The sequence below is a fragment of the Bradyrhizobium sp. in8p8 genome, assembly GCF_000426845.1.
GTDB classification, from domain to species: domain Bacteria; phylum Pseudomonadota; class Alphaproteobacteria; order Rhizobiales; family Xanthobacteraceae; genus Bradyrhizobium; species Bradyrhizobium japonicum_C.
The window spans coordinates 335,539-386,522 of sequence record NZ_AUGD01000005.1 but is presented as its reverse complement, the minus strand read 5'-3'; the positions used below and the strand labels follow the sequence as shown (position 1 = coordinate 386,522).

Annotated in this window: 48 protein-coding genes, 1 tRNA gene and 1 pseudogene (1 of these 50 running past the window's edge); 15 read left to right on the top strand and 35 right to left on the bottom strand. The window is 63.5% G+C overall.

All coding sequences use genetic code 11. The annotated features are described in order from the left end of the window. On the top strand, window positions 1-312 hold a 312-nt coding region (locus K408_RS0116625; RefSeq protein WP_155251391.1), incomplete at its 5' end, for an integrase core domain-containing protein. 39 nt (window positions 313-351) lie between these two features. Here K408_RS0116625 and K408_RS38115 read toward each other — a convergent pair. Beyond that, window positions 352-678, bottom strand: a pseudogene (locus tag K408_RS38115) (TenA family protein); the annotation flags it as partial. Between the two features lie 957 nt (window positions 679-1,635). Between K408_RS38115 and K408_RS40285 the strand changes: the two are divergent. Further along, entirely contained in the window at window positions 1,636-3,162 is a 1,527-nt protein-coding gene (locus K408_RS40285; protein ID WP_024339672.1) for a site-specific integrase, read from the top strand. A 306-nt stretch (window positions 3,163-3,468) separates the two neighbouring features. Here K408_RS40285 and K408_RS0116610 read toward each other — a convergent pair. From K408_RS0116610 to K408_RS0116585, 5 genes are all read right to left on the bottom strand, one after another. Further along, window positions 3,469-3,544 (bottom strand) — tRNA-Lys (locus K408_RS0116610). Between the two features lie 166 nt (window positions 3,545-3,710). After that, the gene (locus K408_RS0116605) at window positions 3,711-4,304 is read right to left on the bottom strand and encodes a Spy/CpxP family protein refolding chaperone (RefSeq protein WP_024339671.1); all 594 of its coding nucleotides are present in this window, start codon (window positions 4,302-4,304) and stop codon (window positions 3,711-3,713) included. A 193-nt stretch (window positions 4,305-4,497) separates the two neighbouring features. Beyond that, entirely contained in the window at window positions 4,498-5,502 is a 1,005-nt protein-coding gene (locus tag K408_RS0116600) for a TRAP transporter substrate-binding protein (RefSeq protein WP_024339670.1), read from the bottom strand. A 217-nt stretch (window positions 5,503-5,719) separates the two neighbouring features. Next, the gene (locus K408_RS0116595; RefSeq protein ID WP_024339669.1) at window positions 5,720-7,282 is read right to left on the bottom strand and encodes a 2-isopropylmalate synthase; all 1,563 of its coding nucleotides are present in this window, start codon (window positions 7,280-7,282) and stop codon (window positions 5,720-5,722) included. 478 nt (window positions 7,283-7,760) lie between these two features. Beyond that, on the bottom strand, window positions 7,761-8,030 hold the full coding sequence (locus K408_RS0116585) for a hypothetical protein (RefSeq protein ID WP_024339668.1): 270 nt from the start codon (window positions 8,028-8,030) through the stop codon (window positions 7,761-7,763). Window positions 8,031-8,213: 183 nt separating this feature from the next. Between K408_RS0116585 and K408_RS0116580 the strand changes: the two genes are divergently transcribed. Both K408_RS0116580 and K408_RS0116575 read left to right on the top strand, forming a co-directional pair. Next, complete coding sequence (locus tag K408_RS0116580) at window positions 8,214-9,449, top strand: SMP-30/gluconolactonase/LRE family protein (protein WP_024339667.1); 1,236 nt, start codon at window positions 8,214-8,216, stop codon at window positions 9,447-9,449. 210 nt (window positions 9,450-9,659) lie between these two features. Further along, window positions 9,660-10,970, top strand: a complete 1,311-nt coding sequence (locus K408_RS0116575; RefSeq protein ID WP_024339666.1) for an ABC transporter substrate-binding protein — start codon at window positions 9,660-9,662, stop codon at window positions 10,968-10,970. Window positions 10,971-11,160: 190 nt separating this feature from the next. Here K408_RS0116575 and K408_RS0116570 read toward each other — a convergent pair whose 3' ends face one another. Both K408_RS0116570 and K408_RS0116565 read right to left on the bottom strand, forming a co-directional pair. Beyond that, window positions 11,161-12,330 carry a Gfo/Idh/MocA family protein gene (locus K408_RS0116570; protein ID WP_024339665.1) on the bottom strand — a complete coding sequence of 390 codons (1,170 nt, stop codon included), beginning with the start codon at window positions 12,328-12,330 and terminating at the stop codon, window positions 11,161-11,163. Window positions 12,331-12,695: 365 nt separating this feature from the next. After that, complete coding sequence (locus tag K408_RS0116565) at window positions 12,696-13,145, bottom strand: hypothetical protein (protein WP_024339664.1); 450 nt, start codon at window positions 13,143-13,145, stop codon at window positions 12,696-12,698. A gap of 341 nt (window positions 13,146-13,486) precedes the next feature. Here K408_RS0116565 and glgC point away from each other — a divergent pair, with 341 nt between their 5' ends. The 3 genes from glgC to K408_RS0116550 are packed head-to-tail and all read left to right on the top strand — an operon-like array spanning window position 13,487 to window position 16,493. Next, entirely contained in the window at window positions 13,487-14,749 is a 1,263-nt protein-coding gene (gene glgC, locus K408_RS0116560; protein ID WP_024339663.1) for a glucose-1-phosphate adenylyltransferase, read from the top strand. Next, entirely contained in the window at window positions 14,746-16,200 is a 1,455-nt protein-coding gene (gene glgA, locus K408_RS0116555; protein ID WP_024339662.1) for a glycogen synthase GlgA, read from the top strand. Before glgC ends, glgA begins: the two co-directional genes overlap by 4 nt. 32 nt (window positions 16,201-16,232) lie before the next feature. After that, entirely contained in the window at window positions 16,233-16,493 is a 261-nt protein-coding gene (locus K408_RS0116550) for a SemiSWEET transporter (RefSeq protein WP_024339661.1), read from the top strand. A 32-nt stretch (window positions 16,494-16,525) separates the two neighbouring features. On the opposite strand, the gene K408_RS0116545 is transcribed toward K408_RS0116550, so the two are convergent. Then, window positions 16,526-17,323, bottom strand: coding sequence for a DODA-type extradiol aromatic ring-opening family dioxygenase (locus K408_RS0116545; RefSeq protein WP_024339660.1), 798 nt, complete (start codon window positions 17,321-17,323; stop codon window positions 16,526-16,528). Window positions 17,324-17,475: 152 nt separating this feature from the next. Between K408_RS0116545 and K408_RS0116540 the strand changes: the two genes are divergently transcribed. Further along, window positions 17,476-17,655: a hypothetical protein gene (locus K408_RS0116540; RefSeq protein WP_024339659.1), complete on the top strand. Its 180-nt coding sequence runs from the start codon at window positions 17,476-17,478 to the stop codon at window positions 17,653-17,655. 7 nt (window positions 17,656-17,662) lie between these two features. Here K408_RS0116540 and K408_RS0116535 read toward each other — a convergent pair whose 3' ends face one another. Beyond that, the gene (locus K408_RS0116535) at window positions 17,663-19,129 is read right to left on the bottom strand and encodes a carboxylesterase/lipase family protein (protein ID WP_024339658.1); all 1,467 of its coding nucleotides are present in this window, start codon (window positions 19,127-19,129) and stop codon (window positions 17,663-17,665) included. A 71-nt stretch (window positions 19,130-19,200) separates the two neighbouring features. Beyond that, window positions 19,201-19,449: a hypothetical protein gene (locus tag K408_RS0116530; RefSeq protein WP_024339657.1), complete on the bottom strand. Its 249-nt coding sequence runs from the start codon at window positions 19,447-19,449 to the stop codon at window positions 19,201-19,203. Between the two features lie 192 nt (window positions 19,450-19,641). Between K408_RS0116530 and K408_RS0116525 the strand changes: the two genes are divergently transcribed. The 3 genes from K408_RS0116525 (at window position 19,642) to K408_RS0116515 (ending at window position 23,122) form a co-directional block, all read left to right on the top strand. Beyond that, window positions 19,642-22,326, top strand: a complete 2,685-nt coding sequence (locus K408_RS0116525; protein WP_024339656.1) for a flavin-containing monooxygenase — start codon at window positions 19,642-19,644, stop codon at window positions 22,324-22,326. Between the two features lie 131 nt (window positions 22,327-22,457). Beyond that, window positions 22,458-22,730: a hypothetical protein gene (locus tag K408_RS0116520; protein ID WP_024339655.1), complete on the top strand. Its 273-nt coding sequence runs from the start codon at window positions 22,458-22,460 to the stop codon at window positions 22,728-22,730. Between the two features lie 86 nt (window positions 22,731-22,816). After that, window positions 22,817-23,122: a hypothetical protein gene (locus K408_RS0116515; protein ID WP_024339654.1), complete on the top strand. Its 306-nt coding sequence runs from the start codon at window positions 22,817-22,819 to the stop codon at window positions 23,120-23,122. A 63-nt stretch (window positions 23,123-23,185) separates the two neighbouring features. Here K408_RS0116515 and K408_RS38100 read toward each other — a convergent pair whose 3' ends face one another. The 16 genes from K408_RS38100 to K408_RS0116435 form a co-directional block, all read right to left on the bottom strand. Beyond that, window positions 23,186-23,422, bottom strand: a complete 237-nt coding sequence (locus K408_RS38100; RefSeq protein ID WP_024339653.1) for a hypothetical protein — start codon at window positions 23,420-23,422, stop codon at window positions 23,186-23,188. Between the two features lie 35 nt (window positions 23,423-23,457). After that, window positions 23,458-23,613 (bottom strand): hypothetical protein, encoded by a 156-nt coding sequence (locus tag K408_RS42755; RefSeq protein ID WP_196232372.1) that lies wholly within the window; start codon window positions 23,611-23,613, stop codon window positions 23,458-23,460. 78 nt (window positions 23,614-23,691) lie between these two features. After that, window positions 23,692-24,234 (bottom strand): septal ring lytic transglycosylase RlpA family protein, encoded by a 543-nt coding sequence (locus K408_RS0116500; protein ID WP_024339652.1) that lies wholly within the window; start codon window positions 24,232-24,234, stop codon window positions 23,692-23,694. 174 nt (window positions 24,235-24,408) lie between these two features. After that, window positions 24,409-26,061 (bottom strand): NAD-dependent malic enzyme, encoded by a 1,653-nt coding sequence (locus K408_RS0116495; RefSeq protein WP_433994139.1) that lies wholly within the window; start codon window positions 26,059-26,061, stop codon window positions 24,409-24,411. Between the two features lie 164 nt (window positions 26,062-26,225). Beyond that, complete coding sequence (locus K408_RS0116490; RefSeq protein WP_024339650.1) at window positions 26,226-28,553, bottom strand: mechanosensitive ion channel domain-containing protein; 2,328 nt, start codon at window positions 28,551-28,553, stop codon at window positions 26,226-26,228. Window positions 28,554-29,074: 521 nt separating this feature from the next. Beyond that, the gene (locus tag K408_RS43905) at window positions 29,075-29,200 is read right to left on the bottom strand and encodes a hypothetical protein (RefSeq protein ID WP_283805275.1); all 126 of its coding nucleotides are present in this window, start codon (window positions 29,198-29,200) and stop codon (window positions 29,075-29,077) included. A gap of 298 nt (window positions 29,201-29,498) precedes the next feature. Next, complete coding sequence (locus K408_RS0116480) at window positions 29,499-30,449, bottom strand: polyphosphate kinase 2 family protein (protein ID WP_024339649.1); 951 nt, start codon at window positions 30,447-30,449, stop codon at window positions 29,499-29,501. Then, window positions 30,409-31,428 (bottom strand): branched-chain amino acid ABC transporter permease, encoded by a 1,020-nt coding sequence (locus K408_RS0116475; protein ID WP_024339648.1) that lies wholly within the window; start codon window positions 31,426-31,428, stop codon window positions 30,409-30,411. The genes K408_RS0116480 and K408_RS0116475 overlap by 41 nt, the downstream gene beginning before the upstream one ends. Beyond that, window positions 31,425-32,306 carry a branched-chain amino acid ABC transporter permease gene (locus tag K408_RS0116470; protein WP_024339647.1) on the bottom strand — a complete coding sequence of 294 codons (882 nt, stop codon included), beginning with the start codon at window positions 32,304-32,306 and terminating at the stop codon, window positions 31,425-31,427. The genes K408_RS0116475 and K408_RS0116470 overlap by 4 nt, the downstream gene beginning before the upstream one ends. A 5-nt stretch (window positions 32,307-32,311) precedes the next feature. Next, window positions 32,312-33,016 carry an ABC transporter ATP-binding protein gene (locus K408_RS0116465; protein ID WP_024339646.1) on the bottom strand — a complete coding sequence of 235 codons (705 nt, stop codon included), beginning with the start codon at window positions 33,014-33,016 and terminating at the stop codon, window positions 32,312-32,314. A 3-nt stretch (window positions 33,017-33,019) separates the two neighbouring features. Then, window positions 33,020-33,787, bottom strand: a complete 768-nt coding sequence (locus tag K408_RS0116460; RefSeq protein ID WP_024339645.1) for an ABC transporter ATP-binding protein — start codon at window positions 33,785-33,787, stop codon at window positions 33,020-33,022. 15 nt (window positions 33,788-33,802) lie between these two features. Further along, on the bottom strand, window positions 33,803-35,113 hold the full coding sequence (locus K408_RS0116455) for an ABC transporter substrate-binding protein (protein WP_024339644.1): 1,311 nt from the start codon (window positions 35,111-35,113) through the stop codon (window positions 33,803-33,805). A gap of 95 nt (window positions 35,114-35,208) precedes the next feature. Beyond that, the gene (locus tag K408_RS0116450; RefSeq protein ID WP_024339643.1) at window positions 35,209-35,913 is read right to left on the bottom strand and encodes a hypothetical protein; all 705 of its coding nucleotides are present in this window, start codon (window positions 35,911-35,913) and stop codon (window positions 35,209-35,211) included. A gap of 29 nt (window positions 35,914-35,942) precedes the next feature. After that, complete coding sequence (locus tag K408_RS0116445; RefSeq protein ID WP_024339642.1) at window positions 35,943-36,968, bottom strand: ABC transporter substrate-binding protein; 1,026 nt, start codon at window positions 36,966-36,968, stop codon at window positions 35,943-35,945. A gap of 129 nt (window positions 36,969-37,097) precedes the next feature. After that, window positions 37,098-37,886, bottom strand: a complete 789-nt coding sequence (locus K408_RS0116440) for an ABC transporter permease (protein WP_024339641.1) — start codon at window positions 37,884-37,886, stop codon at window positions 37,098-37,100. Then, window positions 37,886-38,701: an ABC transporter ATP-binding protein gene (locus K408_RS0116435; protein WP_024339640.1), complete on the bottom strand. Its 816-nt coding sequence runs from the start codon at window positions 38,699-38,701 to the stop codon at window positions 37,886-37,888. The genes K408_RS0116440 and K408_RS0116435 overlap by 1 nt, the downstream gene beginning before the upstream one ends. 141 nt (window positions 38,702-38,842) lie before the next feature. On the opposite strand from K408_RS0116435, the gene K408_RS0116430 reads away from it, so the two are divergent. From K408_RS0116430 to K408_RS0116420, 3 genes are all read left to right on the top strand, one after another. Further along, window positions 38,843-39,625 (top strand): ATP-binding cassette domain-containing protein, encoded by a 783-nt coding sequence (locus K408_RS0116430; protein WP_024339639.1) that lies wholly within the window; start codon window positions 38,843-38,845, stop codon window positions 39,623-39,625. Next, a complete protein-coding gene (locus K408_RS0116425; protein WP_024339638.1) occupies window positions 39,622-41,181 on the top strand; it encodes an ABC transporter permease/substrate-binding protein in 1,560 nt (519 codons plus the stop codon). Before K408_RS0116430 ends, K408_RS0116425 begins: the two co-directional genes overlap by 4 nt. Before the next feature lie 282 nt (window positions 41,182-41,463). Then, window positions 41,464-42,516: a Bug family tripartite tricarboxylate transporter substrate binding protein gene (locus K408_RS0116420; protein ID WP_080654881.1), complete on the top strand. Its 1,053-nt coding sequence runs from the start codon at window positions 41,464-41,466 to the stop codon at window positions 42,514-42,516. A gap of 229 nt (window positions 42,517-42,745) precedes the next feature. On the opposite strand, the gene K408_RS0116410 is transcribed toward K408_RS0116420, so the two are convergent. Together K408_RS0116410 and K408_RS0116405 are read right to left on the bottom strand one after the other, a co-directional pair. Further along, complete coding sequence (locus tag K408_RS0116410) at window positions 42,746-44,458, bottom strand: LTA synthase family protein (protein WP_024339636.1); 1,713 nt, start codon at window positions 44,456-44,458, stop codon at window positions 42,746-42,748. Window positions 44,459-44,670: 212 nt separating this feature from the next. Further along, the gene (locus tag K408_RS0116405; RefSeq protein WP_024339635.1) at window positions 44,671-45,318 is read right to left on the bottom strand and encodes a TetR/AcrR family transcriptional regulator; all 648 of its coding nucleotides are present in this window, start codon (window positions 45,316-45,318) and stop codon (window positions 44,671-44,673) included. Window positions 45,319-45,425: 107 nt separating this feature from the next. On the opposite strand from K408_RS0116405, the gene K408_RS0116400 reads away from it, so the two are divergent. After that, window positions 45,426-46,046, top strand: coding sequence for a hypothetical protein (locus tag K408_RS0116400; RefSeq protein ID WP_024339634.1), 621 nt, complete (start codon window positions 45,426-45,428; stop codon window positions 46,044-46,046). Between the two features lie 10 nt (window positions 46,047-46,056). On the opposite strand, the gene K408_RS0116395 is transcribed toward K408_RS0116400, so the two are convergent. The 6 genes from K408_RS0116395 to ilvN all read right to left on the bottom strand — a co-directional run. Beyond that, window positions 46,057-46,905 carry an SDR family oxidoreductase gene (locus K408_RS0116395; protein ID WP_024339633.1) on the bottom strand — a complete coding sequence of 283 codons (849 nt, stop codon included), beginning with the start codon at window positions 46,903-46,905 and terminating at the stop codon, window positions 46,057-46,059. A 571-nt stretch (window positions 46,906-47,476) separates the two neighbouring features. Then, on the bottom strand, window positions 47,477-48,496 hold the full coding sequence (gene ilvC / locus K408_RS0116385; protein WP_024339632.1) for a ketol-acid reductoisomerase: 1,020 nt from the start codon (window positions 48,494-48,496) through the stop codon (window positions 47,477-47,479). A 132-nt stretch (window positions 48,497-48,628) separates the two neighbouring features. Next, window positions 48,629-49,231, bottom strand: a complete 603-nt coding sequence (locus K408_RS0116380) for a LysE family translocator (protein WP_024339631.1) — start codon at window positions 49,229-49,231, stop codon at window positions 48,629-48,631. Window positions 49,232-49,238: 7 nt separating this feature from the next. Further along, complete coding sequence (locus K408_RS0116375; protein WP_024339630.1) at window positions 49,239-50,114, bottom strand: EamA family transporter; 876 nt, start codon at window positions 50,112-50,114, stop codon at window positions 49,239-49,241. A gap of 45 nt (window positions 50,115-50,159) precedes the next feature. Beyond that, window positions 50,160-50,855 (bottom strand): class I SAM-dependent methyltransferase, encoded by a 696-nt coding sequence (locus K408_RS0116370; RefSeq protein WP_024339629.1) that lies wholly within the window; start codon window positions 50,853-50,855, stop codon window positions 50,160-50,162. A 3-nt stretch (window positions 50,856-50,858) separates the two neighbouring features. After that, a protein-coding gene (ilvN, locus tag K408_RS0116365; RefSeq protein ID WP_024339628.1) for an acetolactate synthase small subunit crosses the window boundary here: on the bottom strand, window positions 50,859-50,984 show its end. Its footprint extends 417 nt past the window's final position; 126 of the gene's 543 nt are visible here — the last part of the coding sequence; its start codon lies beyond the right edge, outside the window; it ends in the stop codon at window positions 50,859-50,861.

Below are 50,984 nucleotides of genomic sequence, written 5' to 3'. Positions count from 1 at the left end.
GACAGGGGCAGCCAATACGTATCGATAAAATACACCGAACGCCTGGCTGAAGCCGGCGTCGAGCCTTCTGTCGGCAGTGTCGGAGATTCCTACGACAACGCTCTCGCCGAAACCATCAACGGTCTCTACAAGGCCGAGGTGATCCATCGGCGCGGACCATGGCGCAGCTTCGAGGCCGTCGAGTTCGCCACCCTCGAATGGGTCGATTGGTTCAACAACCGACGGCTCCTGGAGCCCATCGGAAACATCCCGCCGGCCGAAGCCGAGCAACGCTACTACGCCATGCTGGAACAATCGGCCATGGCGGCATAACTTAAACCAAATGGCCTCCGGCAAACCGGGGGCGGTTCACATCTCGACCGCCGGCGGGGTTTGTTCAAGGTCGCTCGGAGATAGACCCCAACCGGCACAGAGCTTCACATGAAGATTCATCTCAACATCAAGGATGGCCGAGAGACCGGCCGCTGCTTCACGCATGTCGGTAAGCTTGGGCGACTTGTAGACCGAGAGCGCGTAGGCGCGCGTAAACTCGATGAGGAACAGGTAGTCCTGAGCGAGGTAGTGACGAAACGCCGCTTCGGCGAGCGAGCCGTCTGCCAATCCGTTCGTGAAGGGATGCTCGGTGTAGGCCCGCCACTCAACGGATGCTTCTGTCTTTAGACGCTCGAAGAAACTCACGATCTATTTCGCCTGGCTTGCTTTCCCATGAACCTCTTTTGCTCGCTACCGATAGCGCGCGAACCGGGACCCTGACCTTGACAGGCCGGGGCGATCAGCCGGCAACGATGGCGTACGGAATTCGCTTGTCGTCGGTCGCCGGGACTGACTTGCGTTCTCACGTTATCACCAACAGAACGCAATGCCCTAAGTCCAAGTTTCGATTGCAGACGAGCAGCACCAGTTTCGCACCAGAAACAACCCGCACGAAGCGCGGCGAATGTGGTCGAATTCTACGAAAAGCGCAGGAAAATCAACGACGGCGGCCATTATCCCGCCGCTCATAACGGTCTGGCTGCATGTTCGAGTTCGCTGACCGGTGAAATCTGCGCCCTCTCGAAGAGCGGGTGGGCTCACCGCATCAGTTTGGGCTGTATCGAGAATCCCCAAGGACGGCGAATGTCCGACGTGTTAGCACCGGGGCATCCTATTCATACTCCAAAAAAGCCGAATTCCCTACGCGCGATGGGGAATGCTTTTCGCCGTAGCCTTATCTGTTCATTTTGGGTCGTCAAAACATCAGTCGAAACGCCAAGAGCGGCGAGGGGTTATGGGTTTGCGCACCACAAGCATGCAGCCACCCTATTCTTCGACCGAGGTCGCAACGGCGATAGGCATCTCACTGGATACGTTCTATCGCACGCGCCGCCTTAGGCATGAGCGCGACGGCTTGCCTTCGCCGATCAGCGAGCGAGGACCGCTGAAATGGGAACGCTCCGGTTTCGATGCTTGGCTTACCCGACATCATCCTATGCGTCCAAAGACGATTGCTAACGATCCATTCGCGCCACCGCCAGCCGTAAGCGACCAGGAACACCGCGAGCGGCTGCGGAGGGCCTACGGCCAGCACGACTCTTGACAGACGAGATCGCGCTAGATTCCAATGGGCGCCATCTGTTACTGGCACTGAGGCTCCTTATGGCCGATCCCAAGTTTCCCCATGTGAAGTGGCGTGATGGCCGTCCTCGCTCCTCGCACGGTGCTTATGCCAGGGCGCTTGGCTTTGTCGATGCCGACTTGCGCCATCCGCCGCACGATGAAAAAGGCCGTCCGGTCGGTGCGTGGTTCAACCTCCAAGAAGCCTCAGACTTTTCAGACAAACGAAAGTCGGAAATCGAGGCGGCGCGCCGCGCCGGAAAACTACCGAAGAAAATTACGGTCCGGAAGCGCTCAACCGTCGAAGATCTTCTGGACGATTGGAGCAAGTCGGTCGAGTTCAAGGCATTGTCGTCCGCTTCGCAATCTTCCTATCGCAAATGTATCTCCGCAATCTTGTACCGACCGCAATCACGTGAATCCGCGGCGAAGATGCGTGCCGAAATCCGTGCCGCCAGGCTGCTCGGCGTAGCCGAGCCCGTCCGACAACTCGAGGCGATCGCGACTGCAACTCCGACATCAATCGGCAAACCGGAGTTCCGAGCCTTCTATAACTATGCAAAATCGGCTCGCGGCCATCATATGGCCCTCTCGATGATAGCGACGCTCTCAGCGGCGTTCACTTGGGGGCAGGAAAGCACCCTGTGGCGTCTCGGGCCCAACCCGCGAGAAGGCATGGAGTTCGATCATCCAGAGGGACGCATCGTGCAGGTTGCGATGCCCGAATTTTCCGCATGGGTCGCCGCAGCCGATGCGATCGAACGGCCTTCGGTCGGCGATAGCTTTCATCTGGCGTTGTTTACCGGGCAGCGCCAGACTGACCGTCTAATTATGCGCAATGAGAGCGACATCGAGGGCCGGCACGCGTTCCGGCAGAGCAAGACTGGCGAACTTGTCGACATCAAAGAGGCGCCACAACTCAGCGCACGGCTGAATGCCTCTCGTGCACGAGTAAAGGAGCTCAAGCTTCGGCTTCAACTGGATAAGGTGCCACCCGAACTCGTGGTCAATGAGGACAATGGCGAGCCTTATGACGAGAGTACCTATCGCCATTGGGTGTCGACCGCCCGGGCCGTCGCGATCTTCGGCCTTCTCGCGAGCGACAACGCGCGCCAGGCAATTGTACGCGCAGAGCGACTGAACGGCGAACTGATTAAGGATGTCGACAGGCTGTTCGCCCCTTTTCCTCTCGATGAGGAGAATAAGGCGCAGCGCGCTCGAGCGGTCGATCAGCGCAAGCGCGCATTAGCGGAATGGCTGGATGCGCAGTCCGCACGCGACAGCAATGGTGATGAGACAGCATGGCGCCTGAAGCCTTGTCCCGCGCTGATGTTTGTAAACGGCGCCGGCGAACTCGACCAAAAGCACGACCAAGACCTACGTGATACCTGTGTCATGCTTCTCGATCGAGCTGGCTGCGACTTGCTGACGATCTGCGACATCACTGGGCATTCATACCGAAGCGCGCAGACCATCGTGAAGCACTACCGCGCCCGCAATGCGGCTCGCGCCGATTCCGGCATCGACAGACTTGAATTGCAGGTGCGGAAGGAAGGTATGAAGGGTTGAACGCAGACCGGTAGGTCTCATTGTTGGTGTTTCAGCGGAGCATGGGCTCCGGCCTAAGGTCGCGCAGCGCGCCGCCAATCTCGCGTTCTGTGTTCCGACTCGCTCCTAGCCGAGCGCTTCGGCACTCGGTCATCTGTGAACGCGCAGAGTTAGCCATCGACGATCACCCGCGCCCGATTACAACGCTCCGGAATTATCCGACTCGTCGCACGGCGTGCGACGTACGACCACTAAAAGCGTCGCACGAGACCCGCTTTGTTCTGCCGAAGGATTTAAAAAAGCCCTTGCGGGCCAATCTCTTAAGGGTGGTGGGCGCACCAGGGCTCGAACCTGGGACCCGCTGATTAAGAGTCAGCTGCTCTACCAACTGAGCTATGCGCCCGAAAGGCGATCGAAGCCTTGCGAGGCCGGTCGTTTAGCAAAGCGATCCGGGGATGGCAAGCGACGGGACGCAAGTTTTCCAAGGCTTCGTCCCCAGGGGCGGAAAAGCGGAAAGCCGCTGGATTCCAGCGGCTTCGCCAAGGTTAATCGTGCGGAAACCCGGCCGCTCAGAGCCGGCCCTCGCGGTCCCGGCCCTCGTCACGGTCGAAGCGGTGATGGTGGAAATGGTCCATGCCGTGGCCCATCATGCGGTCCATGCCGCGCTCCATGAAATGGCGGTGGCGCGGACCGTCCTCGCCGCCCCCAAACGGGCCGCGGTGGCGGGTCAGCACCGCGAGGCGCCGCTTCTGGCCATCGTCCAGGGTCTTGTAGAGCGGATCGGCGGCATCGGCGATCTTCTTCAGGGCGGCGGAGCTGGCGCCCATGTCCTCGGCGCGCTGACGCAGGCGGGCGATCGGATCTTCAGGCTTGTCCGCATCATTGGGGCCGGCATTCATCCGCGCATTGGCGCGGTCGATGCGCAGCTTGGCGAACTCCCGCACGGCAGTCTCGACCGGCGGCCACAGCTTTTCCTGATCGGCGTTGAGCTTCAGCCCGGCATGGACGGCGGCGATACGCGCGTCGACCAAGGCGGCGCGGTCCTCGGGGTTCATGCGCATGTGGCGGACGTGCTCCGTCCACGGGCGATGATATTGGGCATAGACCGCGCCCGAGCCGGCGATGCTGAGCACGGCGATGGCTGCGATGGTGAATTTCTTCATGCGAACCTCCTCTGGAAGGATGCCCGGAGGATGAGCGCGGCGCGGCCCACGCGCAACTTACAACTTGGACAGGGAGCGCGACGTTACGAAGATGTAACGGCCGATTTTACCTCTAGCCGCAATTGGACATCATTCGCAACAAAGAGGCTTCCGTGCCGACGGCACGGAAGCCTTCGTTCAACGTTCGTTATGATCAGTTCGTGGTGCTCTTGGCTTCCTTCAGGAACTCGTCGATCAGCGGCTGGCCCACGCGGCTCGCCGCGTCCTTGTAGACCGGCTCCATCGCCTTGCGCATCGCCTCGTCCTGCTCCGGGGTGAGCTTGATGATCTCGCTCTTGCCGCTCTTCTTGATCTCGGCCAGCGCGTCATCGTTCTCCTTCTGAGACTGCGCGTTGCTGAAAGCGGTCGCTTCCTTCATCGCCTTGGAGAGCTGGTCGCGGATGTCGGCCGGCAGATCGTCCCAGAACTTCTTGTTCACGATCACGACGTAGCCGATGTAGCCGTGATTGGTCTCGGTGATGTACTTCTGCACCTCGTGCATCTTCTGGGTGTAGATGTTCGACCAGGTATTCTCCTGGCCGTCGACCACGCCGGTCTGGAGTGCCTGATAGACTTCCGAGAACGCCATCACCTGCGGCAAAGAGCTGAGCGCCTTGAACTGGGCCTGGATCACGCGCGACGACTGGATGCGGAATTTCAAGCCTTGATAGTCGGCAGGCGTGACGAGCTTCTTGTTCGCGCTCATCTGCTTGAAGCCGTTGTCCCAATAGGCAAGGCCGGTGATGCCCTTGGCGTCCAGCAGCTTGAGCAACCGCGTGCCGAGCGGCCCTTCCGTCACCTTCCGCAGCGTCTTCAGGTCGGGCAGGATGTAGGGCAGATCGAACACCTCGAACTCGCGGATGCCGAGGGGCCCGAACTTGGAGTTGGACGGCGCCAGCATCTGCACGCTGCCGAGCTGCAGCGCCTCGAGCTCTTCCTTGTCCTTGTAGAGAGTCGAATTCGGATAGACTTCGACCTTGACCTTGCCGCCGGTGTATTTCTCGGCCAGCTCCTTGAACTTCTCCGCGCCCTTGCCTTTCGGCGTGTCGGTGGCGACGACGTGGCTGAACTTGATGATGATCGGTGATTGGGCCGACGCCGGCCCTGTCAAGCCAAGTGCCAGAGCCGCGATGGACGCGGCGATCGCGAAGGTGCGCATTGTTTCTCCCTGTGGTTATTGAGGTCGCCCGGCGGGGGCGACCGATCCTTCATGGCCGTCACATCAATACAGGCCGGCGCATCGTACGGCTATTGGCCGTTCGCAGGGCTGCCATCTCTCCGGCCGTCATTCCGGGGCGATGCGAAGCATCGAACCCGGAATCTCGAGATTCCGGGCTCGCCTCGCCGAGGCGCCCCGGAATGGCAAGCTTCGCTTGTCAGCTCGCAGCCGCCGTCGTCACCGTGTCGCGCTGGCGCTTCATGACGATCTTGTTGAGCGCGCCCAGATAGGCCTTGGCCGACGCGACCAAGGTATCGGGGTCCGCCGCGCGTGCCGTCATCGATCGACCGTCCTGCGCCAGCCGCACCGAGACTTCGGCCTGCGCGTCGGTGCCTTCGGTCACGGCGTGAACCTGATACAGCTCCAGCTTGGCCTCGTGGGGCACGAGGCGCTTGATGCAGTTGAACACCGCGTCCACCGGGCCGTTGCCCTCGGCCTCCTCGATCTTGATCTGGCCGTCGACGTCGAGCTTCATGGTCGCGCGCTGCGGGCCATGCGTGCCCGCGATCACGGTCAGCGAGGTCAGCTTGATGCGGTCGTGGGAGGCCGCCATTTCCTCGTCGACCAGCGCCTCGATGTCTTCGTCGTAGATGTCCTTCTTGCGGTCGGCCAGCGCCTTCATCCGCGTGAACGCGTCTTCCAACTGGTTCGGGCCGAGCTTGTAGCCCATCTCCTCCAGCTTGTGCACGAAGGCATGGCGGCCGGAATGCTTGCCGAGCACCAGCGAGGATTGCTTCAGCCCGACCATTTCGGGCCGCATGATCTCGTAGGTGGAGGCGTCCTTCAGCACGCCATCCTGATGGATGCCGCTCTCATGCGCGAAGGCGTTCCGGCCGACGATGGCCTTGTTGTACTGGACGGGAAACGAGGTTGCCGCCGACACCACCTTCGAGGCACGGGTGAGCTGCGTAGTGTCGATCTTGTTCCAGTACGGGAATTTGTCGTTGCGCACGTTGATCGCCATCACGATCTCTTCGAGCGCGGCATTGCCGGCGCGCTCACCGATGCCGTTGATGGTGCACTCGACCTGGCGCGCACCGCCGACGATGCCGGCCAGCGAGTTCGCAACCGCCATGCCGAGGTCGTTATGGCAGTGCACGGAGAATACCGCCTTGTCCGAATTAGGCACGCGTTCGATCAGCGTCCGCATGAAGTGAGTGTATTCCTCCGGCACCGTGTAGCCGACGGTGTCGGGGATGTTCACGGTGGTTGCGCCGGCCTTGATCACGGCCTCGACGATGCGGCACAGAAAATCCATCTCGCTGCGGGTGCCGTCCTCGGCCGACCATTCGACGTCGTCGATCTGGTTGCGGGCGCGTGCGACCATGGCCACTGAAGTCTCGATCACCTGCTCCGGGGTCTTGTTCAGCTTCACCCGCATGTGCAGCGGCGAGGTCGCGATCACGGTGTGGACGCGGCCGCGCTTGGCGAACTTCACCGCCTCGGCGCAGCGGTCGATGTCGGCCGGATGTGCGCGCGACAGGCCGGCAATGACGGCGTTCTTGGAGCGACGCGCGATCTCGCTGACCGCCTGGAAGTCGCCTTCGGAGGTGATCGGAAAGCCGGCCTCGATCACGTCGACACCCATGTCGTCCAGCAGTTCGGCGACCTCGAGCTTCTCCTCGAAGGTCATGGTGGCGCCGGGACACTGCTCGCCGTCGCGCAGCGTGGTGTCGAAAATGATGACGCGGTCCTTCTCGGACTTGTTCTGGGTGGCCATTTTCTAGAATTCCTTTTGAGCTTTTGCGCCGTTCAGACTGTCTTGGTCCCTGGCGCTTGGGTGTCCGGTGATCTCGACCAACCCCTGAGCGCCCAGGCGCATGGCGCCCAGCCGGCCCTCAGGGGCAAGTAAGAAGGAGGCCGCCAATAAGGAGGGTGGGCAGCGAGGCGGCCGGAATCGTGGCGGCGGCCAGAGCCACCTCCCTCGAAATCCCCTCGATTTGGCCGCGAATCAGCATTGCCGGACCCTTTGAGCCACAAATCCTCGGTCAAAACCGTTGACGGTTGGTTGCCGGGAGGCTCAGCGCGGTCCGTTTCTAGACGAGAAATGGCCCCAACCGCAACGCCAAAAGATGGTCAGGATAGCTGACCTGGCTGATTTCGGTTCGTGTCGAATGGAGCGGAATGCGTCCCGCATTCGCTCGATCCGGGCGACGGGACGTCCTGCCAGGCGATCGAGTGCGAGCGCGCCACGGCGGCTATCCCGTGCCGGTGCGGCGGGCGCGGGCCCTGCTCTCCCAACGGTTCAGCATCTGGCCGAGTTCGCCGGTGGCCCCGGGCACAGCGGTGCCGGCCTTCGCGATCTCGTTGGTGTTTGCCGGCGCATTCGCGGAGAGCCAATCCGGCTCCGCATATTCGCGCCAGCGGCGTGCCTCCGCCCTCCTTCTCCGAGAGACGTAGTCACGCGTGAAATATCCGGCCGCAAATGCGATCGCGAGAACGATGACCAGGACGACGACTTGCAAAATGAGCTCCGGCTTTATTCCCGTTCAGCGCCTTCAAGTCTAAACGCATTTGAAGGTGACGAAATTGCGACCCGCGATCGCGCAGTGGTTTCGATTCCACCTCTCGCAACCGGCGGCGGACGGGACTAACCTCCATCCCGCTCGGCCGGATCAACCGGCCAGCGAGACATGACCGGGAGGACGCGAATGACACGCCAAGAGGCTCGTGACCAGGAGCAGCGTGACCAGGATGCTGCGCTTTCGCGACGAACACTTGTCCGGGGGCTTGCAATCAGTGCGGCCACGATCGCGGGAGCCGGCGCCGCACTGGCCCAGACCGGACCCGCCGCACCGCCGAGCACCATCACCAACCCGCCGCGCGATTTCGGCCCTCGCGGCGCACCGACCACTTATTTCTGGGACCCCGACATCATCGCGGTGGATCCGTCTTTCAACGATCTCGCGCAGCCCAACACCGCGATCAAGCGTCTCTACACCGGACTGCTATGGGCCGAGGGCCCTGCGTGGAGCGCGCAAGGCCGCTATTTGTTGTGGAGCGACATTCCCAACAACCGGCAAATGCGCTGGAGCGAGGACGATGGCCGCGTCAGCGTATTCCGCTCGCCCTCCAACAACTCCAACGGCAACTCGTTCGACTTCCAGGGTCGTCAGCTCTCCTGCGAGCACCTGACGCGGCGCGTGACACGGTACGAGCATGACGGCACCGCCACCGTGCTGGCGGATTCCTATCAGGGCAAGCGGCTGAATTCGCCGAACGACATCGCCGCGCATCCCGACGGCAGCTACTGGTTCACCGACCCGCCCTATGGCGGCCAACTCTATGAAGGCGAGCCCGACGTCGCGGGTGGTCCGAGCAATACGGCCGGCAAGCTCAACCCGCGGATCGGCCAGCCCGCCGGCTTCGTGCCGGGCAGGCGCGAGCTGCCGACCAATTGCTATCGCATCGATCCGTCGGGCCGCGTCGACCTCGTGGTCACTGAGGACCAGGTGCCAGACCCGAACGGCCTGTGCTTCTCGCCGGACTACAAGAAGCTCTACATCGCCTCCACCGGCAAAGGGCCTGGCGACACCGGCCCCGGCGGCAAGGGCGAGATCTTCGTGTTCGATGTCGGCAGCGACAACAAGCTGTCCAACCTGAAACGCTTCTCCGACTGCGTGATCGATGGCGTGAAATGCGGGCCCGACGGCCTGCGCTGCGACGTCAACGGCAATCTCTGGGCCTCCAGCAATGCCGGCCGCGCGGTCGGCTACAGCGGCGTGACGGTGTGGTCGCCGGAGGGCAAGCTGCTCGGCCGCATCCGCCTGCCGGAAGTGTGTGGCAACGTCTGCTTCGGCGGCCCCAAGCGCAACCGCCTGTTCATGGCCGCGAGCCAGTCGCTCTATGCGGTGTATACGGCGACGCAAGGCGCGGGGCCGGGCTGAGCCACATAATCCGTGAACAAGAGCGCGCCGGCGTCTTTCGCCGGCGCATCACCGATCTCTAGGGCAGGAATATTGTCGTCTGAAGCATCTCGCATTTGCGTTCCCTGCCAGCGACGACGAGCCTCGGCTTTCGTCATGTTGACTTTCCACCGTCCCCCTCCCCATACTTCGTAAAAACAAGATCACACGACGGTTTTGAGGGAGGATAGGATGCCGACTTCACGCAGGCAGCTGCTGAAGACCTCGGCGGCTGCCGCCGCCGCACTCAGCCTCGACTGGACACGCGCCCAGGCGCAAGCCGAGACATTGCGCATCGGGCTGATCTACGACCTCACGGGCCCTTTCGCCGCCGGCGGCTCGGTCGCCTCCTCGATCGGCGCGCAGATCGCGATCGATCTCGTCAACGAGAAAGGCGGCGTCAGCGGCAAATACAAGGTTGCTCCGGTCGCCGCGGATTCCCAGAGCAAGCCGGACGTTGCGATCAACGAGGCCGAACGCCTGATCAACCAGGAGAAGATCGACATCCTCAACGGCGTCTATGCGAGCTCGCATGCGGTGCCGCTCGCAGCCAAGGTCGAGCAACAGAAGAAGATCCTCTGGATCACGACGGCGGTCTCGACCGCAGTGTTCAAGGACAAGAACCTGCAATACGTGTTTCGCGCCCAGATCCATTCGGATCAATACGGGCAGGCCTTTGCGAGCTTCATCAACGAGCACGCGAAAGCCAAGCTCGGCATGGATCCGAAAGAGGTCAAGGTCGCGCTGATCCACGAGGACGGCCCCTATGGTGTCGGCGTTGCCTCTGCCGACGAGGCCTATGCCAAGCAGGCCGGCATCCCCGTGGTGCTGCGCGAAGGCTATTCAGCCTCGGCGCCAGACCTGTCGGTGCTGGTGACAAAAATCAAGCGCGCCAAGGCCGACGTGATTTCGCATGCCGGCTATAACCCCGACATCACCCTGTTCCTGCGTCAGGCGCGCGAAAGCGGATTGCGATTCAAGATGCTGTTCGGCGCCGGCGCCGGCTACAGCCAGCTCGACAAGCTGCGCGCGACCTTCGGCGCCGACATCGACAATTTCTGCAACATCGACCCGGTGCCGGCGCAGCTGCTCGATCCTGCCAAGCTCGCGCCCGGCATGGGCGATCTCATCAAGACCATGGTCTCGCGCTATCAGGCCAAGACCGGCGCCACCGACGTGCCGCCGCACTGCTCGATGGGCTTCAATCAGACCTGGGTGCTGCTCAACAACGTGCTGCCGGTCGCCAAGGAGAAGTACGGCAGCTTCGAGCCAGAGGCGATCCGCAAGGCTGCGCTCGACGTCGACATCCCCGCCGGCGGCACCATCCAGGGCTATGGCGTCAAGTTCTTCCCGCCGGGCACCCCCCTGTCCGGCCAGAACGAACGCTCGACGCCGGTCGTGATGCAGAACGCGGGCGAGCACATCTCTGTGGTGTGGCCGACGAATATCCGCACACAGGACCCGGTGTTCCCACTGCCGAAGGGATCGACCTACGCGGCGTGAGGCAGGCCGGGCTGTCCCCTCTCCCCTTGTGGGAGAGGGTGTCTCGCCGCGAAGCGGCGAGACGGGTCAGGGGTATTTCTCCGCGCGCGTATCTCTCACTTCGAACCCGCCGAGACAAACCCCTCATCCGGCGCTTCGCGCCACCTTCTTCACAAGAGGAGAAGGGTTCGCAGTGTGCACATGGTGATATCTACAACACCACCCTTCGTCCCTCCTCCGCCGCCCAATAGCCGGCGTAGTTCACCTTGATCGTCTCATAGGCCAGCGCGAGATCCGACAGCGGCTGGCGCCCGGTGGCGACGCATTCCATGAAATCCTGGATCTCCCGCAGATATCCACGCGTCCATTCCTCCTCGAGGCAAACATATTGCCAGCCGGTCTTGCGGTCGACTTTTTCTGTGATGTAGACGCTCGCGAGCTTCTCCTCGCTGGTCTGATAGCTCATCAGATGTGTGTTCGGGGTGATGTTGGCGAACAGCGAGCCGCCGCTCGTATAGGTCTCGATCAGATTGCGCACGCCGCCCATGATCATGTCGCCGGAGAACACGGTCGCCTTGGTGCCGTCGGAGAACGTTGCGGTGAGCGTGCCCCAATCCTCGACATCGACAGGGTTCGCCTTGATGTAAGTACGCTCCTCGGGCTTCAGGCCCGCGGTGACGTTCCCGACATCGCAGGTGATGCTGGCAACACGGATGGTCTCGCCGCGCGCTTGGGCTTCCACCTGCTTCAGATAGAGCACGGCCGAGAGCGGGTGGCAGCCCATGCGGATGAGCGAGCCACCACCGGTCATCGCCCATTGCGCGGCATGGGCAGCGTGCGAGCCGGAATGGCTTTCCTCGCCCTTCATGAACAGGATCTTGTCCTTGGTGGCGCGGATGATCTCTGCCGTCTTGGTCACTGCCGGCGCATAGATCCAGTCCTCGGCGTACATGAAGAGTCGTCCGGTGCGCTCAATTGCGGCGCGCGTGGCGTCCATCTCCTCCAGCACGCGCTCGTACATCAGCGCCTTCGGCACGTGCTTGCCGATCGGCTGCTTGTCACCCTCGCGGCCGAAATAGCCGGCGAAGGGCTTTTCGCAGATCACATGCTTGCCGGCCTGCATCGCCCCGACGATCATCCCGGTATGGAGATTTGGCGGCGTGCAGATATCGATGACGTCGAGATCGGCGTCCGCGATCACATCTGCGAAGTTGCGATAGACGCGCGCGATGTTGTGCCGATCAGCGAATTGGAGGACGCGGTCGCCCCGCGCCGCCACCGCCGCGACTTCGACGCGCACGCCATAGACGCGTCGGAATGCATGCATGTGCAGCTCCGACACGAAGCCACAGCCGACGAGTCCCACCCTGATCCTGGCCATGGCGCCCCCTTTCTTCGAGGAGGCAGTATAGCGTGACGAAAGGCCTATTCCACCGAGACCCCGCACCACGAGCGCATAGACGATGCGGCCACCGAGAGCGGGGCCGATCGTTCACGCAGCAACGGATCGTCCGTCCCCGCTGTGGGGCACCCGGAGCGCGAACGGGCTCGCGCGATGGCGCCGCTGGTTCGTCCGTTCTCGCCGCGCACGGCTAGCTACGCACCAGTGCGAGTCAGATCGGCCATGACGACGAGCAACGATATGCGCGGGCGGCACGAGCGTGCCCGCTGCACCTCGCGGCCATCGTGCTCATGCATTTCGCATGCATGAGCCTGATGGTGTGGCTGTCCTTAGCCGCGTGCCGCTCACCAATGGCGATAGTGGTGACGGTGGTAGACACGATACGGGCGGTGATAGGCCCGGTAGGGGCGATAATAGCCGTAGCTATAATACGGACGATAAGGCCGATAGTATCGCGGATAAGCATAGCCCGGCCCGTAGCCATAGCCGTAGTAGGCTGGCGCGTAACCATAGCCGTAGCCGGGATATCCATATCCGCCGTAATACGGGCCGCCATAATAGCCGTAGGGCGCACCGCTGGCGATGGCGCCCCCGATGATCGCGCCGGCTGCGAGACCACCTAGGGCAAAGCCCCAGCCGCCGCCGCGCCAATGCACCGGTGTGACATTATCGCCGGCTGCAGCCTTCATCGTCGCGACATTGGTCGGCATCGGGCCCGCCGTGGCCTGCCCAATCTGGGCCGCCATGACCACGCCGGCCAATGAACAGGCAATTGCCGTCTTCCAGATCCTCATCGTCTTGCTCCCTGTCTCTGTCTGCTTTCGATGGAAAAGGATCGCAGTGTCATGATCGGCCATCCTTGCGCCAAGTCAAAGCTCGGATTTGCGTGCACCGCACAAGACACATGCCTTCCTTCTGATCAACCGGCTGCGGACGGGATCAATGACCTCGTCCCTCCCGCATGTGACACCGGCACGACGACGATTGGGGCCGGATCGCCCGGGCACGTATTAAGCTTCCCGTGCATTCGCAACCATCAACCATCTTCACGATTTACTATTCGTGCCACTATTATCGGTTCCAATGTGCGCGGCCGGGAGGCTTCTCGCGAGCGCCAGAGTTGTGGGAGAATGACATGAATGCCGCGAGACCCGAGCCGCTTGCCCGTCAGGCGCTGGCGTTCGTCCTGGCCGGCGGACGGGGCAGCCGGCTCCTGGAGCTGACCGACCGGCGCGCCAAGCCTGCCGTGTATTTCGGGGGCAAGTCCCGCATCATCGATTTCGCGCTGTCAAACGCGGTGAATTCAGGCATCCGCCGCATCGCAGTCGCAACCCAGTATAAGGCGCACAGCCTGATCAGGCATCTTCAAATGGGTTGGAACTTCTTCCGTCCCGAGCGCAACGAGAGCTTCGACATTCTGCCGGCAAGTCAGCGCGTCTCCGAGAACATGTGGTATGTCGGCACGGCCGACGCGGTGTACCAGAACATCGACATCATTGAATCTCACGCCTGCCGCTTCATCGTGGTGCTGGCCGGCGACCACATCTACAAGATGGACTACGAGGTGATGCTGCGCCAGCACGTCGAGAGCGGCGCCGATGTCACCGTCGGCTGCCTCGAGATGCCGCGGACGGAATCCTCGGGTTTCGGCATCATGCATGTGGACGAGAACGGCTGGATTCACGAGTTCCTGGAGAAGCCGAAAGATCCGCCGCCGATGCCCGGCAAGCCCGACGTCTCGCTCGCCAGCATGGGCATCTACGTGTTCGATGCGAAGTTCCTGTTCGACCAGCTCAAGCGCGACGCCGAGGACCCGAACTCGAACCACGATTTCGGTAAGGACATCATTCCCTACCTCGTCAAGAACGGCCGCGCCATGGCGCACCAGTACTCGACCTCCTGCGTCCGCACCGGCAGCGACCTCCGCGCCTATTGGCGCGACGTCGGTACGGTCGATGCCTATTGGGCCGCGAATATCGACCTCACCGACGTCGTGCCCGAGCTCGATCTGTTCGATCGCGCCTGGCCGATCTGGTCCTATGCCGAGATCACGCCGCCTGCGAAGTTCGTTCACGACGAGGAGAGCCGGCGCGGCCAGGCGGTGAGCTCGCTGGTCTCCGGCGGCTGCATCATCTCCGGTGCCTCGCTACGCCGCTCGCTCCTGTTCACCGGCGTGCGCGTCAACTCCTACGCCAACGTCGAGAACGCCGTCATCATGCCCTACGTGAATGTCGGCCGCGGCGCGCGCTTGAAGAACGTCGTGATCGACCGCGGCGTCGAGATTCCGGAAGGCCTGGTCGTCGGCGAGGATCCCGAGCTGGACGCAAAGCGCTTCCGCACCACCGAGCAGGGCATCTCGCTGATCACCCAACCGATGCTCGACAGGCTCAATAAATGACGCCTGTTCGCGTCCTCGCGGTCGCTTCCGAAGTCTATCCCATCGTCAAGACCGGCGGCCTCGCGGATGTCGCTGGCGCGCTGCCGGTTGCGCTCAAGGCGCATGGCGTAGAGATGCGCACCTTGATGCCGGGCTATCCCGACGTGATGCGCCTGCTCGCCGGCGCGGAGGAACTGCGGCGGTGGCCGGACTATTTCGGCGGTCCCGGACGGCTGCTCGGAGGCTTGCACGACGGGCTCGATCTCTTCGTTCTGGACGTGCCGCATCTCTATGCGCGGCCGGGTAATCCCTACGTCACCAGCGAGAACATCGACTGGCCGGACAACGGCGTGCGCTTCGCGGCGCTGTCGCGCATCGCCGCGGACATCGGCCACGGCCTCGTGCCGGCCTTCGTGCCCGATGTGGTCCATGCCCATGACTGGCAGGCCGGCCTCGCGCCGGCCTATCTGCACTATGACAACCGCCCGCGGCCCGGCACCGTGATGACCATTCACAACATGGCGTACCAGGGCAAGTTCGCGCCCGAGCTGATCGGAGCGGTTGGTCTGCCCTGGTCCTCCTTCAACGTCAATGAGCTCGAATATTTCGGCGGGATCAGCTTCCTGAAGGCCGGACTGCAATTCGCCGACCGCATCACGACGGTGTCACCGACCTACGCACGGGAAATCCAGACCGACGAAGGCGGCATGGGGTTCGGCGGCCTCTTGCGCGCACGCGCCGGCGTGCTCAGCGGCATCCTCAACGGCATCGATGTTTCGGTGTGGAATCCGCAAACCGATCCGCACATCGCCTACCGCTTCGGCACGGAGGACCTGACGTTCCGGGCTGCGAACAAGGCGGTGCTGCAGCAGCAGTTCAATCTCGATTCCTCGGACGAAGCGCCGCTGCTCGGCGTCATCAGTCGATTGTCCTGGCAGAAGGGGCTCGATCTGCTGCTCGAGGCCATCCCGACCATTTTGCGCGAAGGCATGCAGCTCGCGCTGCTCGGCAGCGGCGACCGCGACCTGCAGGATCGCTATCAGGCTGCGGCCCGCGCCAATCCCGGCCGGATCGGCGTCGTGATCGGTTACGACGAGATTCTGGCGCATCTCATCCAGGCCGGGGCGGACGCGCTCGTCGTTCCATCGCGGTTCGAGCCGTGCGGCCTGACCCAGCTTTGCGCGCTGCGCTATGGCGCCGTGCCGATCGTGTCCCGCGTCGGCGGTCTCGAAGACACCATCGTCGATATCGGCGAGGCCGATGCGTCCGGCCACGACGCCACGGGGTTCAAGTTCGGCCCGGTGACGGCGGATGCCCTCGCCGGCACGCTGCGCAAGGCCAACATCGCCTTCCACGACAAGCTGACCTGGCGCCGGCTGCAACGAAGCGGCCTTGCGACCGACGTTTCCTGGCGCAATCGCGCCGGCGACTATGCCGCGCTCTATCGCAGCCTCATGGCGGCGCGCGCGTGAGGCATGGCCGAATCCATGCTATGGAGCCGGACATGGACCCCTTCGCGATCAAGCTGCTCGGCTTTGCCGCTGCGACCTGCACCACCGTTGCCTACGCGCCGCAGTTCATCAAGGTCTGGAAGACCCGCTCGGCGCGCGACATCTCGCTCGGCATGTTCCTTGTCATGGTGCTGGGCCTGGCGCTCTGGCTCGTCTACGGCCTGCTCTCCGGCGACGCGCCTCTGGTCGCCGCCAACGCCGTCACCATGCTGCTCGCCGGCGGAATTCTCTTCATGAAGCTGAAATACGGGTAAGGCCCCCTTCTCCGACAAGGCGAGAAGGAAGATCACCCGCCGAACACGTACGACGCCATCGCCACATGCGCGACCTCGTCGACGAAGACGCGGCGGCCGGCGTCGTTGCCGGCGGCACCGGCTGCGACCATCAGCGGGAGCAGATGGTCCTCGCGCGGATGGGCGAGGCGCGCACCCGGTGCGCTCTCCCAGTCGGCCAACATCGCGTTGCGGCGCGCCGCATCCGGGTTGCCGATGGCTTCGTTCAGATAAGCTTCGAAGTCGTAGGAGACCTGCGTGGATTCCGGCCGGTTGAAGCCGCGCATGTTGTGATAGGTGAACCCGCTGCCGACGATCAGAATGCCTTCATCGCGAAGCGATGCAATCGCCTGCCCTGCCCCGATGTGCTCGGCCGGATCATAGCTCGACTTCAGCGACAGCAGCACGATCGGCATGTCGGCGTTCGGATACATCAATCCGAGCGGGACGAACGTGCCGTGGTCAAAGCCTTGGCCGGGATCCTCGCGGCAATCGAAGCCGGCCCGCGTCAGCAGCGCCTTGACCTCGGCCGCCAGCTCGGGTTTGCCAGGCGCCGGATATTTGAGGTGGTAGGTATGCTCGGGGAAGCCGTAATAGTCGTACACCATCGGCGGATGCGCCGAGGTCGATACGGTGAACGCATCGGCCTCCCAATGTCCGGTGATGACGAGCACGGCCTTTGGCCGCGCGGGCAGAAGCTGCGGCAGCCGGGCGAACGCCTCGGCCGTCTTCGCATATTGCACCCGCCGGTCCTCCATGAACGGCCAGGGGCCGCCACCGTGCGACAGGAAGAGAGTCGGAGATCGCGTCATGGGGCTTGTCTCGTCGGCAACGGGCGCGTGCCTACTCACGCGACCGGCGGCGAGCATAGGCAAGCCGGCATGGTTAGCAAGCCGTTAACGATTTGGCGCCCAAAATCCGGGCGTGGCCGAAGCAGTCGGCCTGAAGACGAGTGAGACGTGAGATGAGGAAGTTCGCGCTGGGGGACGTCGTCAACAGTGACAAGGGGCGCCGCGGTGTGGTTCGCGCCGCCTTCAAGTCCAGGGACGGCCAGCAATTCTACGCCGTCGAGAAGGATGGCGCGATAGACTATCTGGAGGAAGACCGGCTGAGCCCGGCGCCGCGCGTCGAGCTCGCGGCTTAACGCCAGCTCATTTCCTGCTCTCATTCGCGAGCCGATCGAGACGCTCCGCCAAGGGATCGTCTCCGCTCGCGATGCGATCGTTCGTGATCAGCAGCAGGCGATCGCCGCCCGCCGTGTCCCATCGTGGCAGATCGGGCCCATTGGGATCGCCGCTCCGCGCGAAATTGATCCAGTAGCCACGCATGCGGCTCGCGACTTCGCGATCACGTCGCGACAGGATGCCCGCACCTGGCACGCCCTCCGCGCCGAAGATGAACTGCAATTCCCGACCGCGGCCGGCATCCGGATAACCGCGCCTCGCCTCCGGCACATAGGCGAAGCGGTAGCGAAAGGTCGGCGCGCCGCCAGCGGCATGCAGGCGGGCCAGCAATCGCACCGGCTCTGAGAAGGCCATGTCGGTGTAGAGCCTCGCCGAGAGATCCGATGCTGTGGCGAGATCGGGATAGAGCTTGCGCAGTTCGCCGCTGGCAATGCCAGACGATGCAAGCGCTTCCTTGATACCTGACTCACTCCCAGAATCCGCCTCGACCTCGTTGGAGCCGATGATCAGGGGAATGCGGCTCTGATGTCCGGCCGCAAAGCCGGGGGCAAGGTCCTCGGTCACCAGACGCCCATCGATCGTCGGCTCGAAGCTCCGCGGCGATTTCTCGAGCAGACGTCTTTCGGCGGCAAGCAGGCGCTGCGGCTCGGCGGCGCGCAAATCCGTGTCCGGTCCAAGCGCGGCTGCGAACTGCCGGCCCACCGCCTCCGCCTCCTGCGCCGTGCGCAGCCGCGCGCGGCCGGGCACGGATTGCAGAATGGCTTTCTGGAAGAGGTCACGCGATTGCGCAGACAGCATCAGCAGCGCGATCGACGTCGCGCCTGCATCGCTGCCGAACAAAGTGACGTTATCGGGATCGCCGCCGAAGGCCGCGATATTGTCGCGCACCCAATGCAGCGCCGCGATCTGGTCCATCAGCCCGTAATTTCCGCCGCTGTCGGACAATCCGGGATGAGCGAGCCAGCCGAGCGCGCCGAGACGGTAATTCACGGTGACCACGATGAGGCCCGCCTGCGCCAGCTTGGCGCCGTCGAACAGCGGCTCGTTCGCGGTGCCCGAGACGAAGTCGCCGCCATGGATGAACACCATCACCGGAAATGGGCCGTCGAGCCCGAAGGGACGAAACACGTTCAGCGTCAGACAATCCTCGCGCGACTCCGGCAGCGCAGCTTGAAGACACGACGCACCGTGATCATAGGCGGTGTGCATTTCCGAGCTTTCGCTCGTCGGCTGCGGCGGGCCCCAGCGCAGGGCGCCGACCGGCGGCGCTGCGTAGGCCAGCCCCTTGAACGAGGCCACCTCGCCTTCCACGGCCCCGAGCATCTGCCCTTCGCGTGTCAGCGCGAACGGAAACTGCCCAACCGGCTGAGCCATGGCCGATCGTGCGCAACACAGGACTGCGGAAGCCGCAACGAGTGCAAGCAGACACCGCATCTTCGATGAGATCTCGATCAAGGTCTCGGCAGGTTAGGTCCAGAGCCGTCGGCGAGGCAAGCCTCGCGCGCCTAGCTGCCCTTGCCAATGAGTTCCGCGAGGGCGCGCCGCGCGATGATGCCGAGCTCGCCGAGCGTGGTGTGTCCCGCCTGCGCCGCCTCGATCAGGCGCTCGGCGATGAACCGGCGGCTGTCGTGATCGCCGCCATGCGGCAGCTGCCGGCACGTCTCCTCAAGGACGACGTCCATGTTCGCCTTGGTTCGCTCACTCAACTCTGTCATGACGCCCGGCCGGTACGCGTGGCTTGTAGGCGCAAGCATACACGGACGAATGCGGTCTGATTACCCCGGGCTATCACGGGCCATTTTGCATCGCGGTGCATATGGTGCCGCAAACAGCAACGCGGTCACGATCGCGCCGCAAACGACCACCGAGGATTGCACTTGCTCTGATGACAAGCTGAACCTGCGGCGATAGCCTGCCGGCAAAACAAAACATAAGGGAGGAATGCCATGCCTGACGCAATGGTTGCCACACGTGCCTCCGATGAGCGCGGAACCGCTCAGCAAGTCGATGTCGCCGTGGTCGGCGCCGGCTTTTCCGGCCTCTATCTCCTGCATCGCCTGCGCGAGGCCGGCTTCTCGGCGGTCGGCCTGGACGAGGCCGACGATGTCGGCGGCACCTGGTATTGGAACCGCTATCCGGGCGCGCGCTGCGATATCCAGACGATCGACTACAGCTACACGTTCGATCCGGAACTCGACAGGGCCTGGACCTGGTCGGAGAAATACGCGACCCAGCCGGAGATCCTGCGCTATCTCGGCTTCGTCGCCGACCGGTATGACCTCAGGCGCGACATTCGCTTCAAGACCAAGGTCACCGAGGCCAGATGGGACGATGCATCCGAGCGCTGGCTCATCACCACCGACAACGGCGCGCCGGTCTCCTGCCGCCACTACATCATGGCCACAGGCTGCCTTTCGGCGCCGAAGCCGCCGGAGATCGACGGCGTCAAGGATTTCAAGGGCGAGGTCTATTTCACGGGACGCTGGCCTCATGACGGCGTCAACCTGGCGGGAAAACGCGTCGCCGTGATCGGCACGGGCTCCTCGGCCATCCAGTCGATCCCGCTGATCGCCGAGCAGGCCGCGCATCTGACCGTGTTCCAGCGCACGCCGAATTTCGCATTACCGGCGCATAACGGTCCGGCGCCTGCGGACCGCATGAGCCTGCTGCAAGGCGACCGTGCGGCCTATCGCGAGCAGGCACGCCAATCGATGGCTGGCGTACCCTACCCGCAGCAGACCGTCGTGAGCTGGCAATTGAGCGATGCCGAGCGTCGCGAGCGGTTCGAACGCGCCTGGGCAGCGGGCGACCTCGTCCACATCCTGACGCAGCTGTGGGCCGACCAGGCGGTTGACCTCGACGGCAACAAGATCGTTCAGGACCTCATTCGCGAGAAAATCCGCGCCGCGGTCAGGGATCCCGAGACTGCCGCTGCGCTCATGCCGGATGATCATCCGTTCGGCGCAAAGCGTCCCTGCCTCGAGACGAACTACTACGCGACCTACAACCGGCCGAACGTCACGCTGGTCAATCTGCGCCAGGAGCCGATCAAGGCGATCACTGCAGGCGGCATCACCACGGCCAGGCGCAGCGTCGACCTCGACGTCATCGTCTTCGCGACCGGCTTCGACGCCATGACCGGCGCGATCCGCGCCGTGCATCCGATCACCGGGCGTGGCGGCAAGTCGCTCTCCGACGTCTGGGCGCAGGGGCCGCAGACCTATCTCGGCCTCACGGTCGAGGGTTTTCCGAACTTCTTCATGATCACTGGCCCGGGCAGTCCATCGGTGCTGTCGAACATGGCGGTGTCGATCGAGCAGCATGTCGACTGGGTGGTCGATCGCCTGGCGTCGCTGCGCGATGCCGGCTTCACCACGATCGAGCCGACCGAGACAGCGCAGGCCGGCTGGGGCCGGCACATGGCCGACTGCTCGATGCTGACGCTGCACCGGCTCGCCAACACCTGGTACACGGGCGCCAACGTGCCCGGCAAGGTGCAGGGCCTGATGCCTTATACCGGCGGCGTCGGTCCCTATCGCAGCATCTGCGACGAGGTGGTCAGCCGCGGCATGCTCGGCTTCAAGCTCACCGGACCGGGCGGGGCCGTGCAATGCAACGACGGCGAGGTCGTGCGTCTCCAGCCGGATGTGAGGCTGGTGCTGAACCTGCTCGCCTCGCTGAACCTGCCGCCGATCGAGTCGATGGGCGCGGAAGGCGCCCGTGCCTTCGTGAACGAGTTCAACAAGAGCCGCCCCGCCGGGCGACCGATCGGCGACATCGTCGACGGCACGCTGCCTGTTGCCGACGGCGCGCTGCCCTATCGCGTCTACAAGCCGGCAACGCCCGGGCCGCATCCGGTCGTGGTCTATTTCCATGGTGGCGGCTGGGTGCTTGGGGACGAGCAGTCGGACGAGCCGTTCTGCCGCGACATGGTGCGGCGGACCGGCATGATGTTCGTCAGCGTCGGCTATCGCCACGCGCCGGAGCATCGCTTCCCAACCGCCGCCGAGGACGGTTATGCGGCGACGCGCTGGATCGCCGAGCACGCCGCCGAGCTCGGCGGCAGTGCGGGCCCGGTGCTGGTCGCCGGCTGGAGTGCCGGCGGCAATATCGCCGCCGTCACCTGCCAGCTCGCGCGCGACCGCGGCGGGCCCGCGATCGCCGGCCAGCTTCTGGTCTGCCCGGTCACCGACTGCAGCTTCGACCGGCCGTCCTACAACGACAATGCGACCGGCTACTTCCTGACGCGCTCCCTGATGTACTGGTTCTGGGACCTGTACTGCTCGCCGGCCGACCGCATCGACCCGCGCGTCTCGCCGCTACGAGGCAAGGTCGCCGGCCTGCCCCCGGCCTTCGTGGTTACCTGCGAGTTCGATCCGCTGCGGGACGAGGGCGTCGCCTATGCGGAGGCGATGGAAGCTGCCAGCGTCCCGGTCGAACAGCTCAAGGCTCGGGGTCATTTCCACTCATCGTTCGCGATGGTGGACGTGGTGATAACAGGTGCGCCGGGCCGGGCACAGATGGCCAGGGCCCTGCGGCGCTTCGCCGGTCTGCCGCCGGAGCTCAGCCAGGACGAGAACAGCAAGAGCCACACCAGCCCGGGACTGAGGATCGCGGCGGCCGCCAGCTGACGGCAGACGATTGGCCGGGAACCTTTTCCCGGCCGCCGCGTTTGATCGTGGCATCGAGATAGAGCGACAGGTGCGTAGGCCCCGGCACGCCAATCGGTGTGCTGGGGTCGTCGTTTGCGTGAGGCGAGGCGATGGGCGGCGTGGTCGGGGATTCCAAGGTCGATTTCGGCGCGCCAGCAACGCTGCATAAATGGCCCTCGCTGGCCAACCAGCGGCGGCCGGACCGGGAGCCTTACGAGGTCATCGAAGGCACCCTCGACGATTGCATCTCGGCTTTCATGGCGAAGCCGGCGGCAACCCGACACCTCTATGAAATCCGCACCGTCGCGCAGCCACCGCTCGTCACCGAAATCCTCATGCCAGAGCACATCATCGAGCTGTCGCGCCTGAGAGAATTTCTCTGACGGCCTTTCACAAGCACGCGGACAGGAACTTTCATCCGGATTTTCCCGTTGTCAGGGATCGGAAGCCAAGTCGCGAGTGCCTCAGGATGCTTGAAGCTGGCGTGCCCATTCCGGTCGTGCCCTATGGCGCAGACCAGACCTTGTTCGTGGTAATCGATCGCCTCGACCGGTCGACCGAGGTCCGTGTCGAGCGCAGCGATCTCGAGGCCACAATCGGCGAGCTCGTGGCCGGCTGCTTCAACGATCCCATCAAGGTAATTTCGTTCAACACGCTCGAGCATTGGATGAAGGACATCTCGAGCGATGTGGCCGGCGAGATCAAGGCACGCTGCGACATCGATGGCGTGACGCTGCCCGACTATCTCAGCGACTTCGTCGAGAACCACAGCTGATTTCGTTGCGCCGATCGCACCAGCAAAAAACGCCGCTTCCGCGGCGCTTTTCGTGTAGGCACGTCAGTTGTTCCAGAACAGCGCCAGCAGCAGCACGATCGGCAGCGGCACGCCAAGCATCCAAAGCAAAGCACCTCGTCCAAGACCCATGATGTCCTCCTCTTCAAACACTGTCATGACGCCGGAGCAAAAGAGAAGTTCCGCGCTTTGGAACGAGGGCGGATGCGATAGCCGCATGGAACGCAGGAAATAGAACCAGATCGAAAAACGCAAAGCGCTTCTGAGCCGGATGATGCTCAAGGTGCGGTGGCAATTCGACGAGATCAGTTCGCGCTTCAGGCGCTGCGATGCTTGCCGGCGATGGCCTCGATCTCGCGGCGGCGCTCGCCCGCGAAAGTCAGGAGCTTCTCGATCGTCGACGTATCCGTGATCCGTTTGGCGAGCCGCTCGGCACGCGCGGCCTGATCTTCGAGATACTTGATCGTGTTCAAACGCCGGCTCCCCAGATCCCCAATTGACGTGGGCAGCCATGGTGCTCAATAGCCGCTAACACCCGGTTAACCGCGCCCTCATCGGCCTCGACTGGTCGCGCCCAATTGCACGACCTCGAGCCTGACATTGGTGATGCCCTTGTCGACCATGCCGAGCGCCTCGGCCGCGGAAGGCGAAACGTCGACCACGCGCCCGCGCACATACGGCCCACGATCGTTGACTCGCACGGTCACGAAGCGCCCGGAAGAGGTATCGGTGACGCGCAGCTTGGTGCCGAACGGCAAGGTGGGATGCGCGGCGGTCAGCTCGTTCCTGTCGAACTTTTCGCCGCTCGCGGTCTGGGTATCCGAATAGAAGCTGGCCACGCCATGCGAGGCCGCCTGCTTTGCATCATCGGCTGGAGCGCGCGCCCGGCTGATCGGCCGGGGATGCAGCGCCGCCACCCTGTGCGGGCGCTCCACCGCGGCGTGTCGGCCCGTAGCGGCGAGATCGGCCTTCTGACGGCCGACCGGCGCTTGCGCACAGGCTGCGAGCGAGGCGGCGCCGGCGATGGCGAGCAGCAGCCGGCACGAGGTTGCGACGGAGATCCGGGCACTTTCGGTACGTGCAATGCAAGACATGGTACGCCCTCCGAACGGCCCGGGATTTTCGGTGGGCAATGAGGGCAGAACCTTGTCGGAACAAAAGCGGCTCTAGGGCCGCCGCCGTTTCGCGCCCGCTGTGACGATTCCACCACACTGGCCTGTGCCGAAAAGGGACAGGCCACCCGGAGGTGACCGCCCGTTGCGGCATCCTCAGTAATGCGGCTCGTACATCTGGGATTGGACCAGGGCCTTGACGTCATTGGGGGCCGGTCCGTCCGCAAGCCCGCGCTGATAGGCGACGTCTGCGACGGCTGCGGCGATGCGGATCGAGACCTCGCGGATGCGCGGCAGTGCCGGATAGAGGCTGCCTTGCGCGAGGTCGTCCTTGCCGACGCAGTCAGCAAGCGCATGGGCCGCCGCCATGAACATTTCGTCGGTGACGAGGCGCGAGCCACTGGCGATGACGCCGAGTCCAACGCCGGGGAAGATGTAGGAGTTGTTGCCCTGGCGCGGCACGAAGCTGCGGCCATTGAGCTTCACCGGGTCGTACGGGCTGCCGCAGGCGAACAATGCGCGGCCCTCGGTGTAGCGATAGGCATCCTCCGCCGAGCATTCGGCCTTCGACGTCGGGTTGGAGAGAGCGAACACGATCGGCTGCTCGTTGAGCTCGGCCATGGTCTTGAGCACCTCGGGCGTGAAGGCGCCGCCGACGGCAGCGACGCCGATGATCGCCGTGGGCTTCAGCGTCTTGATCGCGGTGAGAAAGTCGGCGATCGGCGCCTGCCCGGCATGGGCATAGCGCAGCTTGTGGCCGGACAGGCCATCACGGCCGCCGACCACGAGGCCGCGGGAATCCACCAGCCAGTTGCGCCGGAGCGCGTCCGCCTCGGAAGCCCCCTCCGCCATCATGGCCGAGACCACGAGGTCGGCGATGCCGGTCGCCGCCTCGCCCGCACCGAGGAAGAGGATGCGCTGGTCTTTGAGCTTGCCCCCGGAGATGCGCAAGGCCGAGAACAGACCGGCGAGCGCCACCGCAGCGGTGCCCTGGATATCGTCGTTGAAGACGCAGGCTTCGTCGCGATATTTGTGCAGCAGCTTGAACGCCGAATGGTTGGCGAAATCCTCGAACTGGATCAGCACGCCCGGAAAGGTCTTGCGAGCGGCCTGCATGAATTCGTCGACGAAGCTGTCATAGGCCTCGCCCGTCAACCGCCGCTCACGCAGGCCGAGATAATAGGGATCGCTCAGGAGCTCTTCGTTGTTGGTGCCGACGTCGAGCACGATCGGCAGGCATGCTTCCGGATGCACGCCGGCGCAGGCCGAATAGAGCGAAAGCTTGCCGACCGGAATCCCCATGCCGTTGGCACCCAGGTCGCCGAGGCCCAGAATGCGCTCGCCGTCGGTAACGACGATGAGCTTGGCCTGATAGGGCCAGTTCTTCAGAATGTCCGCGATCTGGCCGCGATCGCGCGAGGAGATGAACATCCCTCGCGGGCGCTGGAAGATCAGGCCGTATTTCTGGCAGGCAAGCCCGACCGTCGGCGTGTAGATGATCGGCTGGATCTCGTCGATATGGTCGACCACGACGCGGAAGAACAACGCCTCGTTGCGGTCATGCAGCGCGTTCAATGCGACGTATTTTTCGAGGTCGGTCGGCAGCGTGCGCAGATTGGTGAGCACGCGCTGAGCCTGCGTCTCCATCGTCAGCACGCACGGCGGCAGGAGGCCGCGCAGGCCGAGCCTCTCGCGTTCCGCTTCTGTGAAGGCAGTCCCCTTGTTGAGCAAGGGATCGCGCAGCAGAGTCATGCCTTGCGGCGGATTGGACGACGTCGAGCGGGCAACGACCCGGGCAGGTCTATTCACGAATTCCCCCAAGGAGCTTCTCATTGAACCGCAGACATTGTCGGCCAGCGGTCCATCCAGATCAAGGACGGAGAGACTTGGGGGTCGCCTGTGATCTCGCACCGCAGCGAGGCTGTCGAAATCGACTGGCCATTGCGCGCGAGAGGGTTAACGCAGGGACGCCGCTATCCGGCCGCCCGCCGCGGCGTGAGATGGGCCGCGCTGTCCATCGGGGGCACGACGTGCATCAGGATGGTCTGGGTGGCGGATGCGACCTCGATACCGTTCTGCTGGAAGCGCAGCTTCATGCGCCGGTTGAATTCGCGCTGGACCGGCCAGCGACCGGCATCGGTGCAGCGGATCTGGCCGACGATCGACACCATCGCGCCGTCGACCTTGTCGACGCCCCACAGCTCGAGATCGCCACGAATCAAGGCCCGAAAATCCGGTTCACGCCGCATCTCGTCGACGATGTCCTTGAGGATCTGACCCGCGCGGTCGGTATCCTCCTTGTAGGCGACGTTGACGCTGACCGAGGCATTGCCGGCACCCCGGCTGGCATTGGTGATGGTCGTGACCGCGCTGAACGGTACGATGTGGATGGCGCCGTCACCGGCGCGCAGGCGAATGGTGCGGATCGAGACGTTCTCGACCACGCCTGACAAGCCCGACACGCTGACATTGTCACCGACCTGCACGGTGTTCTCCAGCAGCAGGAAAAGGCCGGTGATGAGATCCTGCACCAGCTTTTGCGAACCGAAGCCGATCGCTATGCCGACGATGCCGGCGCCCGCCAGGAGCGGCGCGACATTGACGCCGATCTCGCTCAGCGCTGTGAGGCCGACAACCGTGGCAATCAGGCAGAGCAGCGCGGTACGCAGCATCGGCTGGAAGGTGCGTAGGCGCGCGGCACGGGCATAATGACCGTCCCGGGACAGCGTATTGATCTGACGATCCAGGAGCGCATTGCTGGCTTCCCAGATCGCGGCCGCAACGAACACGGCGAGGCCGATCGTCACCACGGCCGAGATCAGCCGGCTGCCGATCTGGCCGCCGTAGAACCAGACGATGGCGTCCACGCCCCAGACTTCGAGCACGGCGACGAAGCCGATGAAGGCGATCACGCCAGACATGATCTTGCGCAGCAGCGGCAGATAGCGGTTGGCCCGGATCTCGAGGCCCGGAAAGCGCTGGAGGATATCCGGCGTGATGCGGAAGCCACGGTCGATCAGGCTCAGCGTCACCATGGTGACGACACGCGTGACCAGCGCCACCGCAATGGTGCCGACGAAGTATTGCAGCAGAAGCGAATAGCCGTTGCGGATGTTCAGTGCCCATACTGCCCACAGCGCGATGTCGAGCGCGATGGCAAGGTAATGCCAGCCGCCGGCGACGCGATTGCGCAAGCGGGCTGCAATCCCCTGCCGCTCGGCGGGGGCGCGAATGGCTTCGGCGACCTGGCGACGGCATTGCAGGATGATGATGACGACGAACAGATGCACGACCAGCATCGCCATGCGCAGCAGCGCGGCGTAGCCGGCGCGGTGCAAGCCGAGCAGCAGCGCCACATTGGCGAAGGCGATGCCGGAAACGCCGACACCGACGATGCGGCGGGCCCATATCTCGATGTAGGCGGCGGTCTCCGCACGCACCGGAAGCAGGCCGAACGGCCCTGCCAGCGCCCGGACCATGCAGATCAACCCACGCGAGAACGCATAGGCGTTAATGACTGCGAGGATGACGAGGCGGACAGTTGTGGGCTCGCCAATCTCGGTCCCGAGCAGCGCCGTAGCGACGCCTGCAAAGGTGAACACGGGGATCAGTTCGAGCGCGAGACGTCCCAGCACCAGGGGCAGCCGCACCACGACCTGCCACATGCGCGCGAGATTGTGACGGCGCTTCTGCAGTTCGGGCGCGGGGGTGACAGCGGTCACTGAGGACGGAGGATCGGCGATGGGCAGCACCTGCACCGGCAAGCGCGGGCTCTGTGGTACGCGTGCTTCCAGGAACGCGACCGGACGCCGGATCAGGCGGACGATCGCCCATTCCGCGCAGAAGGCGGAGCCGAACACCAGTGCCAGCTTCCATGCGATCTCGAGCAGGAGGTTGTGGGCCGCGGGATCGTTCGCGGTTCGCATGATCCAGTAATAGAATGCCGGGAAATGCGTGAGCGTCCGCGCCACGCTGGCGATCTCGCTCGAGATCGCACCGATCTCCTCCGACACCGTGAGCAGGAGCTGTGCGCCGAGCCCGTCGGCCGCGAGGGGGATCGGCGATTTCGGCTCGGGCGCGGAGAGCTGCGGACCGGACGCATTGGCGATCGCGCGGAGCGTGTCGATCATCTGCCCGCGCTTCTTGTCGTCCTGCAGGGTTTCGAGCGCGCGCTTCGCCTCGTCGGCCGACAGTGTGACGGTGCTGTTCGCCGCCGCAGGCGGCTCGGCACGCGCATCGGAGAGAGATGGAATCGTGAGGAAGAGAGCGGCGAAGAGCGCCGCGGCCAGCTTGTGCGCCACGAGGATTCCTTGGAAAAACGAATGCGCCGGCGGCGGCGGACCGTTACCGCCGAAGCGCATGCGTCATGTCGGATTGCGGCTATTCGCCCCGGCCCTGTGTCGGAAGTTGGCCTTCGAGAGGACATTCTCTAGGCATTTGCCGCAGTGCAGGTCGGCAGTGGCGGCGTCAGCTAAGCGCCACCGGACTCTGCGCGTGAGAATCCTCGATGCAGGAAACGGATGAAGGAAAAGACAGGACGTCAAACGATTCGCCCGCCACAGCCATCGGGCACCATCGATGCGCGATAAAATACAGCGCCGGGAAGGTAGGGGCTATGCCTCACTGATGCAGCCCGCTAAACCTGATCCCGGCGTGCCGTTCGCGGTTGCTGCCGCTATGCGATAGTCCGAACGAGCTCCATCGCAATTAACGCGGCTGGATTTGCGGAGGTGGCGTCATAGACCTCCCCTTGCTCATGAGGTGGACGTTGCGCGTCGCTTGTTTGCGACCATCGGCATGGTCCTCCCGCGACACAAAACTGTCAAGCGGGATCAAAGGCCTTGAGATCACATTTGAAGACGCGTTCCGTTTCGTTCCGCGACGGAACGGCCTCGTCAATCATCCCTGAAGGCAGCGTTTCCACCGAAGAGACCGTCTCTGCCGTCATCGTTCTTTCCCGGGAAGCAAGAAATGATAGGACCGTTTTGCGTCGCCATCTTCGGTGCTCTCGTCACCGGATCAGCGTTCGCTCAGAGTCCGCCGCACGTCCACCAGGAGGGTCGACGGCACCGACAATGTCGATGTCTTCGCTACGGCGGCCGAAGTCGATGTTCGTGGTGATGCCGCGGTACGAGCGGGGACAACGATAACACCCTACCCCTGTTTTGCCCGACGACGCAAATTCTCTTCGCAAAATCAGCAATTCCTCGACGCGACCGTCAAGCCATTGATTTTGCTATCGCGGTCTACTGTGCATGGGGTTGTTTTCGAGGTTTTTCCATGTTGCCCTTCCTTTCTTCCTTCTCGAGTGCCTTGCGCACCTGCTCGAACTCCTCCAGCGAGGCCTTGTCGGCGCGAGGAAAACGCAAGTCGAGTTTTTCGAGCGCCGCGTTGATCACGGAGCCGATCACGACACGCGCAAACCATTTGTGGTCGGCCGGCACGACATACCATGGCGCATGCTGTGTCGCCGTGTGGCGGACGATATCCTGATAGACGGCCTGGTAGCGCGGCCACAGCGCGCGCTCCCTGATGTCGTCCATGGAGAACTTCCACTGCTTGGCCGGGTTCTCCAGCCGTTCGAGGAAGCGCTCGCGCTGCTCTTCCTTGGAGACGTTGAGGAAGAACTTCAGCACCACGGTGCCGTTGCGGCAGAGATAGCGCTCGAAGGCGGAGATGTCCTCAAATCGTTCCTTCCAGATGTTCTTGGTGACGAGCTTCGGCGGCAGCTTCTCCTTGGCGAGAATCTCCGGGTGCACGCGCGTCACCAGGCATTCCTCGTAATGCGAGCGGTTGAAGATGCCGATACGCCCACGCTCGGGCAGCGCGATCATATGGCGCCAGAGGAAGTCATGATCGAGCTCCTTGCTGCTCGGCGCCTTGAAGGCATGGACCTCGCAGCCTTGCGGATTGATCCCCTCGAAGATTGCCTTGATCGCAGAGTCCTTGCCGCCGGCGTCCATGGCCTGGAAAACGATCAGGAGCGACCAGCGGTCCTGCGCGTAGAGCTTTTCCTGAAATTCGATGAGCCGCTGCTTGTTGGCGTCGAGGATCGCCAGCGCCTCCTCCTTGTCGAGATCGCCCTTCTCGTCGGTCTTGTGGTCCTTGAGGTGAAACTTGCCCGAGCCGTCGTAGCGGAACGGGGTGATGTAGCGGTCAAGTTCCTGGGCGAGCGATCTGGACGGCTTCTTGCTCATGAGCGCGGGGCACCTTGCGTTGCGGCTTCAATCGGTCGAGCAAGCTACCAAGGATGCCCTTGGGAAGGAATATGATGAAAAGGACGAGCAGAACGCCGTAGACGAGGTTGTCCCAGCCGACCGCCTTGGTGCCGAAGCCGATACGCAAGCTCTCCGCCAGCAGAATTGTGATGATGGCGCCGACGGTCGGGCCGAGCGAGACGAACAGGCCGCCGACGATGGCCGCAAACACCATCTGCAGCGACACCGCGATGCCGCTGACCGTGTCCGGCGTGATGAACATCTGGTACTGGCAGTAGATCGCGCCGGCGAGCGCCGTCATCAACGCGCTGAGCAGCGTGATCTTCAGCTTCTCGGCGGTGACGTCGACGCCGGCCGCGGCGGCGGCGTCCTCGTCCTCCGAGATCGCCTCCAGCGCGTAGCGGGCCATGCTGCGGTCGACCCAGTGCCAGACCACGATGCCGAACAGCCAGACCCCGAGCGCGATCAGGTACCAGATGGTCTTGTCGTCGAACTGCAGCGCCAGCAGCTTGTTGCCTGAGGTCCGGTTCGGCGTGTAGCCCAGCGAGCCGCCGGTGTAGTCACGGGTCGCGGTGATGACCTGGAGCACGATACCGGAGAGCGCCAGCGTCACCAGCACGAAATAGTGCCCGGTGATGCGGAAGCGGAAGCAGGGATATCCGACGATCAGCGCCAGCGCGCCGGCCGCGACCATGCTGATGGGAATGCCGATCCAGGGGGACAGGCCCAGATGATTCCACAGCAAGGCGGTGACATAGGCGCCGATCCCCATGAAGCCGCCATGCCCGAGCGAGACGAGGCCGAACCGCCCCATCATCGACCAGGAGGTGTAGGCGAACGACCAGATCAGGATCAGCACCAGGATGTGCAGATGATAGGGATCGCGATAGACGAAGGGCAGAGCGACCAGCGCGGCCAGTCCTATGCCCCATGCTGCAAGCCGCCCCTGCCCGATCATCGGCGCCTCGCCAAGAGGCCCGCGGGCCGGATGAACATCATGACGATGAAGAAGGCAAAGGCGAGCACATAGCCCCATTCAAGGTCGGAGAACAGGCCGCCGAGCGAGATGATCTCGGCGAACACGAAAGCGGCGATGAAGCCGCCGATGAAATTGCCAAGGCCCCCGAGCACGCAGATCAGGAAGGTGATCGGTCCGAACGAGAGGCCGACGAAGGGATGCACGTCGTATTGCAGCACCAGCAGGCACGCGGCGAGTCCGGCGAGTGCGCCACCGAGGGCGGAGGTGATGAGATAGATCCGCCTGGTGTCGACGCCCATCAGCGCCATGATCTGGCGGTCCTGCGAGATGGCGCGGATGGCGGTGCCGGTGAAGGTGCGCGTCATGAACAGATAGACCGCAACCATGCCGACCAGCGCGGCGGCAAAGGACAGCAGCCGTGCATAGCTGAAATTCATGTCGCCGAAGGCGAGCACCGGCAGACGGATGCCGAGATTGCGGAAGTCGATCCCGAAGGCCACGGTGGCAAAGCTCTGGAGCACGAACAGCACGCCGCCGGTGGCAAGCAGCTGATTGATGGGCGGCGCGGTCAGCAGCGGCGCGATCACGAGATAGTGCAGCGCTGCGCCAAGCACCGCGACAAGTAGGATGGTCAGCGGGGCGGCGACGAAATAGCTGACGCCGTAATACTGCACCATGAAATACATGCCGTACATGCCGATCATCACCAGCTCGGCGTAGCAGATCCAGGTGACGTCGATGACGCCAAAGATCAGGTTGAGGCCGAGCGCAAGCAGCGCCAGAACGCCGCCGAGGAGAATGCCGTTGATCACGGCCTCCAGCAGGTAGATGTCGAAGACCTCCAGAAATGCCTGCATGCCCTTCACACCCCGAGATACGCTTCCTTGACCGTGTCGCTCGCCAGCATCTCGGCCGCACTGCCGGACGCGCGGATCGTACCCGCCTCGATCAGATAGGCGCGGTCAACGACCTTCAGCACCTGTTGCACGTTCTGCTCGACGATCAGCACGGTCAGCCCGCTGGCGCGAATCCGCTTCACCAGTTCGAACACCTGCTGCACCACGACCGGCGCCAGCCCTGCCGAGGGTTCGTCGAGCAGCAGCAGCTTCGGATTGGACATCATCGCGCGGCCGATCGCGCACATCTGCTGCTCGCCGCCGGACATGGTGCCGGCCATCTGGTGTCGCCGCTCCTTCAGGCGTGGAAACAGGTCGAACACGGCCTCGAGGCGCTCGGCATAATGCCCACGTGCCTCCTTCATGAAGGCGCCCATCTTGAGATTGTCGTCGACCGAGAGCTGCGGAAACAGCCGGCGGTTCTCCGGTACATGCGCGATGCCGAGGCTGACGATCTTGTGCGACGGTGTCGCGACGAGGTCGATGCCTTCCATCTTGATCGAGCCGCGCGAAGGCCGGATCAGGCCGGAGATCACGCGCATCAAGGTCGTCTTGCCGGCGCCATTGGGGCCGATGACGCCGACCGCCTCCCCGGCCCTGACGTCGAGATCGACGTCGAACAGCGCCTGGAAGGTGCCATAACCGGCATTGACGCCGCGGAGCTCCAGCATCGGCTAGCCTCCCGCCCGGCGGCGCGCTTCGGCCGCCGCGGCCTGCGTGGTCTCGGCATCGGTGCCGAGATAGACCTCGATGACGCGGGGATCGCCCGCAACGGCACTCGGCAGTCCCTCCGAGATCTTCTCGCCGTGGTCGAGCACCATCACGCGGTCCACGACGCGCATCAACACACCCATGATGTGCTCGACCCAGATGATGGTGATGCCGAGCTCATCGCGTATGTTGCGCAGCATGTCGGCCGCTTGATCCATCTCGGCCTCGTCGAGCCCGCCGAGGCTCTCGTCGGCGAGCAACAATTTCGGCGCGGTGGCGAGCGCTTTCGCAAGCTCGAGCTTCTTCAGGCCGGCCGCGCCGAGCCCATCGACGCTGGCATGGCGGTCAGTCGGCAGGCCGACCATCGCCAGCGACCGCTCCGCCGCCTCCTCCGCCTTGGCCCGGCTATGGCGGCCCTGGCCGTAGAAGCCGGCCAGCGCGACATTCTCGAAGATGGTCAGGCGGCGGAAGGGCCGCGGGATCTGGAAGGTGCGGCCGATGCCGCTATTGATGATCCGGTGCGGCGCAAGGCCAGCGATCTCATGCCCGGCGAACAGGATCGAACCTGATGTCGGAGCCAGCGTGCCGGAAAGCATGTTGAAGATCGTGCTCTTGCCCGAGCCGTTGGGGCCGATCAGGCCGAGGATCTCGCCCTGCTCGACCTTGAACGACACGTTGTTCACGGCGGTGAAGCCGCCGAACCGCTTCACCAGCCCGTTCACCTCCAGCACCGCCGCTCTCCGCCGCTACTGGTTACTATAGGTGGTGCCCTTCGGCAGCGGCAGCACGGCCTCGCGCTGCGCCTGGCTCTTGGGCCACACCACATAGGACTTGTCGTCGACGTACTGGATCACGACGGGGAACGAGCGCTCGTTCTGGCCGGCCATTGGCGAGCCCTCGCCGTGAAATTTGACACCGAAGCCCAGCATGGTGCCGCCTTCGGGTATGTCGGTGTCGAGTGCGGCCTTGCGCAGGGAGTCGGGATCTATCCCGCCATATTTCTTGATCGCTCGGGGCAACACGTCGGTCAGGAACAAGTAGGTGTTGGATGCAGCCATGCCGACATGGGCCGAGCGGATGGCGATGCCCGGCTTGCGCTTGTCGAACTCCTCGCCAACCGCCTTGATGATCGGCGGCAGCTTCGGATCCATACTCTTCTGGTTGGCGAGCCAGATCGAGATCGGGTCGGTGTTGAAGACGTAGTTTACATCGGCGCCCAGGCCCTCCTTCAGCTTCTCATAGACCCCGTAGCCGGCGCCATGCCCCACCAATGCGCCGAACTTCAGCCCCTGTTCGCGGGCTTGCCGGAGCAGCAGGGTGATGTCCGGATTGTAGCCGGTGTGGAAGATCACATCCGGCTTGGCCCGCTTCAGCTTGGTGACCAGCGCAGACAAATCCGGGGCGGTCGCCGAATAGCCTTCCCTGAGCACGATGTTGAAGCCGGCCTTCTTGGCACCGGCCTCATTGCCTTTGGCAACATCGACGCCGTAGGCGCCGTCCTCATGGATGATGGCGACCCGCAGGTCCTTCGGATCCTTGCCGAACTTTTCCTTCGTGTTCTGCGCGATGAAGTCCATCGTCATCAGCCCGAACTGATCGCCGGAGGCCTGCGGGCGAAACACGTACTTGTAGTTCTTGTTCTCCAGCACCGCGGACGAAATGCAGGTCGTGATCCACATGAACTTCTTCAGCTGCTCGACGCGCGCGGCCACCGGCACGCACTGCGCCGAGGAAAAGAAGCCGAGCAGCATGTCGACCTTTTCCTGCTCGATCAGGCGGATCGCTTCGTTGATGGCGACATCCGGCTTGCTCTGAGCATCGGCATAGATCGCCTCGATCTTGTAGCCCTCGACGTCCTTCGCGCTGTACTGATCCAGCATGATCCTGGCGCCGGTATATTGCAGCTCCGAGCCACCGCCGGCGAGCGGGCCGGTCAGATCATAGATGACGCCGATCTTGAGCTTCTTCTCTTGGGCCTCGGCGGACACCGCCAAGCCCGTCGCGGCAATCGCGACAAACAGCCCACGTACCAAACGGGCAGCCATGCGCAGGCGCATCAAAACCTCCCTGGACGATTGTGCATTGCATTCTTGGTGCAAATTCTTTTTTGCCCATCACATGGGCTGCGCGAGGCGATGTCAAGCCTCACGCATCAGCGCGCGGCAAACTGCTGCTCGACAAAGGCCGTGACAAATCGCGGCATGGACGGCCTGAGATCACTCGTCGCGCGCACGAGATGGATGGCCGACAGCTCCGGTTCGGCCTCGCGCGCGAGATTGGCTTCGATCCGGGCGCGGGCCTCATCGCCCGGCAGGTCCAGATTGATGACCTGTAGCATCGCAATCGTCGGGCCGGTCACCACACAGTGCCACCCCGGCTCGATCCGATAGTCGGTCGTGGTCAGGCCGGTTTCCTCGCCGAGTTCGCGGATGACGCTGCCGGGGATGTCGAGCACGCCGTCCCTGACGTCGTCGAGATCCGGCGTGCCGGAGGGAAAATAGATGCGACCCGCATTGGCGGTGTGGGGCGCCATTTCGCCCATGATGAACGCACCATCGGACGCGCGCAGCGCGCCCATGCCAAAACCGTTGAACACGGCAGGGCCGGGAAAGCCCCAGTCGCGCCAAGCGAGGAAGCTCGCGAAATCGGTCTCGAAATAGGTCGCAGCGAAATGGTCACCCGCAAACACGGGATCGCGGCCAAGCAAGACGCGGCCGTTCCAGATCTTCGGCCGCTCACGCTGCTTCTCGGCGAAATGCGTCGCGATCTCGGTGCGACGCTCCTCCGCGAACGACCACGCGATCGGCCGCACGGCAAGATCAAGCGTCGCAACGCGATGAATGACAGGTGACGTCATGACGCTTGGTTTCCAGGCCTTCGCGTCGGCTACTTGGCATTCCCCGTCGTCTTCTTGGCCTGATCGACGAATCTGTTGGTGAAGGTCTTGCTGAGGTCGATCTTGGCGTTCGCGACCTCGGGCGAGCCGACGCTGAACACCGCGAGCACGGCCTCCGCGCCCTTCGGGTCCATCTTCCCGGTCTCGGAATACATCGGGATCGTGTTCTTCAGCGCGGCAAGATAGAGATCCTTGTTCTTGCCGACCGTTTCCTCCGGCATCTTCGCCATGATCTCCTCGGGCGAATGTGAATGGATCCACGCTAGCGTGGCGAGGATCGCATTGGTGAGCGCCTGCGCCTCCTTCTCATGACCATTGATCCAGGCCGCGGTCGAATAGAGCGCGCCGCCCGGATATTCGCCGCCGAAAGTCTCGATCGTATCCTTCTGGGTCCGGGTGTCCGAGAGAATGCGCAGATCCTTGTGGTTGCCCTGAAGCACGGTGACGGAGGGATCGAGCATCACCGCCGCGTCGATCTGGCCCTGCTGCATGGCGGCGACCGCGGTGGCACCGAGGCCGACGCCGATCACGGCGACGTTGGTGGGATCGAGCCCATTCTTCTTGAGCATGTATTTCAGGAAGAAGTCGGTGGAGGAGCCGGGAGCACTCACACCGACCTTCTTGCCGGCGAGGTCCTTGACCGACTTGATCTCGTTGGTTCGCGAGGGCGCGACCACCAGCACGAGGCCGGGATAGCGGTCATAGACCACGAAGGACTGCAGTTCCTGCTTCTTGGCGGCGAGATTGACGCAATGATCGAAATAGCCGGAGACGACGTCGGCACTGCCGCCGAGCACGGCCTTCAGTGCATCCGAGCCGCCCTTGAGGTCCACGAGCTCGACGTTGAGGCCGGCCTTCTCGTACTCGCCAAGCTGCTTGGCCAGCACGGTTGGCAAATAGCACAGACAGGAGCCGCCGCCGATCGCGATGGTCACCTTGCTTTGCGCCGCGGCAAGCGAGGTGGTGAGCGTCAGCGCAAGCAGCACGCCGGCGAGCCTGGCAATCGTCTTCTTCATTGGTTCCTCCGTTCGGCCGGCCGCACCATAGAGCAGCGGGACGGGCTTGAGAAGCGCCGCCCGGAGCGGGGCCGGCCGCCAGCCGGACGCACCTCGGATCGCAGCGGCGCAATCGAACAGACTTGGCGCCTACCCTCGCCCGTCCGCCGCGGTCGGGCGCCACACCAGCAGTCTCCGCTCGACCAGCGTGACACCAAAGTCGATCAGGATGACGAACGCCGACAGCACGAACATGCCGGCAAAGACACCGGCAACGTCGAAGATGCCCTCGGCCTGCTGAATGAGATAGCCGAGCCCGGCAGCCGATCCCAGATACTCGCCGACGACCGCACCGACCACGGCGAAGCCGACCGAGGTGTGCAGCGAGGAGAACATCCAGGACAACGCCGAAGGCCAATAGACGTGCTGCATCAATTGCCGCTCGCTCATGCCGAGCATGCGGCCATTGTCGAGCACGGTGCGGCTGACTTCCTTGACGCCTTGATAGACGTTGAAGAAGACGATGAAGAACACCAACGTCACGCCGAGCGCGACCTTGGACCAGATGCCGAGACCGAGCCACAGCGCGAAGATCGGCGCCAGCACGACGCGCGGCAGAGCGTTGACCATCTTCACGTAGGGATCGAACACGGCCGCGACCAGCGGCTGTCGCGCGAACCAGAAGCCGACCAGCACGCCGCCGACCGACCCGATTACGAAGGCGAGGATCGATTCCGCCAGGGTGATGCCGAGATGTTTCCAGATCACGCCGGTCGAGAACCACTTCACGATCTGACTGAACACGTCGAACGGGTTGGAGAAAAAGAACGGCGGCAACAGGATCTTGCCGAAGAGGGGAACGGTCGTCAGCACCTGCCACAGCACGATGCCGATGACGGCGACGAGAATCTGCAAAGCAAGGAGCGTCGCGCGCGACATCAGACCGCCTCCGCCGCGTTGGTGGACTGGGCGTAGCCCTTCATGACCTCGTCCTTGAGCACGCTCCAGATCTCACGATGGAGAGCGTGGAACTCCTTGTCGAGCCGCACCTCGAAGATGTCGCGCGGACGCGGCAGGCTTACGCGCCAGTCGCCGATGATGCGCGAGGACGGCCCGGCCGACATGATTACGACGCGATCGGCGAGCGCGATCGCCTCTTCCAGATCATGAGTCACGAACAGCACCGCCTTGCGGTCGGCATTCCACAAGTCGAGCAGCAGGTTGCCCATGACCTGGCGCGTCTGCGCATCCAGCGGCCCGAACGGCTCATCCATCAGCAGGATCTTTGGATCGCGGATCAGCACCTGCGCCAGCGCCACGCGCTTGCGCTGTCCGCCGGAAAGCATGTGCGGATAGCGGCCCCCAAAGGCGCCGAGGCCGACCGAGGTCAGCCATTTTTGGGCCCGCGGCAGCGCCTCTGCGCGCGGCGTGCCCTTGATTTCAAGCCCGATCGCGACATTGTCGAGCGCCGTCTTCCACGGGAACAGCGCATCGGCCTGGAATAGATATCCGGCATCCCGGTTCAGTCCGGCCAGCGGCCGGTCGAATATCCTGACGCTGCCGGCAGCGGGCTTGAGGAGTCCCGCGGCAACGTTGAGCAATGTCGATTTGCCACAGCCTGTCGGACCGACGATAGCCACGAACTCGCCCTGGTCGACCGTGAGATGGGCCTGCTCGACCGCCGTATAGACCCGCCCGTCCCCGAGGCGGAATGCAACCTTGGCGTCTTCCAGCGCCACTGCGGTGGGCGTCATGTATTCCCTCCAAGTTCAGCCCGATGCCATAGCCGCTTGCGTCGCCAAGTTCAATCAACGGGCCAAGCGTGCTACGCATGGAGCTTGCCGCCCCCTCACCCTTTCCCCCTCCAGGGTCGGATAAAAGCGAGTCTAAAATCGATGCCCGCCAAGCTGGCGATCAGCTACCGACACGTCGTTAAATGCTTCGGCCGACTTAAGGCCGTCGATGACGTGTCGCTCGACATCGCGGAGGGCGAGTTTATGGTGATCGTCGGCGGCTCGGGGTCGGGCAAGACCACGCTGCTGCGCCTCGCCAACCGGCTGATCGAAGCCGACGGCGGCAACATCACAGTCGAAGGTCGCAACGTGAGCAACGTTGATCCGGTCGCGTTGCGGCGACGGATCGGCTACGTGTTCCAGAGCGGCGGGCTGTTTCCGCATTTGAGTGTCGCGGACAATATCGGCATCACGCCAAAGCTGCTGGGCATGCCGACGGCGAACATCTCTGCACGCGTCGACGAGCTGCTGGAGCTGGTGCAGCTCGACCGTGCTGCGCATCGCGACCGGTTGCCGGAAGCGCTCTCGGGGGGCCAACGCCAGCGCGTCGGCGTTGCGCGGGCGCTTGCGGCAAGGCCTCGCATCGTCCTCATGGATGAGCCCTTCGGAGCGCTCGATCCCCTCACGCGTGACGCCCTCGGCGACGACTACCGGTCGCTGCATCGCAAGCTCGGCCTTACAAGCGTGATGATCACCCATGACATGACCGAGGCGATTTTGCTCGCCGACCGAATCGCCGTGATGCGCGCTGGAAAGCTTCTCGCGCAGGGCACGCCCAAGGAGCTGACCAAGAGCGGCGATGCGTACGTGACGGAGCTGCTCCGCACGCCGCGGCGCCAGGTCGAGCGGCTGAATGCCTTGCTGCCGGAAAGCGGGTGTGCATGAGTCTTCTCGCCGATCCACGCTGGGGCGAGGCGCTGGCGCATCTGCCCGATTATCTCGGCAATCATGTGCGGGTGAGCCTCGCCGCCCTGGCGCTCGGCCTTGTGGTCAGCCTGCCCCTGGCGATCCTGACGCGCAACCGCCCGGCGCCGCGTGGCATGCTGCTCGCGTTCGCCAGCATCGTGCAGACCGTGCCCGGGCTGGCGATGCTTGCGCTGTTCTATCCGCTATTGCTCGCTGCGGCGTCCGTCACACTGGCGTGGTTCGGTGTTTCGTTCTCCGCATTCGGTTTCCTGCCGGCGATGCTGGCGCTGGCGCTCTATTCGATGCTGCCCGTGTTGCGCAACGGCATCACCGGGCTCAACGGCATCGATCCCGCGCTGATCGAGGCCGCGAAGGGCGTCGGCATGACTGCACGGCAGTCGCTCCTCATGGTCGAGCTGCCGCTGGCGCTGCCGGTGATGATGGCCGGCATCCGTACCGCCGCAGTCTGGGTGATCGGCACCGCAACGCTGTCGACCCCGATTGGGCAAACCAGCCTCGGCAATTACATCTTTGCGGGGCTTCAGACCCAGAACTGGGTGTTCGTGCTGTTCGGCTGCTTTGCCTCGGCACTGCTGGCGCTCGCGGTCGATCAGCTGCTCGGTCTGATCGAGCGAGGCCTGCGTCATCGCAACCGTCTGCGAGCAGCGCTCGGCTGCGTCGGCATCGCTGCCCTCGTCGCCGCAACGCTGGTGCCGGCGATGGGGCGCTCCTCGCAGGGTTACGTCGTCGGCGCCAAGACCTTCGCCGAGCAATATGTGTTGTCGGCGCTGCTCAAGGACCGCCTCCAGGTCGCCGGCCTGTCCGCGACGGTGCGATCGGGTCTCGGCTCCAGCGTGATCTTTGAGGCGCTGAAGGCCGGCGACATCGATCTCTATGTCGACTATTCCGGCACGCTTTGGGCCAACCAGCTGCATCGCGCCGACATCAGACCGCGCACGGAGCTGCTCGCGGAGTTGAAGACCGCTCTCGCCCGCGACAAGATCACTCTGCTCGGCGAACTCGGTTTCGAGAATGCCTATGCATTGGTGATGCCGAGGCAGCGCGCCGATTCACTCGGCATCCGCACCATCGCTGATCTCGCCGCGCACGCACCGAGCATGTCGATTGCCGGCGACTATGAGTTCTTCTCCCGGCCGGAATGGGCCGCGCTGCAAAAGGCCTATGGCCTCTCGTTCCGCGCGCAGCGCCAGATGCAACCCGATTTCATGTATGCCGCAATTGCCAGTGGCGAGGTCGACGTCATCGCGGGCTACACCAGCGACGGACTGATCGCGAAATACGATCTCACCACGCTCGATGATCCCAGGCAGGCGATCCCGCCTTACGACGCGATCCTGCTGCTCGCACCGAAACGCGCCGGTGACGAGCGATTGCAAGCGGCGCTCAAGCCGCTGCTCGGCAAGATCGGCATCGCCACCATGCGGGAGGCAAATTTACGCGCCAGCGGCAACGACGCAAACTCGTCTCCGGATGCGGTGGCGAAATGGCTATGGGAGACGGTGAAGCAGCGTTAGGGCACGACAATTCCGGCTGGCGGAACCGACCAAGCATCGACAAGGCTTTGATCGGCCGCCTGATGCACCGCAAGATCGAGTTCGCGGCCGAATGGTCGCCCGCGGACCGAAGGACGCCTCGTTGCGTAGAGCTGGTCGCGTACTGGGAGGAGTAGCCAGCGATCCTTCGATATCCATGTAAGCCGGCAGATACAATTGTGTGCCGAAATGTCACCTCAGCGAACGTCGCCTGAATGAGCTCGCCGTGATAGCTTTTCACCGAGCTCGGTGGTGAGTTGAGTGATGATTGCGCTTGCTCGCCCCTTGCGGCCGACCAAAGAAGAACATCAGAAACGCTATGGGGCAGGAAAAATGAAAAAGCCGACACGGCGACTGTTCATGACTGGTGCAGCGGCACTGTTGTGCCCTCCATTCGGAATGGCGCACGCGCAAACTGCGTGGCCAGCCCGACCGCTTCGTATCGTCGTGCCATATCCGCCTGGCGGTCAGACGGACGGCATCGCGCGAGCTTTCGGTGACTACCTGGCGCGGCTGGTGGGAAAGCCGGTCATCGTCGAAAACAGGGCCGGCGCCGGCGGCGTCATCGGCGTGGCTGAAGCAAAACGCGCAGAGCCGGATGGCACCACCATCCTCTGCACGATCTCTTCGTCACTCATCCAGAACCGCATTACGGTGAAAGACCTTCCCTATGATCCTGAACGGGACTTCATCTATCTGACCATGGTCAGCGGCGCCGGTGGTCCGGTGGTCGCGGCGAAGAAGACGGGAGCGACCAATCTTCGTGAGTTCATCGAATATGCAAACAAGGCCGGCAGCCTGAACTGGGGGTCCTACGGCGTAGGTTCGACGCCGCACGTCCTCATTGAGACAATCGCGAAGCAATACGGCATTCGATTCCAAGTCATCCAGTACCGCGGCGAGGCTCCGATGTGGAATGACATTGCGGGACAGACGCTGGATGGCGCCGCAGGAAGTTATGCCGCAGCAGCACCCGTCATCCAAGCGGGAACCGGAAACCTGATCGGCGTGGTCGGCAGCAGGCTGCCGCCGTATCCCGACACGCCTACCATGACCGAGCAGGGTGCTATCGGTGACTTCTATGAGCTGCGCGCGTTCACGACCTTCGCCGTGCCGGTCGGCACGCCAAAGGAGATCGTGGAGCAGCTCTCTCCGATGTTGATCCAGGCCGGATCCGATCCGAAGGTCCAGCAGATGCTGAACAACTTTCTACTGTCCTCTCCAGCCGATTTCGAGACGACCAATCGCATCTTCAAGCGCGACAGCGATGTGATGCTCCGCATCTTGCGCGATCTCGGGGTCAAGTCATCGGAGTGATCGATCAATGGGCGCTCGACTATGCCGCAACGGCACGGCTTCCTTCGATGACACCCCGCGTCATTCAGCGAAAGGAGATCGCCCCGGCGTTCAAGTTCGGGAGCGAGCGATCCGAATGATAGCTGACGATGCTGGCCTTCTGGTCTGTAGGCCTCGGCGCGGGCACCACACCGACGCACAGCATGCGTCTTTGCATCGCGAAGTGGTATGACTTGCAACCGAGCCAGCGCTAGAGCCCCCTGATCATCCCCGCGTCGATCAGCAGCCGGTTCAGCCGTCGCGCCTCCGCGCCGTCCTTGCAGCTATAGAATATTCCCTTGCAGCGGAGCATGATCTCCTTCTGCTCGGCGAAGGACGGATCGAGCGGGATGCCGGCAGCTTCCTGGATCACCAGCGGCAGATAGGGGCCGTCGATCGTGTCCATCACGACCGGGCTCTTTACCGGCTCGAAGTTGACGGAATCGATCGCATAGTAGGTTGCGTAGAGACGCGGATCATAATTGTCCAGCTTCTTGCCTAGAGCGCCGTCGCCGAGCCCGGGCTCGAGGATCTGCGGTGCGAATTCCGGCTGGTGATCGCCGTAACGCACGATCAGGAAAGGCTCGCCCGGAAACTTGTTCTTCAGTCCCGCAACGAACGCCTTGTACTGCTCGGCGCTCATCGCCTGCCGGCGCAAATATTCGTCGATGGACGGCACGTTGCCTGGCGGGCGCCAGTTCGGCAGCAGATCGGGGCGGAAGCGCATCTCCCAGGGGAAATGGTTGGCGCCGAGATAGATGAAGGTGAACAGCGGCTTGTTCGGCGGCTGCTGGCCCATCAGCTGGAGCGCCTTGTCGTAGAAGAAGCTGTCCGGCTCGACGTCCTTGGCGCCGAGATCCTTCGAGTCGAGGAAGCGGTCGATGCCCGTCGTCATCTGGAAGCTGCGGGCGCCCATGAAACCGCCATGGGCAGGATAGAGCGACAGCGTGTCGTAGCCGCAGCGGCGCAGCGCCAGCGGCAGGCCGCGCTCGACCCGGTTCGAGGCGATCCGCGTCACGAAATAGGCGAAGCGGCCGAACGAGCGCGAGGAGAGCCCGGCAAGCACGTTGTATTCGGTGAACCAGCTGGGCCCGCCATTGGTCTCGGCCAGGAATGAGCGTTGCTTGCCGTCCCAGGATTTGAAGTGGCTGCCATAGCCTTGCGGCACCTTGATCCCCTGGGCGGCGCGGATGTCAAAGCTCGATTCATCATGGATCATGATGATGTTCGGCCGGCGACCCGCTGGGTGGCAGGCATCGACCAAGGGCATGTTGAGCCGCTCGCTGTTCGCGGCAGCGGCTTCCATAAGACCGTATTGGACGAAGTCGGAGACCGCGGTGACGCCGGAACGGAAGAATTTTGAGAGGTAGCCGTCATCGTAATAGCCGCGCCAGGCCTCGTCCGGATGATAGAGTGAATAGCCGACGAGCGCGGCAAGACAGGCGAGCTTGCAGGCGAGCGCCGGCAGGCGGCGAATGCGGAATGGATCGAGCCACCACAACGCGTACATCAGCGGCAGGGTGACCAACCCGGCGAGGATCACCGACCAGCGCAAGTTCGGAAAGATCGTGAACAGGAAGGCGACGGAGTCGCGATCGATCATCATCAGGTCGATGAAGTTGACCGTCATCTGCACGACGTCGTGCTTGAGCCGCGACAGCAGCATGAGCACGACGACCATGGTCAGCGACAGCGCGCCCGATAATGCCGGCCGCCGCAGCACAGCGATCCAGAAGAAGTTGAGGATGCCCCAGGCCAGCGCGAAGGAGAGCCTCGAGCCGAAATCGGTCTCGGTCTCGTACATCAGCGCAAGCGCCGCCAGATGCGGCGCCGCGACCGCGAGCAGCCGCCAGATGCCGAGTGCGGCAACGCTCGCGAGCGCGGCAGTCGTGGCGGAAGGACCTGGATTGGGCGCGGACGCCATCAAGGACACGCTAAACTTCAAGTCCGGCGCGGTGATGCCAGCCGTCTGGCCGCGTTGAACAGCCGAGGCGTCCGGCGCAACCGGAAGCCTGCACCGTGTCATAAAACTGTAACGGAATGGTCAAGGACAGGCAATGCGCCGCCGCGATGCGACCTTCACTCGGCCCAGCGAGCGACCAAGCGCCACAGGTCGGCGGCCTCAGCGTCGTCGCGCTAGGTCTTTGCGATCCCCACGATGAACAGGTCGAGCACCGCTTCGGCCATCTGCTCGATCTCGTGCGGCGCGATGCCCCAACGCGGCAAGTGACCATCCAGATTCATCCGGGCGAAACCGTAGACCAAGGCCCGGCCGGCGATCTGGATGCGCTTGATGTCGGCCGCGCGCAGTAAGCCCTGCGCAGCCGCGTCAGCCAGCATCTGCTCCGTCAGCGCGATCAGCTCGGCATTGTCGCGCGTCAGCTCCGGCGAGCTGCCATGGGCGAAATAGCGCCCTGTCGAGATGATCTCGAAATGTGCGGGATTGCACATCGCCCAGCGCAGGTAAGCAAGGCCAAAGGCTCGGAAACGAGCGAGCGGACCGGCGGTCCGAACCTCCGCCAGCGCCGCTTCGATCTCGGCACGAAAACGCCGCTGCGCCTCCTCCGCCACCGCCGCCATCAGCGCATCGCGGGTCGGAAAGTGCCGGAACGGCGCTCCGGGCGACACAGCTGCCCGGCGCGCGGCCTCACGGACCGAGACCTCGGCCCCCTCGGCTGCAAGTTGCAGCGCCGCATCGATCAGGACGCGGCGGAGGTCGCCGTGGTGATACGGCCGCGTTGCGGTGCGACCGGCGGACGGCCTCGACGGTTGACGGACGGGCATGGCCCCGCTTTTAGCCTCACTCGAACGTGAATGTAATCAATGATCACACCGTTGACGGTCCTGCAACCGATATGTAATCGCTGATTACATAAAAAGAGGAATCGTCCATGTCGCAACGTCGAAGCTGGATTGAAGGCTGGCGGCTGCTTACCGCCCTCTCATTGAGTCTGATCGCGCTGAGCGTATGGATCGCCTCGATGCGGCAATTCGAGGTCGAGGGTGTCCGCACGGTGATCAGCTTCACGGCGCGAAGCTCGCTGCTGCTGTTCTGCCTCGCATTCAGCGCCGCCGCGGTTGCGCGGCTCTGGCCCAATGTCTGGGCGCGCTGGCAGCGCCGCAACCGCCGCTATCTCGGTTTGAGCTTTGCGGTCTCCCATGGCATCCATGCGGTGGCGATCGTCGTCTTCGCCAAGATGGATCCGGCGGGCTTTGCGGAAGCCACCTCAGCCGTCTCCTACGTTTTCGGCGGCATCGGCTATGCCTTCATCATTGCCATGAGCGTGACTTCGTTGGACCGCACCGCCGCGCTGATCGGCCCGCGCGCCTGGCGCGCGCTGCACCTTGTGGGCAGCTATTATCTCTGGTTCCAATTCATGGTGTCGTTCGGCAAGCGCGTCCCGACGATGCCGCTCTATGCCGCGTTCCTCCTTCCACTCCTGATCGCGATGACGCTGCGCATGATCGCGACGGCCCGCCACCCGAGCGGACGAACCGCGGCGGCGGGCTGAGGCTCTGGCGTCACTGCTCCCGCAAACCGAGCCGCTTGGCGATGATGCGGTCGAGCGTCCGCTTCGGCAACACGGCCGCGATCAGATGGCGCATCGGGTCCGGCGTGATCTGGTAACGTACCTTGGGGCTTGCCGCGGTCAGCGCTTCGAGCACGATTTCGGCGATGCGCTCGGCCGGCAGGCCCTTCGCGCCGAGTTCCATCATGACGGCCATGACCTTGTTGAGCGCCGGCAGGTAGGGCGAGTTTTTGTAGATGGAGAGATCGACCTGTTCGGCCTTGCTCCAGATCGGCGTCTTGACCGCGCCGGGGGCGACGATGACGACGTCGATCCCGAACAGCATCAGTTCGCGGCGCAGGCTCTCCGACAGGCCCTCGATGGCGTGCTTGGAGGTGCTGTAGGGCGCCAACAGCGGATTGCCGTTCTTGCCCGCCACCGAGCTGATCATCACGATCCGCCCCTTCGATCCCTTCAGCGACTGATCTGCGCCGAGCAGCGGCCCGAACGCCTGGGTCGCGAGGACCGGGTCGATGACGTTGACGTCCATCTGGCGCCGGAAATCGTCGGCCGACAATTCGAGGACGGGACCCGCGACGGCGATGCCGGCATTGTTGACGAGACCGGCCAGCGTCTCGCCGCCCAGCGCCTCGCGGACAGTTCGCGCGGCCGCGAGGACAGCAGCCTCGTCGGTGACGTCGAACAGCAGCGGCGCGAAGCCGGCGCCGAGCTCATCCCTGAGGCGATCGGCGTCAACCTGCTTGCGGACACCTCCGAATACGCGATAGCCGCGCCCGATCAGAAGTTTCGCAATGGCCCAGCCGATGCCGGTGGATGCCCCGGTCACGACGACTGATCGCATGGTCCCCTCCCCTCAAGCTCCCACAATCATGCCGGAGAAGGCCGCGCCAGCGCAATGGACCACGGTTGTCTGGCCGCGCAAGGACGATGAACCGGCACGGGCAACGCGTGGCAAGAAGGCGTAGCTGATGTCGGCTCTTGGGATTCCGCGAGACGTGAACGTCGTGCGGAGGGCTCGATCTGACGATGAGAGTGCAGATGAAGAGCCGACTCCCGGCCGCTGAAGACGCTGACGTTTTGGTATTCGGAAGCTCGCAGGCAAATCGCCAGAAGCGGGGCGCGATCAAGAATGTGGTTTAAGCGTCAGTTCTTCGTGTTCAGAATACACGTCAACGCGCGAAGAATGTGGATGAAGCAGCAATGCTTCCGCGCGTGATGAAAAGAGCGAGACCGCCACTTGCGATCTCGCTCGAATCTAGTCGTGAAGATTTAAGATTTGGTGTGGCGACCGAAGCTTGGCGCTCTCGCATTCCGGACAAGCGTAGTGCGGCGAAGCGCAGAGAACAGCCGTATGGACCCCGGATCAGCAGCGCAACATTGAGGTGCTGCGCTGCGTCCGGGGGCGCGACAGCTCAGTTCTTGGTCTTGTCGACCAACGCGCCCTTCTTGATCCAGGGCATCATGTCGCGCAGCTTCGCACCGACTTCCTCGATCGGGTGCGCGGCGAGCTTGGCGCGGGTCGCCTTGAATGAGGTCTGGTTGACCTTGTTTTCGAGCATCCAGTCGCGAGCGAACTTGCCGCCCTGGATGTCGGCCAGAACCTTGCGCATCTCCTTCTTGGTCTCTTCGGTGATGATGCGCGGGCCTGTGACGTACTCACCGTACTCGGCCGTGTTGGAGATCGAGTAGTTCATGTTGGCGATGCCGCCTTCATAGATCAAGTCGACGATCAACTTCACTTCGTGCAGGCACTCGAAATAGGCCATCTCCGGAGCGTAACCGGCTTCGACCAGCGTCTCGTAGCCGCCCTTGATCAATTCGACGAGGCCGCCGCAGAGCACGACCTGCTCGCCGAACAGGTCGGTCTCGCACTCTTCCTTGAAGGTGGTCTCGATGATGCCAGCGCGGCCGCCGCCGATCGCCGAAGCATAGGACAGTCCGAGGTCATGGGCGTTGCCCGAGACGTCCTTGGCGATCGCGATCAGGCAGGGCACGCCGCCGCCGCGCTGATACTCCGAGCGCACCGTGTGGCCGGGGCCCTTCGGCGCGATCATCAGCACGTCGAGATCGGCGCGCGGATCGAGCAGGTTGAAATGCACGTTGAGGCCATGCGCGAACACGAGGGCGGCGCCCTTCTTCATGTTGTCGTGCAGGTGCTCGCGATAGATGTCGCCCTGAAGCTCGTCGGGCGTGAGCATCATGACGAGGTCGGCCCATTTGGCGGCTTCGGCGACTTCCATCACCTTGAAGCCGGCGTTCTCCGCTTTCTTGGCCGAGGCCGAGCCCTTGCGCAGCGCGATAGCGACTTCCTTGACGCCGGAATCTTTCAGGTTGAGCGCATGGGCGTGGCCCTGGCTGCCGTAGCCGACGATGGCGACCTTCTTGCCCTTGATCAGGTTCAGGTCGGCGTCGCGATCGTAGTAAACACGCATGGTCGTTTCCTCGTTCAGGGCCGTAATCGGCCGATGGTCAGTGTCCGAAGGGTGAAATTTGCGGATTTCGGAGGCTGTCTAGAGCATTTTCAGCCTTGAGGGAAACCCGTTTCTGCATGGAAATCCGCGACATCATGCATCCATGAAAACGGGGTAGAGAGAAGCGAGCAGCAGGATCGCCATCAGGATATTGAAGCCGCGCACCAGCCGCTCGGAGGTCAGCACCGGCCGTAGTGCAGTGCCGAACAGCGCCCAAACTACGGTCGACACCGTGCCGACGATGAGGCTGATCAGGGTCTGGATGGCGATGTTGAGAGGGAATTGGGCAATCGCGGCATAGGCGGTGATGGTGCCGATCACGATCACCCAGCCTTTGGCGTTGATCCACTGGAACATGGCCGCGCCCCAGAAGGTCATCGGGCCGCGGCCCTCCTCCTCGCCCGGCCTGGCCGGACCGGACATGGCGATCACGGCGGCCAGGTAGATCAGATAGGCGGCTCCGGCATATTTCAGAACGGTTTGGAGGATCGGATAGGCCAGGAAAACGGTGCCGAGCCCGAGGCCGACTGCAGCAACCATGAAGGCAAAGCCGATGACGATCCCGACGATATGGGGAATGGTACGGCGGAAGCCGTAGGTCAGGCCCGAGGACAGCAGCATGATGTTGTTCGGGCCGGGTGTGAAATACATCACGACCATGAAGATGAGGAAGGCATAGAACAGCGATTGGGACATGCTCAGCTCACGCGGCCTTCGACAGGACTTGCGGACGCTGCGCCAGCACCATCACCGCAATACCACCGATCACGGTGAGCATGCCGGCGAGCCTCAGAGGGCCGAAGCGCTCGCCGAACACGATGCTGGAAGCCGCTGATCCCACGAACGGCACCAGCAGCGCGAACGGCACGACTTGCGCGGCGGGATAGTCGCGCAGCAGACGGCCCCAGAGCCAGTATGCAATGCTGGTGGAGATGGCGCCGATCGCCAGCAGGCAAATCAGGCCGGTGAGCGACATTTGGGTCAGCGCCCGGACGGTCGGCATCGGCCCGTCGACGACCAGCGTTAGCGCGAACAGCGGCACCGCCGCAGTGAGGCAAAGCCAGGCGAACAGGTCGAACATCGGCGCGCCACGGGCGCCCCGCAGCAGAAGATTGCCGACGGCAAAGCAGATCGGCGCGATCATCAGCACCGCGAACGCGCCGACGCTGAAATCATAGCCGACCGTGGCGCAAATCATCAAAAGTCCCGCCGCCGCGATGACGATGCCGAGCGTCTGCACCGGCGTCGGCCGCTCACCGAAAGCGAGCGCGGCAAAGCCGATCGTGAACAGCGCCTGGCTCTGGACGACCACGCTGGTCAGCCCCACCGGTACGCCGTGGGCGATGCCATAGGCTTGGCTCAGGAACTGTCCGAGAAACAGAGTGGAGCTGATGGCCAGCAGCAGCGACCAGGCGACCTTCGGCTTGGGAATGAAAAGACACGGTATGGCGGCGATGGCGAAGCGCATCGCCGTCATCAGCTCCGGCGAAAATTCGTCGAGCGCGATCCGGCTCGCCACGAAGGCAAGTCCCCAGATGATCGCCACCAGGATGGCGATGAGGATGTCGGCCGGCTTCATTGTCGTTCCCGGTTCTGCACTGTCGTGCAGCCCTGTTGCTTTTCTCTAGCCTTGCTCGCCGGCCTTTGGTTTCCGCAGCAGATAGGTACCGTGCATGGGCGCGTGGTAATCGGCCGAGACCAGCGTAAATCCGACGTCGATCAGCATCCGCTCCATCACCCAGCCGAAGGTGGAATATTCATCGCGCATGTGCGCCACGACGCTCTCGCGCGAAAAATCGTGGTTCTTGATCTGAAAGTCGGCCCATTGCTCGACGTCACGTTCGATCGCATCAGGCATCGCGGTGTAGACGATGTCGCGTAGATAGAAGCTCGCGCCCGGTTTCAGTGCGCGATAGATCCGCGATATCGCCACCGCCTTCCAGAAATCAGGCAGATGGTGCAGCGTGAACTCGCTGACGATCAGGTCATAGGTTTCCGGGCGATAGGCGAAGCTGAGCAGGCCGGCCGATTGAGTGCGTACGGGAGCCTTGCGGTCGCGCGCGTAGATCTCGGCGAGCGCCAGCATCGCAGGCGAGATGTCGATGGCGTCGACCTCGGCACCCATCAGTGCGGCTTCGGTGGCGAGCACGCCGTTGCCGCAGCCGATGTCGGCGATGCGCCAGCCGCGCTGCACACCGAGCATTTTCAGCGCAGCGCGCGCCCGCAGATCGGCATCCTCGTGACTGTCGTAGATCGAGGCCACGGCGGGCTCGATTCCCATCCGATTCCGCTCGTTATAGTACCAATCGCGCGCCAGCATGGCTCACATCCCTTCGGGCCCGCGACCGATCGCGGCAACGCCGGTGCGCGACACTTCGACCAGGCCGAGCGGGCGCATCAGGTCGATAAATTGATTGATCTTGTCCGTATTGCCTGTGATCTCGAACAC

Bases quoted from the DNA above. Each gene is read 5' to 3' on its own strand.
- K408_RS40285 (WP_024339672.1), top strand. From the start codon at position 1,636: ATGGCCGATCCCAAGTTTCCCCATGTGAAGTGGCGTGATGGCCGTCCT.
- K408_RS0116605 (WP_024339671.1), bottom strand. From the start codon at position 4,304: ATGAAGAAATTCACCATCGCAGCCATCGCCGTGCTCAGCATCGCCGGC.
- K408_RS0116600 (WP_024339670.1), bottom strand. From the start codon at position 5,502: ATGCGCACCTTCGCGATCGCCGCGTCCATCGCGGCTCTGGCACTTGGC.
- K408_RS0116595 (WP_024339669.1), bottom strand. From the start codon at position 7,282: ATGGCCACCCAGAACAAGTCCGAGAAGGACCGCGTCATCATTTTCGAC.
- K408_RS0116580 (WP_024339667.1), top strand. From the start codon at position 8,214: ATGACACGCCAAGAGGCTCGTGACCAGGAGCAGCGTGACCAGGATGCT.
- K408_RS0116575 (WP_024339666.1), top strand. From the start codon at position 9,660: ATGCCGACTTCACGCAGGCAGCTGCTGAAGACCTCGGCGGCTGCCGCC.
- K408_RS0116570 (WP_024339665.1), bottom strand. From the start codon at position 12,330: ATGGCCAGGATCAGGGTGGGACTCGTCGGCTGTGGCTTCGTGTCGGAG.
- K408_RS0116565 (WP_024339664.1), bottom strand. From the start codon at position 13,145: ATGAGGATCTGGAAGACGGCAATTGCCTGTTCATTGGCCGGCGTGGTC.
- glgC (WP_024339663.1), top strand. From the start codon at position 13,487: ATGAATGCCGCGAGACCCGAGCCGCTTGCCCGTCAGGCGCTGGCGTTC.
- glgA (WP_024339662.1), top strand. From the start codon at position 14,746: ATGACGCCTGTTCGCGTCCTCGCGGTCGCTTCCGAAGTCTATCCCATC.
- K408_RS0116550 (WP_024339661.1), top strand. From the start codon at position 16,233: ATGGACCCCTTCGCGATCAAGCTGCTCGGCTTTGCCGCTGCGACCTGC.
- K408_RS0116545 (WP_024339660.1), bottom strand. From the start codon at position 17,323: ATGACGCGATCTCCGACTCTCTTCCTGTCGCACGGTGGCGGCCCCTGG.
- K408_RS0116540 (WP_024339659.1), top strand. From the start codon at position 17,476: ATGAGGAAGTTCGCGCTGGGGGACGTCGTCAACAGTGACAAGGGGCGC.
- K408_RS0116535 (WP_024339658.1), bottom strand. From the start codon at position 19,129: ATGCGGTGTCTGCTTGCACTCGTTGCGGCTTCCGCAGTCCTGTGTTGC.
- K408_RS0116530 (WP_024339657.1), bottom strand. From the start codon at position 19,449: ATGCTTGCGCCTACAAGCCACGCGTACCGGCCGGGCGTCATGACAGAG.
- K408_RS0116525 (WP_024339656.1), top strand. From the start codon at position 19,642: ATGCCTGACGCAATGGTTGCCACACGTGCCTCCGATGAGCGCGGAACC.
- K408_RS0116520 (WP_024339655.1), top strand. From the start codon at position 22,458: ATGGGCGGCGTGGTCGGGGATTCCAAGGTCGATTTCGGCGCGCCAGCA.
- K408_RS0116515 (WP_024339654.1), top strand. From the start codon at position 22,817: ATGCTTGAAGCTGGCGTGCCCATTCCGGTCGTGCCCTATGGCGCAGAC.
- K408_RS0116500 (WP_024339652.1), bottom strand. From the start codon at position 24,234: ATGTCTTGCATTGCACGTACCGAAAGTGCCCGGATCTCCGTCGCAACC.
- K408_RS43905 (WP_283805275.1), bottom strand. From the start codon at position 29,200: ATGACGGCAGAGACGGTCTCTTCGGTGGAAACGCTGCCTTCAGGGATG.
- K408_RS0116480 (WP_024339649.1), bottom strand. From the start codon at position 30,449: ATGAGCAAGAAGCCGTCCAGATCGCTCGCCCAGGAACTTGACCGCTAC.
- K408_RS0116475 (WP_024339648.1), bottom strand. From the start codon at position 31,428: ATGATCGGGCAGGGGCGGCTTGCAGCATGGGGCATAGGACTGGCCGCG.
- K408_RS0116470 (WP_024339647.1), bottom strand. From the start codon at position 32,306: ATGCAGGCATTTCTGGAGGTCTTCGACATCTACCTGCTGGAGGCCGTG.
- K408_RS0116465 (WP_024339646.1), bottom strand. From the start codon at position 33,016: ATGCTGGAGCTCCGCGGCGTCAATGCCGGTTATGGCACCTTCCAGGCG.
- K408_RS0116455 (WP_024339644.1), bottom strand. From the start codon at position 35,113: ATGCGCCTGCGCATGGCTGCCCGTTTGGTACGTGGGCTGTTTGTCGCG.
- K408_RS0116450 (WP_024339643.1), bottom strand. From the start codon at position 35,913: ATGACGTCACCTGTCATTCATCGCGTTGCGACGCTTGATCTTGCCGTG.
- K408_RS0116445 (WP_024339642.1), bottom strand. From the start codon at position 36,968: ATGAAGAAGACGATTGCCAGGCTCGCCGGCGTGCTGCTTGCGCTGACG.
- K408_RS0116440 (WP_024339641.1), bottom strand. From the start codon at position 37,886: ATGTCGCGCGCGACGCTCCTTGCTTTGCAGATTCTCGTCGCCGTCATC.
- K408_RS0116435 (WP_024339640.1), bottom strand. From the start codon at position 38,701: ATGACGCCCACCGCAGTGGCGCTGGAAGACGCCAAGGTTGCATTCCGC.
- K408_RS0116430 (WP_024339639.1), top strand. From the start codon at position 38,843: ATGCCCGCCAAGCTGGCGATCAGCTACCGACACGTCGTTAAATGCTTC.
- K408_RS0116425 (WP_024339638.1), top strand. From the start codon at position 39,622: ATGAGTCTTCTCGCCGATCCACGCTGGGGCGAGGCGCTGGCGCATCTG.
- K408_RS0116420 (WP_080654881.1), top strand. From the start codon at position 41,464: ATGATTGCGCTTGCTCGCCCCTTGCGGCCGACCAAAGAAGAACATCAG.
- K408_RS0116410 (WP_024339636.1), bottom strand. From the start codon at position 44,458: ATGGCGTCCGCGCCCAATCCAGGTCCTTCCGCCACGACTGCCGCGCTC.
- K408_RS0116405 (WP_024339635.1), bottom strand. From the start codon at position 45,318: ATGCCCGTCCGTCAACCGTCGAGGCCGTCCGCCGGTCGCACCGCAACG.
- K408_RS0116400 (WP_024339634.1), top strand. From the start codon at position 45,426: ATGTCGCAACGTCGAAGCTGGATTGAAGGCTGGCGGCTGCTTACCGCC.
- K408_RS0116395 (WP_024339633.1), bottom strand. From the start codon at position 46,905: ATGCGATCAGTCGTCGTGACCGGGGCATCCACCGGCATCGGCTGGGCC.
- ilvC (WP_024339632.1), bottom strand. From the start codon at position 48,496: ATGCGTGTTTACTACGATCGCGACGCCGACCTGAACCTGATCAAGGGC.
- K408_RS0116380 (WP_024339631.1), bottom strand. From the start codon at position 49,231: ATGTCCCAATCGCTGTTCTATGCCTTCCTCATCTTCATGGTCGTGATG.
- K408_RS0116375 (WP_024339630.1), bottom strand. From the start codon at position 50,114: ATGAAGCCGGCCGACATCCTCATCGCCATCCTGGTGGCGATCATCTGG.
- K408_RS0116370 (WP_024339629.1), bottom strand. From the start codon at position 50,855: ATGCTGGCGCGCGATTGGTACTATAACGAGCGGAATCGGATGGGAATC.